The organism is Dechloromonas sp. CZR5, from assembly GCF_008711155.1.
Lineage (GTDB): Bacteria > Pseudomonadota > Gammaproteobacteria > Burkholderiales > Rhodocyclaceae > Azonexus.
On the sequence record NZ_VUYQ01000005.1, the window covers coordinates 113,785 to 167,516 of the forward strand.

Annotated in this window: 64 protein-coding genes (2 of these 64 only partly in view); 43 read left to right on the forward strand and 21 right to left on the reverse strand. The window is 62.8% G+C overall.

Going from position 1 to position 53,732, the window contains the following annotated elements:
- The 19 genes from rpsQ to rplQ form a co-directional block, all read left to right on the forward strand.
- Window positions 1-249 carry the 3' portion of a 30S ribosomal protein S17 gene (rpsQ, locus tag F1002_RS14245; RefSeq protein ID WP_150429716.1) on the forward strand. Its footprint begins 18 nt before the window's first position, so 249 of the gene's 267 nt are visible here — the last part of the coding sequence; the start codon falls outside the window, past its left edge; the stop codon is at window positions 247-249.
- 152 nt (window positions 250-401) lie between these two features.
- Window positions 402-770: a 50S ribosomal protein L14 gene (rplN, locus tag F1002_RS14250; RefSeq protein ID WP_027456668.1), complete on the forward strand. Its 369-nt coding sequence runs from the start codon at window positions 402-404 to the stop codon at window positions 768-770.
- Window positions 771-777: 7 nt separating this feature from the next.
- Complete coding sequence (rplX, locus tag F1002_RS14255; protein WP_223879614.1) at window positions 778-1,098, forward strand: 50S ribosomal protein L24; 321 nt, start codon at window positions 778-780, stop codon at window positions 1,096-1,098.
- 9 nt (window positions 1,099-1,107) lie between these two features.
- On the forward strand, window positions 1,108-1,647 hold the full coding sequence (gene rplE, locus F1002_RS14260) for a 50S ribosomal protein L5 (RefSeq protein WP_150429718.1): 540 nt from the start codon (window positions 1,108-1,110) through the stop codon (window positions 1,645-1,647).
- A 7-nt stretch (window positions 1,648-1,654) separates the two neighbouring features.
- Window positions 1,655-1,960, forward strand: coding sequence for a 30S ribosomal protein S14 (gene rpsN, locus F1002_RS14265; RefSeq protein WP_150429719.1), 306 nt, complete (start codon window positions 1,655-1,657; stop codon window positions 1,958-1,960).
- 15 nt (window positions 1,961-1,975) lie between these two features.
- Entirely contained in the window at window positions 1,976-2,371 is a 396-nt protein-coding gene (gene rpsH, locus F1002_RS14270) for a 30S ribosomal protein S8 (RefSeq protein WP_150429720.1), read from the forward strand.
- Window positions 2,372-2,385: 14 nt separating this feature from the next.
- Window positions 2,386-2,916, forward strand: coding sequence for a 50S ribosomal protein L6 (rplF, locus tag F1002_RS14275; RefSeq protein WP_150429721.1), 531 nt, complete (start codon window positions 2,386-2,388; stop codon window positions 2,914-2,916).
- Between the two features lie 9 nt (window positions 2,917-2,925).
- Window positions 2,926-3,282 carry a 50S ribosomal protein L18 gene (gene rplR, locus F1002_RS14280; RefSeq protein WP_150429722.1) on the forward strand — a complete coding sequence of 119 codons (357 nt, stop codon included), beginning with the start codon at window positions 2,926-2,928 and terminating at the stop codon, window positions 3,280-3,282.
- 27 nt (window positions 3,283-3,309) lie between these two features.
- The gene (gene rpsE / locus F1002_RS14285; protein ID WP_150429723.1) at window positions 3,310-3,837 is read left to right on the forward strand and encodes a 30S ribosomal protein S5; all 528 of its coding nucleotides are present in this window, start codon (window positions 3,310-3,312) and stop codon (window positions 3,835-3,837) included.
- A 3-nt stretch (window positions 3,838-3,840) separates the two neighbouring features.
- Window positions 3,841-4,023, forward strand: a complete 183-nt coding sequence (rpmD, locus tag F1002_RS14290; protein ID WP_150429724.1) for a 50S ribosomal protein L30 — start codon at window positions 3,841-3,843, stop codon at window positions 4,021-4,023.
- Between the two features lie 3 nt (window positions 4,024-4,026).
- On the forward strand, window positions 4,027-4,461 hold the full coding sequence (rplO, locus tag F1002_RS14295; RefSeq protein WP_150429725.1) for a 50S ribosomal protein L15: 435 nt from the start codon (window positions 4,027-4,029) through the stop codon (window positions 4,459-4,461).
- Window positions 4,462-4,481: 20 nt separating this feature from the next.
- Window positions 4,482-5,804: a preprotein translocase subunit SecY gene (secY, locus tag F1002_RS14300; protein ID WP_150429726.1), complete on the forward strand. Its 1,323-nt coding sequence runs from the start codon at window positions 4,482-4,484 to the stop codon at window positions 5,802-5,804.
- Window positions 5,805-5,813: 9 nt separating this feature from the next.
- On the forward strand, window positions 5,814-6,032 hold the full coding sequence (gene infA, locus F1002_RS14305) for a translation initiation factor IF-1 (RefSeq protein ID WP_027456657.1): 219 nt from the start codon (window positions 5,814-5,816) through the stop codon (window positions 6,030-6,032).
- A gap of 75 nt (window positions 6,033-6,107) precedes the next feature.
- Entirely contained in the window at window positions 6,108-6,221 is a 114-nt protein-coding gene (gene rpmJ, locus F1002_RS14310; protein ID WP_011286109.1) for a 50S ribosomal protein L36, read from the forward strand.
- Between the two features lie 50 nt (window positions 6,222-6,271).
- Complete coding sequence (gene rpsM, locus F1002_RS14315) at window positions 6,272-6,634, forward strand: 30S ribosomal protein S13 (RefSeq protein WP_150429727.1); 363 nt, start codon at window positions 6,272-6,274, stop codon at window positions 6,632-6,634.
- Window positions 6,635-6,646: 12 nt separating this feature from the next.
- On the forward strand, window positions 6,647-7,036 hold the full coding sequence (gene rpsK, locus F1002_RS14320) for a 30S ribosomal protein S11 (RefSeq protein WP_150429728.1): 390 nt from the start codon (window positions 6,647-6,649) through the stop codon (window positions 7,034-7,036).
- Window positions 7,037-7,048: 12 nt separating this feature from the next.
- On the forward strand, window positions 7,049-7,678 hold the full coding sequence (gene rpsD, locus F1002_RS14325; RefSeq protein WP_150429729.1) for a 30S ribosomal protein S4: 630 nt from the start codon (window positions 7,049-7,051) through the stop codon (window positions 7,676-7,678).
- 23 nt (window positions 7,679-7,701) lie between these two features.
- Complete coding sequence (rpoA, locus tag F1002_RS14330) at window positions 7,702-8,676, forward strand: DNA-directed RNA polymerase subunit alpha (protein WP_150429730.1); 975 nt, start codon at window positions 7,702-7,704, stop codon at window positions 8,674-8,676.
- Between the two features lie 56 nt (window positions 8,677-8,732).
- Window positions 8,733-9,134: a 50S ribosomal protein L17 gene (gene rplQ, locus F1002_RS14335; protein WP_150429731.1), complete on the forward strand. Its 402-nt coding sequence runs from the start codon at window positions 8,733-8,735 to the stop codon at window positions 9,132-9,134.
- A 66-nt stretch (window positions 9,135-9,200) separates the two neighbouring features.
- Here the strand turns inward: rplQ and F1002_RS14340 are convergent, their stop codons facing one another.
- The gene (locus F1002_RS14340) at window positions 9,201-10,718 is read right to left on the reverse strand and encodes a SpoIIE family protein phosphatase (RefSeq protein ID WP_223879615.1); all 1,518 of its coding nucleotides are present in this window, start codon (window positions 10,716-10,718) and stop codon (window positions 9,201-9,203) included.
- Between the two features lie 105 nt (window positions 10,719-10,823).
- Window positions 10,824-12,632 carry an ABC transporter ATP-binding protein/permease gene (locus F1002_RS14345; protein WP_150429733.1) on the reverse strand — a complete coding sequence of 603 codons (1,809 nt, stop codon included), beginning with the start codon at window positions 12,630-12,632 and terminating at the stop codon, window positions 10,824-10,826.
- A 93-nt stretch (window positions 12,633-12,725) separates the two neighbouring features.
- On the opposite strand from F1002_RS14345, the gene F1002_RS14350 reads away from it, so the two are divergent.
- From F1002_RS14350 to F1002_RS14365, 4 genes are read left to right on the forward strand one after another with little or no spacing between them, the layout of a single operon-like run.
- Complete coding sequence (locus F1002_RS14350) at window positions 12,726-13,124, forward strand: acyl-CoA thioesterase (RefSeq protein WP_150429734.1); 399 nt, start codon at window positions 12,726-12,728, stop codon at window positions 13,122-13,124.
- A 59-nt stretch (window positions 13,125-13,183) separates the two neighbouring features.
- Window positions 13,184-14,359, forward strand: coding sequence for an OmpP1/FadL family transporter (locus F1002_RS14355; protein WP_150429735.1), 1,176 nt, complete (start codon window positions 13,184-13,186; stop codon window positions 14,357-14,359).
- Window positions 14,360-14,404: 45 nt separating this feature from the next.
- Window positions 14,405-14,917, forward strand: a complete 513-nt coding sequence (locus tag F1002_RS14360) for a DUF2802 domain-containing protein (protein WP_150429736.1) — start codon at window positions 14,405-14,407, stop codon at window positions 14,915-14,917.
- 7 nt (window positions 14,918-14,924) lie between these two features.
- Entirely contained in the window at window positions 14,925-15,719 is a 795-nt protein-coding gene (locus F1002_RS14365; protein WP_191090413.1) for an SPOR domain-containing protein, read from the forward strand.
- Window positions 15,720-15,768: 49 nt separating this feature from the next.
- Here the strand turns inward: F1002_RS14365 and F1002_RS14370 are convergent, their stop codons facing one another.
- Entirely contained in the window at window positions 15,769-16,101 is a 333-nt protein-coding gene (locus F1002_RS14370; protein WP_150429738.1) for a hypothetical protein, read from the reverse strand.
- 89 nt (window positions 16,102-16,190) lie between these two features.
- Window positions 16,191-16,535 carry a lipopolysaccharide assembly protein LapB gene (locus F1002_RS14375; RefSeq protein WP_150429739.1) on the reverse strand — a complete coding sequence of 115 codons (345 nt, stop codon included), beginning with the start codon at window positions 16,533-16,535 and terminating at the stop codon, window positions 16,191-16,193.
- A gap of 54 nt (window positions 16,536-16,589) precedes the next feature.
- On the opposite strand from F1002_RS14375, the gene F1002_RS14380 reads away from it, so the two are divergent.
- Both F1002_RS14380 and recG read left to right on the forward strand, forming a co-directional pair.
- Window positions 16,590-16,970: a RidA family protein gene (locus F1002_RS14380; protein ID WP_150429740.1), complete on the forward strand. Its 381-nt coding sequence runs from the start codon at window positions 16,590-16,592 to the stop codon at window positions 16,968-16,970.
- A 9-nt stretch (window positions 16,971-16,979) separates the two neighbouring features.
- Window positions 16,980-19,019, forward strand: a complete 2,040-nt coding sequence (gene recG / locus F1002_RS14385; protein ID WP_150429741.1) for an ATP-dependent DNA helicase RecG — start codon at window positions 16,980-16,982, stop codon at window positions 19,017-19,019.
- Window positions 19,020-19,025: 6 nt separating this feature from the next.
- Here recG and F1002_RS14390 read toward each other — a convergent pair whose 3' ends face one another.
- On the reverse strand, window positions 19,026-19,889 hold the full coding sequence (locus F1002_RS14390; protein ID WP_150429742.1) for a LysR family transcriptional regulator: 864 nt from the start codon (window positions 19,887-19,889) through the stop codon (window positions 19,026-19,028).
- 100 nt (window positions 19,890-19,989) lie between these two features.
- Between F1002_RS14390 and F1002_RS14395 the strand changes: the two genes are divergently transcribed.
- The 4 genes from F1002_RS14395 (at window position 19,990) to F1002_RS14410 (ending at window position 24,526) form a co-directional block, all read left to right on the forward strand.
- On the forward strand, window positions 19,990-21,192 hold the full coding sequence (locus F1002_RS14395; RefSeq protein WP_150429743.1) for a YbfB/YjiJ family MFS transporter: 1,203 nt from the start codon (window positions 19,990-19,992) through the stop codon (window positions 21,190-21,192).
- A gap of 14 nt (window positions 21,193-21,206) precedes the next feature.
- Window positions 21,207-22,190 (forward strand): MDR family oxidoreductase, encoded by a 984-nt coding sequence (locus F1002_RS14400; RefSeq protein WP_150429744.1) that lies wholly within the window; start codon window positions 21,207-21,209, stop codon window positions 22,188-22,190.
- 11 nt (window positions 22,191-22,201) lie between these two features.
- Window positions 22,202-22,405, forward strand: a complete 204-nt coding sequence (locus F1002_RS14405) for a 4-oxalocrotonate tautomerase family protein (protein ID WP_150429745.1) — start codon at window positions 22,202-22,204, stop codon at window positions 22,403-22,405.
- 489 nt (window positions 22,406-22,894) lie between these two features.
- A complete protein-coding gene (locus F1002_RS14410; RefSeq protein ID WP_150429746.1) occupies window positions 22,895-24,526 on the forward strand; it encodes a methyl-accepting chemotaxis protein in 1,632 nt (543 codons plus the stop codon).
- Window positions 24,527-24,623: 97 nt separating this feature from the next.
- Here the strand turns inward: F1002_RS14410 and F1002_RS14415 are convergent, their stop codons facing one another.
- Window positions 24,624-25,511: an alpha/beta fold hydrolase gene (locus F1002_RS14415; RefSeq protein WP_150429747.1), complete on the reverse strand. Its 888-nt coding sequence runs from the start codon at window positions 25,509-25,511 to the stop codon at window positions 24,624-24,626.
- Between the two features lie 6 nt (window positions 25,512-25,517).
- Entirely contained in the window at window positions 25,518-25,883 is a 366-nt protein-coding gene (locus F1002_RS14420; RefSeq protein ID WP_150429748.1) for a response regulator, read from the reverse strand.
- Between the two features lie 217 nt (window positions 25,884-26,100).
- Between F1002_RS14420 and F1002_RS14425 the strand changes: the two genes are divergently transcribed.
- Window positions 26,101-27,027: a VTT domain-containing protein gene (locus F1002_RS14425; protein WP_150429749.1), complete on the forward strand. Its 927-nt coding sequence runs from the start codon at window positions 26,101-26,103 to the stop codon at window positions 27,025-27,027.
- Here the strand turns inward: F1002_RS14425 and F1002_RS14430 are convergent.
- The 6 genes from F1002_RS14430 to F1002_RS14455 form a co-directional block, all read right to left on the reverse strand.
- Window positions 27,021-27,902, reverse strand: a complete 882-nt coding sequence (locus F1002_RS14430) for a pirin family protein (protein WP_150429750.1) — start codon at window positions 27,900-27,902, stop codon at window positions 27,021-27,023. The two genes, F1002_RS14425 and F1002_RS14430, sit on opposite strands and share 7 nt — an antisense overlap.
- 84 nt (window positions 27,903-27,986) lie before the next feature.
- On the reverse strand, window positions 27,987-28,397 hold the full coding sequence (locus tag F1002_RS14435) for an OsmC family protein (RefSeq protein WP_150429751.1): 411 nt from the start codon (window positions 28,395-28,397) through the stop codon (window positions 27,987-27,989).
- 12 nt (window positions 28,398-28,409) lie between these two features.
- The gene (locus F1002_RS14440) at window positions 28,410-29,012 is read right to left on the reverse strand and encodes an FMN-dependent NADH-azoreductase (RefSeq protein ID WP_150429752.1); all 603 of its coding nucleotides are present in this window, start codon (window positions 29,010-29,012) and stop codon (window positions 28,410-28,412) included.
- Window positions 29,013-29,067: 55 nt separating this feature from the next.
- Complete coding sequence (gene ycaC / locus F1002_RS14445) at window positions 29,068-29,694, reverse strand: isochorismate family cysteine hydrolase YcaC (protein WP_150429753.1); 627 nt, start codon at window positions 29,692-29,694, stop codon at window positions 29,068-29,070.
- A 22-nt stretch (window positions 29,695-29,716) separates the two neighbouring features.
- A complete protein-coding gene (locus tag F1002_RS14450) occupies window positions 29,717-30,394 on the reverse strand; it encodes an isochorismatase family protein (RefSeq protein ID WP_150429754.1) in 678 nt (225 codons plus the stop codon).
- Window positions 30,395-30,431: 37 nt separating this feature from the next.
- Complete coding sequence (locus F1002_RS14455; RefSeq protein ID WP_150429755.1) at window positions 30,432-31,298, reverse strand: pirin family protein; 867 nt, start codon at window positions 31,296-31,298, stop codon at window positions 30,432-30,434.
- 101 nt (window positions 31,299-31,399) lie between these two features.
- On the opposite strand from F1002_RS14455, the gene F1002_RS14460 reads away from it, so the two are divergent.
- From F1002_RS14460 to gluQRS, 13 genes are all read left to right on the forward strand, one after another.
- Window positions 31,400-32,287, forward strand: coding sequence for a LysR family transcriptional regulator (locus tag F1002_RS14460; protein WP_150429756.1), 888 nt, complete (start codon window positions 31,400-31,402; stop codon window positions 32,285-32,287).
- 225 nt (window positions 32,288-32,512) lie between these two features.
- Window positions 32,513-32,824: a helix-turn-helix transcriptional regulator gene (locus F1002_RS14465; protein ID WP_191090414.1), complete on the forward strand. Its 312-nt coding sequence runs from the start codon at window positions 32,513-32,515 to the stop codon at window positions 32,822-32,824.
- Entirely contained in the window at window positions 32,824-34,101 is a 1,278-nt protein-coding gene (locus F1002_RS14470) for a 1-acyl-sn-glycerol-3-phosphate acyltransferase (RefSeq protein WP_223879616.1), read from the forward strand. Before F1002_RS14465 ends, F1002_RS14470 begins: the two co-directional genes overlap by 1 nt.
- 79 nt (window positions 34,102-34,180) lie before the next feature.
- A complete protein-coding gene (locus F1002_RS14475; protein ID WP_255584489.1) occupies window positions 34,181-34,984 on the forward strand; it encodes an AMP-binding protein in 804 nt (267 codons plus the stop codon).
- Window positions 34,984-36,081: a hypothetical protein gene (locus F1002_RS14480; protein ID WP_150429758.1), complete on the forward strand. Its 1,098-nt coding sequence runs from the start codon at window positions 34,984-34,986 to the stop codon at window positions 36,079-36,081. Before F1002_RS14475 ends, F1002_RS14480 begins: the two co-directional genes overlap by 1 nt.
- Window positions 36,082-37,323, forward strand: a complete 1,242-nt coding sequence (locus F1002_RS14485; protein WP_150429759.1) for an amidohydrolase family protein — start codon at window positions 36,082-36,084, stop codon at window positions 37,321-37,323.
- Window positions 37,320-39,200 (forward strand): MFS transporter, encoded by a 1,881-nt coding sequence (locus F1002_RS14490; protein WP_150429760.1) that lies wholly within the window; start codon window positions 37,320-37,322, stop codon window positions 39,198-39,200. The genes F1002_RS14485 and F1002_RS14490 overlap by 4 nt, the downstream gene beginning before the upstream one ends.
- Before the next feature lie 9 nt (window positions 39,201-39,209).
- A complete protein-coding gene (locus F1002_RS14495; RefSeq protein WP_150429761.1) occupies window positions 39,210-39,545 on the forward strand; it encodes a hypothetical protein in 336 nt (111 codons plus the stop codon).
- A 9-nt stretch (window positions 39,546-39,554) separates the two neighbouring features.
- Window positions 39,555-40,322, forward strand: a complete 768-nt coding sequence (locus tag F1002_RS14500) for a prolipoprotein diacylglyceryl transferase (RefSeq protein WP_150429762.1) — start codon at window positions 39,555-39,557, stop codon at window positions 40,320-40,322.
- On the forward strand, window positions 40,319-40,528 hold the full coding sequence (locus F1002_RS14505) for a hypothetical protein (protein WP_150429763.1): 210 nt from the start codon (window positions 40,319-40,321) through the stop codon (window positions 40,526-40,528). The genes F1002_RS14500 and F1002_RS14505 overlap by 4 nt, the downstream gene beginning before the upstream one ends.
- 2 nt (window positions 40,529-40,530) lie before the next feature.
- Window positions 40,531-40,767 carry a hypothetical protein gene (locus F1002_RS14510; RefSeq protein ID WP_150429764.1) on the forward strand — a complete coding sequence of 79 codons (237 nt, stop codon included), beginning with the start codon at window positions 40,531-40,533 and terminating at the stop codon, window positions 40,765-40,767.
- The gene (locus F1002_RS14515; protein ID WP_150429765.1) at window positions 40,764-42,215 is read left to right on the forward strand and encodes a radical SAM protein; all 1,452 of its coding nucleotides are present in this window, start codon (window positions 40,764-40,766) and stop codon (window positions 42,213-42,215) included. Before F1002_RS14510 ends, F1002_RS14515 begins: the two co-directional genes overlap by 4 nt.
- 70 nt (window positions 42,216-42,285) lie before the next feature.
- Window positions 42,286-43,188: a tRNA glutamyl-Q(34) synthetase GluQRS gene (gene gluQRS, locus F1002_RS14520; RefSeq protein ID WP_150429766.1), complete on the forward strand. Its 903-nt coding sequence runs from the start codon at window positions 42,286-42,288 to the stop codon at window positions 43,186-43,188.
- Here gluQRS and clsB read toward each other — a convergent pair.
- The 8 genes in view from clsB to F1002_RS14560 are tightly spaced (at most 53 nt apart) and all read right to left on the reverse strand, a layout consistent with a single transcriptional unit that may run on beyond the window.
- On the reverse strand, window positions 43,178-44,362 hold the full coding sequence (clsB, locus tag F1002_RS14525; RefSeq protein WP_150429767.1) for a cardiolipin synthase ClsB: 1,185 nt from the start codon (window positions 44,360-44,362) through the stop codon (window positions 43,178-43,180). The genes gluQRS and clsB overlap by 11 nt on opposite strands.
- Window positions 44,352-45,104: an endonuclease/exonuclease/phosphatase family protein gene (locus tag F1002_RS14530; RefSeq protein ID WP_150429768.1), complete on the reverse strand. Its 753-nt coding sequence runs from the start codon at window positions 45,102-45,104 to the stop codon at window positions 44,352-44,354. The genes clsB and F1002_RS14530 overlap by 11 nt, the downstream gene beginning before the upstream one ends.
- 53 nt (window positions 45,105-45,157) lie before the next feature.
- The gene (pelG, locus tag F1002_RS14535) at window positions 45,158-46,531 is read right to left on the reverse strand and encodes an exopolysaccharide Pel transporter PelG (RefSeq protein ID WP_150429769.1); all 1,374 of its coding nucleotides are present in this window, start codon (window positions 46,529-46,531) and stop codon (window positions 45,158-45,160) included.
- A 1-nt stretch (window position 46,532) separates the two neighbouring features.
- Window positions 46,533-48,068, reverse strand: a complete 1,536-nt coding sequence (pelF, locus tag F1002_RS14540; protein ID WP_150429770.1) for a GT4 family glycosyltransferase PelF — start codon at window positions 48,066-48,068, stop codon at window positions 46,533-46,535.
- A complete protein-coding gene (locus F1002_RS14545; RefSeq protein ID WP_150429771.1) occupies window positions 48,065-49,057 on the reverse strand; it encodes a lipopolysaccharide assembly protein LapB in 993 nt (330 codons plus the stop codon). The genes pelF and F1002_RS14545 overlap by 4 nt, the downstream gene beginning before the upstream one ends.
- Window positions 49,050-50,444: a PelD GGDEF domain-containing protein gene (locus F1002_RS14550; protein ID WP_150429772.1), complete on the reverse strand. Its 1,395-nt coding sequence runs from the start codon at window positions 50,442-50,444 to the stop codon at window positions 49,050-49,052. The genes F1002_RS14545 and F1002_RS14550 overlap by 8 nt, the downstream gene beginning before the upstream one ends.
- A gap of 8 nt (window positions 50,445-50,452) precedes the next feature.
- Window positions 50,453-50,995 (reverse strand): penicillin-binding protein activator LpoB, encoded by a 543-nt coding sequence (locus F1002_RS14555; RefSeq protein ID WP_150429773.1) that lies wholly within the window; start codon window positions 50,993-50,995, stop codon window positions 50,453-50,455.
- A gap of 18 nt (window positions 50,996-51,013) precedes the next feature.
- Window positions 51,014-53,732, reverse strand: partial view of a tetratricopeptide repeat protein gene (locus tag F1002_RS14560; protein WP_223879617.1) — the 3' portion only. 1,073 nt of this gene lie beyond the right edge of the window; 2,719 of the gene's 3,792 nt are visible here — the last part of the coding sequence; the start codon falls outside the window, past its right edge; it ends in the stop codon at window positions 51,014-51,016.

Here is a 53,732-nt window from a genome sequence, read left to right on the forward strand (position 1 = left end):
ATCAAGCGCACTCTGATCGGTCGCGTTGTTAGCGACAAGATGGACAAGACGGTTACCGTCCTGGTCGAACGTAAGGTCAAGCACCCGATGTACGGCAAGGTGATGGTTCGTTCGAAGAAGTATCACGCCCATAACGACGGCAACACCGCCAAGGCCGGCGATCTCGTCGAGATCGTCGAAACCCGCCCGGTTTCCCGTACCAAGACTTGGGCGGTGACCAGCGTTCTGGAAAAGGCGATCGTTGTATAACGAAAGTTTTTAAAAACGCTTGCGCAGTATTAAAAGAAGCCGGTATAATCCGGCTTCTTTTTTGCGGGCGCCGTCCTGGACCCGTGAAGTTGTTCGACCCGTACGGGTTCCAAGACTGACCGCGCAAGCGGATTAAGTTGGAGTTAATTTAAATGATTCAGATGCAGACGATTCTGGACGTCGCCGATAACACCGGTGCGCGTTCGGTAATGTGTATCAAAGTGCTGGGTGGCTCCAAGCGCCGCTATGCTGGTATTGGCGATATCGTCAAGGTCAGCATCAAGGACGCTGCGCCGCGCGGTCGCGTGAAGAAGGGTGATGTTTATAACGCCGTGGTGGTTCGTACCGCCAAGGGTGTTCGTCGTCCGGACGGCTCGCTGGTACGCTTTGACGGCAATGCCGCTGTCCTCCTCAACAACAAGCTCGAGCCGATCGGCACGCGCATCTTTGGCCCGGTGACCCGCGAACTGCGTACCGAGCGCTTCATGAAGATCGTGTCCCTGGCTCCGGAAGTTCTGTAAGGAGCGGATGATGGAAAAGATTCGCAAGGGCGACGAAGTCGTCGTCATCACTGGCAAGGACAAGGGCAAGCGCGGCATCGTGGTGCTCCGCCTTGATGCCGAGCATGTTGTCGTTGAAGGTGTCAATCGTGCCAAGAAGCACGTTAAGCCGAACCCGATTAAGGGTGTGGCCGGTGGCATCGTTGATAAGGACATGCCGATTCATATCTCCAATGTTGCGCTGTTCAATGCGGCAACCAAGAAGGCCGATCGCGTCGGCATTAAGGTGCTCGAGGACGGCCGCAAGGTTCGCGTGTTCAAGTCGAACGGCGAACTGGTAAACGCATAAGGGGTGGACATGGCGCGTTTGCAACAGTTTTACAAGGACACCGTTGTTTCCGACCTGACCAAGCAGTTCGGTTACAAGTCCGTGATGGAAGTGCCCCGTATCACCAAGATCACCCTGAATATGGGTGTTGGTGAGGCGGTTGCCGACAAGAAAGTTCTGGAAAACGCCGTTGGCGACATGCAGAAGATCGCCGGCCAAAAGCCGGTCACCACGAAGGCTCGCAAGTCGATCGCCGGCTTCAAGATTCGTGATGGTTACCCGATCGGTTGCATGGTCACCCTGCGTGGTCCGCGTATGTTCGAGTTCCTGGATCGCTTGGTCACCATCGCGCTGCCGCGCGTTCGTGACTTCCGTGGTATCTCTGGCAAGGGTTTTGATGGCCAGGGCAACTACAACATGGGTGTCAAGGAGCAGATCATTTTCCCGGAAATCGAGTACGACAAGATCGATGCTCTGCGGGGTATGAACATTAGCATCACCACGACCGCGAAGACCGATGCAGAAGCCAAGGCTCTGCTGGCGTCCTTCAAGTTCCCGTTCAAGAATTGAGGCAATCATGGCAAAACTTGCTCTGATCAACCGTGAAGAAAAGCGCCGCAAGCTGGTGGCTCAGTACGCCAAGAAGCGCGCTGCCCTCGAGGCAATCTTCAACAACGTGAGCCTGTCGGACGAGGAGCGTTACGAAGCCCGTCTGAAGCTGCAGGCTCTGCCGCGTAACTCCAGCCCGTCCCGTCTGCGCAATCGTTGCCAGCTGACCGGCCGTCCGCGTGGCGTTTTCCGTAAATTCGGTCTGTGTCGTAACAAGATCCGTGAGCTGGCCTTCAATGGCGAGATCCCGGGTGTTGTTAAGGCCAGCTGGTAATCAGGAGATACAGAAATGGCTATGAGCGATCCGATCGCGGACATGCTGACCCGCATCCGCAACGCCCAGCTCGCCGAAAAGGCGTCTGTGTCCATGCCGTCGTCCAAGGTCAAGGCTGCCATCGCGGCTGTCCTCAAGGATGAAGGTTATGTTGAAGATTTCGCTGTTCGTCAGAACGACGGCAAGGCTACCCTCGAAATCGCCCTCAAGTATTACGCTGGCCGTCCGGTCATCGAGCGTATCGAGCGCGTTTCCAAGCCTGGTCTGCGTATCTACAAGGGCTGCGAAGATATTCCGCGCGTCATGAACGGCCTGGGTGTGGCGATTGTGTCCACCCCGAAGGGTGTCATGACCGACCGCAAGGCCCGCGCTACCAAGGTTGGTGGCGAAGTCCTCTGCATCGTGGCGTAAGGAGCTGACCGATCATGTCTCGTATTGGTAAGAATCCCGTCGTGCTGCCGGCTGGTGTTGAAGTCACCGTGGGTGAGCAGATCGTCGTCAAGGGCCCGTTGGGTACCTTGAAGACCGCTGCCCACCCGGCAGTTGCAGTCGCCGTTGAAGGTCAAAGCGTTGTTGTTTCCAAGGTTGCTGGTGCGGAAAACGCATCTGCCATGTGGGGCACCATGCGTGCCAACCTGAACAACATGGTGACCGGCGTCTCCAAGGGTTTTGAGCGCAAGCTGCAACTGGTTGGCGTGGGCTATCGTGCCCAGGCTGCCGGCGATACGCTGAACCTCTCCCTTGGTTTTTCTCACCCGGTTGCGCACAAGATGCCGGCTGGTGTGAAAGTTGAGTGCCCGACCCAGACGGAAATCGTCTTGAAGGGTGCAGACAAGCAACAAGTCGGTCAGGTGGCTGCCGAAGTTCGTGCGTATCGTAAGCCGGAGCCCTACAAGGGCAAGGGCGTTCGTTACTCGGACGAAGTGGTGGTTATCAAGGAAACCAAGAAGAAGTAAGGGTGGCATATGTTTAACAAGAAGCAAGCGCGTTTGCGCCGTGCCCGCAAAACCCGGGCCAAAATCGCCGAACTCAAAGCTGTGCGTCTGTGCGTTAACCGCACGAACTGCCACATTTACGCCCAGATCATCTCGCCGTGCGGCGGCAAGGTCTTGGCATCGGCTTCCACGCTGGACAAGAACGTTCGTGGCGATGTCACGAATGGCGGTAACAAGGCTGCTGCCACTGCTGTTGGCAAGCTGATCGCCGAGCGCGCCAAGGCCGCCGGTATCGAGCAGGTGGCTTTTGATCGCTCCGGTCTCCAGTACCACGGTCGTATTCAGGCGCTGGCTGAAGCCGCGCGTGAAGGCGGCCTGAAGTTCTAACCGACGGCGAAAGGACGAGGTTAAGAAATGGCTAAACCTGAAAGAAACAAGAAGCCGCAGCAGGCTGAAGAGCGCGACGACGGTCTGCGCGAAAAGATGGTTGCGGTTAATCGCGTCACCAAGGTGGTGAAGGGCGGCCGTATCCTCGGTTTCGCTGCATTGACCGTGGTTGGCGACGGCGATGGCGCAATCGGCATGGGCAAGGGCAAGTCCCGCGAAGTGCCGGTGGCCGTTCAAAAGGCAATGGAAGAGGCCCGTCGCAAGATGGCCAAGGTCAGCCTGCGCAACGGTACCGTTCATCACACCGTGATGGGCCGCCATGGTGCAACCACCGTGATGATCCAGCCGGCTCCGGAAGGTACGGGCATCATCGCCGGTGGCGCCATGCGCGCCGTCTTCGAAGTTGTCGGCGTGACCAACGTTGTGGCCAAGGCTCACGGCTCCACCAATCCTTACAACATCGTGCGTGCCACCATCGACGGTCTGTCGAAGGTCAACACGCCGGCAGAAATCGCTGCAAAGCGCGGTCTGTCTGTTGATCAGATCCTGGGGTAAGTCATGGCTGACAAGAAAATCACTGTGAAGCTCGTCAAGAGCATCATCGGCACCAAGCAGGACCATCGCGCCACCGTGCGTGGCCTGGGCCTGCGCAAGCTGAACAGTACTGCTGTTCTGGAAGATACGCCGGCGGTTCGCGGCATGATCCAGAAGGTGCAGTATCTCGTAAAGGTTGAGGGTTAAACCATGCGTCTGAACACCATCAAGCCGGGCGAAGGCTCGAAGAAGGCCGCCAAGCGCGTCGGCCGCGGTATCGGTTCCGGCCTCGGCAAGACCTGCGGTCGTGGTCACAAGGGTCAGAAGTCCCGCTCCGGCGGCTTCCACAAAGTTGGCTTCGAGGGCGGCCAAATGCCGCTGCAGCGTCGTCTGCCGAAGCGCGGTTTCAATTCATTGACCCGCGCCCGCAACTACGAAGTTCGCCTGACCGACCTGGATCGCCTGCCGGTTGACGAAATCGATCTGCTTGCTTTGCAAGCAGCCGGTATCGTTCCGGGTGACGCTCTGTCCGCCAAGGTCATCCTGTCCGGCGCCATCAGCCGCAAGGTTGTCCTGAAGGGCGTTGGCGCCACCAAGGGTGCCAAGGCTGCGATCGAAGCCGCTGGCGGCTCCGTCGCCGAGTAACAAAGGGAAAGGTTAGAACGTTGGCAGCAAATCCCAATACCGTAGGCAAGGGTGGCAAGTTCGGCGATCTCAAGCGCCGGCTGTGGTTCCTGCTGGGCGCTCTCGTGGTTTACCGCATTGGCGCACATATACCGGTTCCGGGGATTGACCCCAACGTTCTGGCTGACCTTTTCAATTCTCAACAAGGCGGCATCTTGGGCATGTTCAACATGTTCTCGGGTGGTGCCTTGTCGCGATTCACCATTTTTGCATTGGGGATCATGCCGTACATTTCGGCGTCGATCATCATGCAACTGATGAGCGTGGCGAGTCCACAGCTCGAAGCCCTCAAGAAAGAGGGTGAAGCTGGTCGTCGCAAGATTACGCAGTACACCCGTTACGGCACGGTCGTTCTTGCCCTCTTCCAGGGGCTGGGTATTGCCGTAGCTCTCGAAGCTCAGGCTGGCTTGGTCAATGATCCTGGTTTCATGTTCCGCCTGACGACCGTTTCCACGCTGCTCACGGGGACCATGTTCCTGATGTGGCTGGGGGAACAGATCACGGAACGCGGTCTGGGTAACGGCATCTCGATCATCATCTTCGCTGGTATCGCCGCCGGACTGCCGAATGCCATTGGTGGCTTGCTGGAACTGGTTCGTACCGGTGCGATGCATCCGCTGACCGCGCTGATCATCTGTGTCTTGGTGGTCCTCGTGACCGGTTTCGTTGTCTTCGTTGAACGTGGCCAACGCAAGATTCTGGTCAATTACGCCAAGCGCCAGGTAGGCAACAAGATTTATGGCGGTCAGAGCTCGCATCTGCCGCTGAAGCTGAACATGTCGGGTGTCATTCCACCGATTTTTGCGTCTTCCATCATTCTCTTCCCGGCAACCGTCGCCAACTGGTTTGGTTCGAGCGAGTCCATGCTGTGGTTGAAGGATGTGGCGGCAACCCTCTCTCCTGGGCAGCCGATCTATGTGATGCTCTACGCTGCCGCGATCGTGTTTTTCTGCTTCTTCTATACCGCGCTGGTTTTCAATTCCAAGGAAACCGCCGACAACCTGAAGAAGAGCGGTGCCTTCGTGCCGGGTATTCGTCCGGGCGAACAAACTGCACGCTACATCGACAAGATTCTGATGCGCCTGACCCTGATCGGCGCGGCCTATATCACTGTGGTGTGTTTGTTGCCGGAATTTCTGATCTTGAAGTGGAACGTGCCGTTCTACTTCGGTGGTACCTCTTTGTTGATTATCGTGGTCGTTACCATGGACTTCATGTCTCAGGTGCAGGCTTACGTAATGTCGCACCAATATGAAAGTCTCTTGAAGAAAGCAAACTTCAAGGGTTCGCCGATGATCAAGTAATAGTTACTCATGGCAAAAGAAGATTACATCGAAATGCAGGGTGAGGTTGTCGAGAACCTCCCCAATGCAACCTTCAAGGTCAAGTTGGAAAATGGGCATATCGTCCATGGCTTTATCTCCGGCAAGATGCGTATGCACTACATCCGTATCCTTCCGGGCGACAAGGTTACCGTCCAGTTGACGCCATATGATTTATCGAAAGCCCGGATCGTTTTCCGGGCCAAGTAAAAAGTTCTCTACGCAATAAACCGCAGGGCAAGGAATCACGGCTGCTTCCAAGCTCTCGCAGACGAGGAGTAAAACATGAAAGTTCAACCTTCAGTGAAGCGCATCTGCCGCAACTGCAAAGTTATCCGCCGCAAGGGTGTCGTGCGCATCATTTGCAAGGATCCGCGTCACAAGCAGCGCCAGGGTTAATTCCCTGTCGAGTCGGCATTCGTTAATTTTCGAAATATTGGAGCGATAGAATGGCCCGTATTGCAGGGGTAAACATTCCGAACCATCAGCATGCTGAAATCGCGTTGACCGCGATCTACGGCATCGGCCGCACCCGCGCACAGAAAATCTGTGATGCAGCCGGCATTGGTCGTACTACCAAAATGAAGGACCTGTCCGATTCGGACATGGACCGTCTGCGTGATGAAGTGGGCAAGTTCACCGTTGAAGGTGACCTGCGCCGCGAAGTCACCATGAACATCAAGCGCCTGATGGACCTCGGTTGCTACCGTGGTCTGCGCCATCGCAAGGGCCTGCCTTGCCGCGGTCAGCGCACCCGTACCAATGCACGTACCCGCAAGGGCCCGCGCAAGGCCATCGCTGGCAAGAAGTAATAGGGACTGAACATGGCAAAGACTGCACCTAAAGTTCGCAAAAAGGTCAAGAAGAACGTAGCCGAGGGCATTGCCCACATCCACGCTTCGTTCAACAACACCATCATCACCATTACCGATCGCATGGGCAACGCATTGTCCTGGGCAACTTCCGGTGGTGCCGGCTTCCGCGGTTCGCGCAAGTCCACCCCGTTTGCTGCGCAGGTTGCCGCCGAAGCGGCCGGCAAGGCTGCCCAGGAATGCGGTATCAAGAACCTCGAAGTCCGCATCAAGGGCCCGGGGCCTGGCCGTGAATCGTCTGTCCGCGCCCTGAATGCGCTGGGCATCAAGATTTCCGCGATTTCCGACGTGACGCCGGTGCCGCACAACGGCTGCCGTCCGCCCAAGAAGCGCCGCATCTAAGGAGAAAGACAAGTGGCTCGTAATCTCGATCCGAAATGCCGTCAGTGCCGCCGCGAAGGCGAAAAGCTGTTCCTGAAGGGCGAAAAGTGCTTTACCGACAAGTGCGCCATTGAGCGTCGTTCCTACGCTCCGGGCCAGCACGGTCAAAAGTCCGGCGCCCGTCTGTCCGACTATGGCGTCCACCTGCGTGCTAAGCAGAAGATCCGTCGCGTCTACGGCGTGCTGGAAGGTCAATTCCGCAAGACCTTTGCCGAAGCCGACCGCCGCAAGGGCCAGACTGGCGAAAACCTGCTGCAGCTGCTGGAAGCCCGCCTGGATTCCGTCGCTTACCGCATGGGTTTCGGCGCATCGCGTACCGAATCCCGTCAGATCGTCCGTCACAACGGCGTTCTGGTTAATGGCAAGCGCGTCAATATCCCGTCCTACCTCGTCAAGCCGGGCGATGTCGTCCAGCTGACCGACCGTGCTCGCGCTTCCCTGCGTTGCAAGGCCGCTCTCGAGGCCGCCGAATCCCGCGGTTTCCCGGAGTGGATTTCGGTTGACGTGAAGGAAGGCAAGGGCACGTTCAAGGCCATGCCGCAACGTTCCGAACTGCCGGCGACCCTGAACGAAGGTCTCGTCATCGAACTTTACTCGAAGTAAGCACTGAGCAGAGGATCTAGCCCATGCAAAGCAGTGGACTTCTGAAACCCCGTATCATTGACGTGCAGAGCGTTTCGCCCGTGCAGGCCAAGGTGGTCATGGAGCCGTTCGAACGCGGCTATGGCCATACCTTGGGCAATGCACTGCGTCGCATCCTGCTGTCGTCCATGGTTGGTTACGCGCCGACGGAAGTCGGCATCGATGGCGTGCTCCACGAGTACTCCACCGTTGATGGTGTGCAGGAAGATGTTGTCGATATCCTTTTGAACCTGAAGGGTATCGTCTTCAAGTTGCACAACCGCGACGTCGTCAACCTCAAGCTGGTCAAGGAAGGTGAAGGCGCCGTTCGTGCCGCCGACATCGAGTTGCCGCACGACGTGGAAATCATCAATCCGGAACACGTGATCGCTCACCTCTCCCCGGGCGGCAAGCTCGCCATGGAGATCAAGGTCGAGAAGGGTCGCGGCTATGTGCCGGGTAACGTGCGCAACCTCGGCGACGCCAAGACCATCGGCAAACTCGTTCTGGACGCTTCGTTCAGCCCGATTCGCCGCGTGGCCTACGCCGTCGAAAGCGCCCGTGTCGAACAGCGCACCGACCTCGACAAGCTGATCGTCGATATCGAAACCAACGGCGTCGTCGAGCCGGAAGAAGCCATCCGCTACGCTGCCCGCGTGCTGATGGAACAGCTCTCCGTGTTCGCCGATCTGGAAGGCACGGCCCCGGTGGCCGAGGCTTCCAAGCCCGCCCAAGTCGATCCGGTTCTCCTGCGTCCGGTCGATGATCTCGAACTGACGGTTCGTTCCGCGAACTGCCTGAAGGCCGAGAACATCTACTACATCGGCGATCTGATCCAGCGTACCGAGAATGAACTTCTCAAGACCCCGAACTTGGGTCGCAAGTCGCTGAACGAGATCAAGGAAGTGTTGGCCGCACGCGGTCTGACGCTGGGCATGAAACTGGAAAATTGGCCGCCCGCCGGTCTGGAAAAGGCGTAAGCCTTTTCCGATCAGGGCAGTCAAGGGACGCCTGCAGAACATAGAAAGGATTAACCATGCGTCACCGCAATGGACTTCGCAAACTGAACCGTACCAGCAGCCATCGCCTGGCGATGCTGCGCAACATGACCGTTTCCCTGCTCCGCCACGAGGCCATCAAGACCACGTTGCCGAAGGCCAAGGAACTGCGTCGTGTCGTCGAACCGATGATCACCCTCGGCAAGAACCCGACCCTCGCCAACAAGCGCCTGGCATTTGACCGCCTGCGCGACCGCGAGATCGTGGTCAAGCTGTTCGCCGAAATCGGCCCGCGCTACGCTACCCGTCCGGGCGGCTACTTGCGCATCCTGAAGTGCGGCTTCCGCGTCGGCGACAATGCGCCGATGGCGTTCGTCGAACTGCTGGATCGCCCGGAGCCGACCGAAGCTGTCGAGATCGAGGAATCGGCTGGCGAGTAAGTCAGTTTTGCTCAATAAAAAAGGCCGGAATTTCCGGCCTTTTTTATTTCCAGGATCGGCCCCAGTCTAGGGGCAATCGATCAACATCAGCGACACATCGTCGCTGGCAGGCGTTCCATTCTGGTGGGCTTCCAGCGCGGCTTCGATTTTCAGGAAGCGGTCGCCGGGCGAGGTGTTCGCGATTGCCTGTATCAAGCCGGACGTCCCGAACTGCTCGTTGGCCGGATTGGTGGCCTCCTGCAGCCCATCCGAATAGAGGACGAGTTGATTTTCCGCTTCCCATGAGAATGACTGAGGTTCTCCACCCAGCTCCGAGCTGGCAACGATGCCAAGAGGCAGGTTGGACGACGGGAATGTTTTTGTAGCCCGACCCCAGCGATCGAATAGAAATGCCTCGGGTGTCCCGCCGACCCAGATTTCGCCTTGGCGCGATTGTTCATCAAGACAAACCAGGGTGAGCGCGACAAAGCGACCGACCGGCATCGATTCCCTCAATTGCTGATTCAGTTCGAGAATGATCTCTTGAACCGTGCGGTTCAACTTGGTCATCCGGTAGAACAGCGCAAGCACGGGGAGGACGCTGATGGCGGCAGCCAGTCCGTGCCCCGTTGCGTCGGCCAGCAAGGCGTAGAAGCGATTGTCGGGCGACCGGGCGGCGGCAACGATGTCGCCGCTGAAATGCTCGGCAGGGATGACCTTGTATTTCAGGCGATGGTCGCGCAGGCCGCTGCGGTGCAGCTGCTTCTCCATCAAGCGAAGCGCCAGTTGCTGTTCGGCTTGCGTTTGATCGTAGTAGGTCTGCAGCTGCCGGGCGTTGGCGCGCAGTTGCTGCTCGGCTTGCTTGCGTTCGGTGATGTCACGGATGACGCAAATTTTCATTTGCTGATTATCGAGCGTGACCTGACTGATCGACAGCGTTGCGGGGAACTGGTGCCCATCCTTGTGGCGGGCCAGCACTTCCTGTTCGTTGGCCCGGATGGCCGGGCGGGCGTTTCCTGGCTGTTCGCCGGGTTTGGCAGAGGATTCTCCTGGCAGCAGAATGGCGATATTCCGGCCGACAATCTCGCTCTGGCTCCAGCCAAAAATACGCTCGGCGGACTGGTTGGCTGAAACGACGATGCCTTGCTCATCCGATGTGATAATGGCGTCGAGGACGTTGTCGGAAATGGCCTGGACCCGATGCAAGGAATCGATGGCCACTTGCTGCATCGACAGCGAACGCTGCATGGAACGCAGCTTGGCTTCGAGGACGACGAAGTTGATCGGTTTGGTCAGGTAGTCGTCGGCGCCCGCATCGAGGCCTTCCACCAAATTCTCGTCGCGATTGAGTGCCGACAGGAAAATGACCGGCGTCCACCGGTCGCAGGTCATGCCCTTGATGCGACGCGCAGCCTCGAAGCCGTCCATGACGGGCATCATGATGTCGAGCAGAACGAGGTCCGGGGATTCGGTTTCGAACTTGCGGACCGCCTCTTCGCCGTTCTCGGCAAGAATGACCTCATGCCCGAGTTTCTTCAGGAATACCTGGAGGATGTGCAGGTTGGTCCGGTTGTCATCGACCGCCAACACCTTCATTTTGGACATCAGGGCATTCATGGAAGAGAGGTAGGTCCAACTAAAAAAATTGCCAACAATCCTATCACGCCGCAGGGGCCGCGTGGCCGGCTGACGATGCCGAAAGCGGGTACGTCAGACGATGTTCTGCTGTTCCTCCTGCTGCTGGAGCATCCACATCGTCGCGTATTGCCCTCCGGCGGCGAGCAGTGCCGGGTGGGTGCCCCTTTCAATGATGTGACCGGCGCTCATGACCAATATTTCGTCGGCACTCATCACGGTCGACAGTCGGTGCGTAATGATCAGTGTCGTGCGTCCGATGGCCGCCTGTTCGAGCTGGCCCTGGATGGCGCGCTCCGTCGCCGAGTCGAGTGCCGAGGTGGCTTCATCGAAAATAAGGATGGGTGGGTTCTTGAGGAGCGTCCGGGCAATTGCGACGCGCTGTTTCTCTCCACCGGAAAGCTTGAGCCCCCGCTCGCCGACCTTGGTGTCGTATTTGAGCGGCAACGATTCGATGAAGTCATGCAACTGGGCGGCGCGGGCGGCGGCGAGGACTTCTTCGCGACTGGCGGTAGGCCGACCGTAGTTGATGTTGTAGAAAATAGTGTCGTTGAACAGTACCGTGTCCTGGGGAACGATGCCGATGGCGGCCCTGAGGCTGCTCTGGCGAAGGCTGCGCAGGTCATGTCCGTTGATGCGGATGGCACCGCCGCGGACATCGTAGAAGCGGTAGAGCAGTCGGGCCAAGGTCGATTTGCCGGCGCCTGAATGGCCGACGACGGCGACGGTCTTGCCGGGTGCGATGGCGAAATTCAGGTTCTGCAGGATTTGCCGATTGGACTCGTAGGCAAAGTCGACCGAGTCGAAGTTGATCTGCAACGGTCCCGATGGCAGTTCCCGGGCATCGGGGGCATCGGCGATTTCCTGATTCTCGTGCAGCAGGTTGAACATCCGCTCGATGTCGGTCAATGCCTGGCGGATTTCGCGATAGACAATGCCTAGAAAGTTGAGCGGCATGTACAACTGGATCAGGAAGGCATTGACCAGAACCAGGTCGCCGATGGTCATTTCCCCGGCCACGACCCCGCTGGCGGCACGCCACATCATGGCGGTCACGCCGACGGCGATAATCGCGGCCTGCCCGAGGTTGAGGTAAGCGAGCGTGGTCTGGCTGCGCGTGGCCGCTTCCTCCCACTTGAGCAGTTGCTCATCGTAACGCCGGGCTTCCCAGGCTTCGTTGTTGAAATATTTGACCGTTTCGTAGTTGAGCAGGCTGTCTACGGCCCGCGTGTTGGCGGCCGAATCGTTTTCATTGACCGCCCGGCGGATGTCGATGCGCCAGTTACTGACCCGGACCGTGAATACCACGTAGGCAATCAGCGAAGCGAGGGTGATGATCACGTAGCCGATGTCGTACTTCACGAAAAGAATCGCCAGCACGAGACCGATCTCGACGAGCGTGGGGAGGATCGAATACAGGGTGTAGGAAATCAGGCTCGAGATGGAACGGCTGCCCCGCTCAATGTCGCGGGAGACGCCACCGGTCTGGCGTTCCAGGTGGAAGCGCAGCGAAAGCGCATGCAGGTGACCAAAAACCTCCAGCGACACTTGGCGTACGGCGCGCTGAGTGACTCGAGCAAAGAGAATTTCGCGCAGTTCGGTAAAGAGCGACGTGGAAAAACGGAGAATGCCGTACAGCGCGAGCAGCAAAGCGGGGAGGGCAAGCACTTGTTGTTCGCTGCTCAGACCGTCAATCATCTCCTTGAAAATCAGCGGCACGCCGACATTGGCGAGCTTGGCGCCGATCAGGCAGCCCAGCGCGGCGATGACCCGCAACCGATAGCGCCACAGGTAGGGAAACAGCGTGCGCAAGGTCAGCCACACGTGGGTTTGGGCAAGTGCCTGACCGGCGGGTGGCTTGGGGAGAGCGGTGGAGCGGCGCATGGAGAAAGGGGGCAATCGTTAAGAGTCGGGCAAGTATATGAAAACCGCCCGCTTTACGGGAAAATCCCGCTATCCATTCGTGACGGGCAAATCATGACTTCCGCTTCCCTTACGCTTCCTGCCAAGCACTGCACGCTGCGTGTCGTGCCGATGCCGGCAGACCTCAACCAGAACGGCGACGTATTCGGCGGCTGGGTAATGGCCCAGGTCGATGTCGCCGGGGCCATCCCCGCCATGCATCGCGCCAAGGGCCGGGTAGCAACCGTTTCGGTCAATTCCTTCATGTTCAAGCAGCCAGTCTCGGTCGGCGACATTGTCAGCTTCTATGCCGACATCGTGCGTGTTGGAACAACCTCGATCACGGTGCGTGTCGAGGTGTATGCCGAGCGAAATTACGCCGCTCCGATCATCGTCAAGGTTACCGAGGCAGAACTGACCTATGTGGCGATTGACGGCAATGGCATGAAACGGAATGTTCCGCCCGAAAACTGAGTGGAAATGGTCTAAAATCCGAGGGTTAATCCATTACCCGCCCGCTAGCGAGCCAAAAAATGCACACATTCACCTTGCGTACCATGCCGGCCCTGATGCTGCTGGCCTTTTCGAGCATGGCTTCGGCCGCAGCGTTCCAGCTCTGGGAGCAGAATGCCAGCGGCCTGGGCAACGCCTACGCAGGTTCGGCGGCGGTAGCCGACAACGCCAGTACGGTGTTCTTCAATCCGGCCGGTTTGACGCAATTGACGGGCTTCCAGCTCTCGGCCGGGGTGGTCGGCGTCGGGCCGAGCTACGAATTCCGGAATGACGGTTCGACCGGTACCGGCAACAACGGCGGCGACGCGGGCGGCTGGCATGCCGTACCCAATCTCTATCTGTCCGGCCGCGTGACCGACCGGCTTTCCCTGGGCTTTGGCGTGTCGGCGCCCTTCGGACTGGCGACCGAGTACGACAGCGGCTGGATCGGACGCGCCCAGTCGATCAAGTCGGAGGTTCGCACGGTCAACTTCAATCCGTCGGTGGCCTATCGTGTCAACGACAAGCTGTCTCTCGGCTTTGGCGTCAACTATCAGAAAATCGACGCCGAACTGACCAATTCGCTATCCCGTCTGAAAGGCGACGATACCGCCTGGGGCTGGAACGTCGGCGCATTGTTTACGCTGTCGCCTGCCATGCGCGTCGGCCTCTCCTACCGCTCTTCCATGAAGTACACCCTGGAAGGCACGATGAATGGCACGATTCCGGTCAGGGCGGATGTGGAATTGCCGGATACCGCCATTCTGTCGGTGTGGCAGCAAGTGTCCGATCGCTGGGAGGCGATGGGCGACCTCTCCTATACCCGCTGGGGAACCCTGCGTTCGCTGAACGTGGTCAGTCGCGCGAGTGGCGCGACGCTGGGGACGGAGTCGTTCAATTACGACAATGCCTGGCGTGTCGCCTGGGGTGCCGCCTATAAGGCAAGCGATGCGGCCAAGCTGAAGTTCGGTATCGCCTACGACCGCACGCCGGTCAAGGATGCCGATCGTTCCGCCCGCGTACCGGACAACAGCCGTCTGTGGCTGTCGGTAGGCGGACAATGGAATGCCGGTCGCTACGGCAAGATCGACCTCGGCTACAGCTATCTCTACGTCCGCGACCCCGATATCAACATGACCAAGAACGGGACGACCTTGCGCGGAAGCTACGACGCGGGTGCCCATCTCGTCGGCTTGCAGTACTCGGTAGGCTTCTAAGCCAGCGCGGAAGCATTTGGGGTGCCGACACTGGAGCTGGCGGGCATGACATGGGGGATGCGCGAGGCGTTGATCGTCCTGATCGCGTTGGTCGCCCTTTACATGCTTTTCGTCGTGCTCCGCATGCGCCATTTGCGTCGGAGGCCGGTGTCTTCTTCGCAGCAGGAGCAGGCACCGTCCGTCCAGACGCCGGCCGGACAACAAGACGCCGGCACTCTGGCATCCTCGGCGGGCGAAACGGCTGCGGAGCCGGAGGCCGATCAGGATGCCGCGCCGCTGCATCTGGCGGAAGAGGTCCTGCGTTCCGGCGTGGAGCAGGAACTGGCCCAGCTGCGTGACGAGGTGGATGCCGTGCGGGGCGAACTAGCGGCATTGCGTGCCGACATGCAGCATGAGCTGGCTTCCTTGAGGGCCTGCCAGACGGTCTCGCCGATTTATGGCGACGCCATGCAGCTGGCAGTTTCCGGATACGATGCGGCAGCCATCGCCGAACGCTGCGGCATCGCACGGGCCGAGGCCGATCTGGTCGTGGCCCTGGCCAAGAGTCAGGAGCGTTGAGACAGACATGGCAGAACAATCGAACGGACCGGATAACGACAACGCCGCTGGCGAATTGCGTGGGCAGCTGACAAAAAGGCTCGCCGTGGCGGGTGTTCTGGTAGCCATGCTGCTCGGTATCCTGGCATTCTTCGATTACCTCGCGAACCCGCCCGAAGATCCGGAGGCGGTGGTATTTACCCGGCCAGTTCCGGTGGCGCCGCAGAAAGCCGTATCGCAGCCCGTCACCCCGGCGGAAAATCTTCCCGAGCCGCCTGCGCCGGAAAAAACCGAGGCCGCCGCGGAGGCGCCGCCGCCGCCCAAGGTCGAGGCGCAACCCGCAGTGCCCGTCGAAGCCAGGCCGGAAGCACGTGCCGATCAACGGCCATCGTCCCCGGTGGCTGGCCACCGCTTGGCGCCGGCCCATCCTCCGGCTGCCGCTGCACCGGTGCCACCCAAACCGATCGCCGAAGGTACGGCGGAGCCGTCCAGCCTGCCGCCGCGCCCGACCCCGCCGGCGGAGCCGGCACCGTCCAAGCCGGTCGCGCGCCTGGCCGAGCCCCGGGCGGCGGCGCCCGTCCTGCCGCCTGCGGTTTCCCGGCTGTTTTCGGGGTTCGTTCTGCAGGCCGGGGTCTTTTCCAGTTCCCAGCGAGCGGAGGAACTGCACGCCAGGCTGACGCTGAGCGGGGTGCCGTCAACGCTGGAAACCCGTGTCCAGGTAGGCCCCTTCCGCACCAAGCACGAGGCGGAGGCGGCGCAGGCGAAGCTGAAGGAATTGGGGGTCGAAACCATCCTGATTCCTCCGCGCGGCAAAACCCCGTAGTTCGTTCACCGGCACAAGGCGCCAGTCTTTTTCCGGGTGGCTTGCCTGCTCAGGGCATCCCGGGCAAGCGGGGCAGGCCAAGGCTGCGACGCACGTCGCGATGCAATTGCAGCGGCGGCGGCAGCGGTACGCCATGGCCGCCGCGCCGGTCATCGTAGCCGCGATGATCGTAATGGCGGTCGCCATAACCGTCGTAGTACCGGTATCCCGATCGGTAATAGATGCTGGTCGCCGGGTAGCCGTAGGCCGGATAGGTCTCGACGTAAGCCGGCGGTGGACGCTGGTAGCCGACCGGGTAGGCCGGTACGACGGTACAGGCGCTCAGGCTGCCCAACAAGGCGACGGTGAGACTGAGGCGGAGGGCGAGCGGGGTTCGGTTCATGGTAGCGATATATCGTGCCTGGGTAAGCAAATAACGCAGAAGCACTTGGTCGGGCCTACGCAGGCAGCCGATCCGCTTGTAACAATTCGTTAAGCGGGCGGCGTGTTGCCTGCCTCGTGCGCCTTGCGGATTCGTCGGGCAAACACATTCATTTCCTTTGCGGCCTGAATGTCGCCTTTGGCTTCGGCCACGGCAATTCCCCGTTCATAGGCGTTCAGCGCGAGAAGCTCGTTGCCCGCCTCGGCGTGCGCCTTGCCGAGCGCCTTCCAGGCTGCCGAGTAGGCGGGGTCGCGGTCCACGGCGGCCTGGAAGCTGGTGGCCGCCTTGTCCGGCACCCCGGCCTTGAGATATTCATTGCCGAGCGAGAAACGGAGCAGGGCACCGTCGCGCGGGCCGTCGAGCATTTTTTCCAGAGATTCGATGCGTGGGTTCATGTGGGGTCGGGGCTAAAATAGGGTTTTCGCAAAACAGGATAGGAAGAGTTTCCCATGGCCAAGACCATCATCGCCACACCGAATGCCCCAGCCGCCATCGGCACCTATTCGCAAGCCGTGCGCGTGGGCGATACCGTTTACCTGTCGGGGCAGATCGGCCTCGATCCGGCCTCCATGCAGATGGTAGACGGCATCGAAGCGCAAATCGTTCGCGTTTTCGACAATCTCAAGGCGGTCGCCGAAGCAGCCGGCGGTTCGCTGGCCGATGTCGTCAAGCTCAATGTCTTCCTGACCGATCTGGCCAATTTCGCCAAGGTCAATGAAACGATGGCCCGGTATTTCAGCGAGCCCTTCCCGGCGCGCGCTGCCGTCGGCGTCAAGGAACTGCCGCGCGGTGCATTGGTTGAGGCCGATGCCGTGATGTTCATCGGCTGACCGCCACACATGACGACTGACGGAGCTCAGGCTCCGATTCGCGCTTCCGAAGCCCTGCTGAAGAAGCTTGCCAAGATCGGCCTCCACAGCGAGGCCGATTTGCTGGTTCATCTGCCCTTGCGCTACGAGGACGAGACGCGGATCACGCCGGTCAATCGGGCATTCGGCGGCGAGCCGGTGCAGATCGAGGTCATCGTGCAGGGCAACGAAGTGCAATACCGCCCGCGCCGGCAGATGGTGGTGCGGGCCGGCGACGACAGCGGCGACATCACGCTGCGCTTCTTCAGCTTCTATCCGAACCAGCAGGCTGTCCTCAGCGAAGGTTCGCGCATCCGCGCGTTCGGCGAAGTACGCGGCGGATTTTTCGGGGCCGAGATGGTCCATCCGCGCTTCCGCAAGGTGGCCGACGACGAGTCGCTGCCGACGGAAATGACGCCGGTTTATCCGGCAACGGCCGGCCTCTCCAGCTCGACGCTGCAGAAGCTGATCGGCAAGGCGCTGACGACGGGCGATCTGTCGGATACCCTGCCCGACGAACTGCGCCATCGTCTTAAACTGCCTGCTCTGGCGCGCAGCCTGACCTTCCTGCACAGGCCGCCGCCCGGCACCGACCTCGACACGCTGCATGGCCGCAACCATCCGGCGTGGCAACGGGTGAAGTTCGACGAGGTACTGGCCCAGCAGCTGTCGTTGCGTCGGGCTTACCTGGCCCGGCGCGAGCAGGGGGCACCGGTGTTGCGGGCGCAGGACGATCTGGGAGCGCGTCTGCTCGACAGCCTGCCCTTTGGCCTGACCGGGGCGCAGGCGCGGGCGATGGCCGAGATCGGTGCCGATCTCGCCCAGCCTTACCCGATGCAGCGCCTGCTGCAGGGCGACGTCGGTGCCGGCAAGACCGTTGTGGCCGCGCTGGCCGCCTGCCAGGCGATTTCGGCCGGCTGGCAGGCCGCTTTCATGGCGCCGACCGAAATCCTCGCCGAGCAACATTACCTCAAACTGAAGGACTGGCTGGAGCCGCTCGGCGTGCGCGTCGCCTGGCTGTCGGGCAGCCTGAAGGCCAAGGCCAAGCGCGAACAACTGGCGGCGACGGCGGCCGATGCGCAACTGGTCATCGGCACGCATGCGCTGATCCAGGAGGGGGTCGATTTCGCCCGGCTCGGGCTGGCCATCGTGGACGAGCAGCATCGTTTCGGCGTGGCGCAGCGGCTGGCCCTGCGCAAGAAGGGCAACAACCCGCACCAGCTGATGATGTCGGCGACGCCGATCCCGCGCACGCTGGCCATGAGCTACTACGCTGATCTCGACGTGACGGTACTCGACGAGTTGCCGCCCGGCCGCACGCCGATCAAGACCCGCCTGGTTGCGGACAACCGGCGCGATGACGTGGTCGGTTTCATCGGCAAGCATGTCGAGGAAGGGCGGCAGGCCTACTGGGTCTGTCCGCTGATCGAGGAGTCGGAGGCCCTGCAACTGCAGACGGCGCAGGATACCTACGAGCAGCTGTCGGCCGACCTGCCGGACCTGCGGGTCGGGCTGGTGCATGGGCGGCTCAAGGCCGACGAAAAGCAGGCGGTGATGGCCGCCTTCGCCGCCGGCGACATCGATGTGCTGGTGGCGACCACGGTCATCGAGGTCGGTGTCGATGTGCCGAACGCCAGCCTGATGGTCATCGAGCACGCCGAGCGTTTCGGCCTGTCGCAACTGCACCAGTTGCGGGGGCGGGTCGGGCGGGGGCAATACGAATCGAGCTGCGTGCTGATCTACGCCGGGCCGCTTGGCGAAATCGCCCGCCAGCGGCTGAAGATCATCTTCGAGAATACCGACGGTTTCGAGATCGCCCGCCAGGATCTGCAGCTACGTGGTCCGGGCGAGTTCGTCGGCAGCCGGCAGAGCGGCGTGCCCTTGTTGCGCTACGCCGACCTGGAAATGGATGCTGACCTGATCGCCATGGCGCGCGAGGTGGCCGAGGAAATGCTGACCGCCCATACCGCGCTGGCCGAGAAGCACCTGCAGCGCTGGCTCGGGTCGCGCGAGGAACTGCTCAAGTCCTGAGCGCCATCAGGCGGCCAACGGACACCGGGCGGACGCCGCCACGCCATCGCTCAGCGTTTTAAGGACCGGCATGCGCGGGCCTTCGCGCAAGGAAATCATGCCGGTCGGTATGCGGGCGATATCCGGGGGAACGGCCTCAATGACCAGATCGGCGGCATGCGCCGATTGTTCGACGATCCGGCGCGGCATCAAGGTCCAGCCGAGGCCGACGGCAATGCAGCCGAGTATGCCTTCCAGCGTGCCGAATTCCATGGCATCGGATAGCGCATGGCCCTGCTTGCGCTGCCAGGCGATTGCCCGGGTGCGATAGGCGCAGCCTTCGCGGAACATGATCAGCGGCAGCATGACCGGATCGGTGCCGGCCGCGTGGACCTGCACCAGCTCCTCGACGACCAGTTCCTCGAAGCGTAGCTCGGGATGGATGATCGGGCCCGCGACAAAGGCGCAGTCGAGCTTGTGGTCGAGCACTTTTTCGGTCAAGGTGCTGGTCGTATTCGTATAGACGCGAATCTCCATGCGCGGATGGCTGGCGCGCACCCCCTTCAGTGCGTTGGGCAGATGCAGGGCGGCAAAGGTCTCCATCGCGCCAATGCGCAGTTCGCCCGTGCTCTCGCCGACCTGACGGACGGCGTTGGCCGTCTGGCGTTCCAGTTGCAGCATGCGTCGGGCGTAGTCAAGGAGCACGCGACCCGAGGGGGCGAGTTCCAGCCCCCGGCCCTTGCGGAAGAACAGTTCGGCGCCCAGCTCTTCCTCCAGCTTGCGGATGCGGCCGGTCACATTGGACTGGACGGTATTCAGTTTGCGTGAGGCGGCGAGGATGCCGCCTTCTTCGACGACGGCCTGAAAGGTGCGGAGGGCGATGAGTTCCATGAAGTATCTCGATTAAAGAATGAATTGTTCTCAACAAATCATTTGTGCAGATACTTTACGCTCTTTATCGTGTCTCCATCAATAGGTCAGGATACCCCCCATGCCTTCTCAGATCGAACGTCTCAAAGTGCTCTCCGCAGGCATCTTCAGTTTGCTGCTGGTGCTTGGGGTTGCCCGCTTCGCCTACACGCCGCTCTTGCCGATCATGCAACAGCAGGCCGGGCTCGGGCTGGCCGAAGCCGGCTGGCTGGCGGCGCTGAATTACGCCGGCTACCTGAGCGGTGCCTTGATCGCGTCGCTGATCAGCGATCTGGTGCTCAAGGATCGCCTGTATCGGATCGGGATGGTGGTGGCCATTCTCAGTACGCTGATGATGGGGCTGACGACCGATCCGTGGCTGTGGATGCTGTCGCGTTTCATCGCCGGCCTGAGCAGCGCTGCCGGCATGCTGCTCGGTACCGGGCTGATCCTGAACTGGTTGATCCGCCACAACCATCGTCCGGAACTGGGCATCCACTTCTCGGGCATCGGGCTGGGGATTGCCGGGTGTTCGGTAGCGGTCTGGCTGATGGGCGGCGTGCTCGACTGGCGGCAGCAGTGGTTCGTCTTCACGGCCATCGGTTGCCTGCTGATCGTGCCGGCGCTGGCCTGGCTGCCGACACCTGACAACAGTGCGCTGACCAAGAGCGGCGCGGCGATGCATGACAATCCGCCGAGTCCTTTGTTTCTCGGCATCTTCATGGCCTCGTACTTCTGTGCAGGCTTCGGCTATGTGATCAGCGCCACCTTCATCGTCGCCATCGTCGACCGGTTGCCGGGCCTGGCCGGGCAGGGGGCGTTGGCCTTCCTGGCAATCGGTCTCGCGGCGGCACCGGCCTGTTTCAACTGGGACCTGATTGCCCGTTATACCGGCGACCTCAATGCGCTGATCCTGGCCGCCGTGTTGCAGATCGTCGGAATCATCCTGCCGGTGGCCATCGGCGGCTTGTGGGCGACGATGTTCGGTGCGCTGCTGTTTGGCGGTACCTTTATCGGTATGGTCAGTCTGGTGCTGACCATGGCCGGGCGCTATTACCCGACGCGCCCGGCGAAAATGATGGGCAAGATGACCATTTCCTACGGCGTGGCACAGATCATCGGACCGGCCGTGGTCGGCTGGCTGGCCACCCGTCTGGGCAACTATTCCATCGGTCTCTACCTGGCAGCCGGCGTGATGGTGGTCGGCGTCATCCTGTTGGCTATACTCAAGCAGGTGGAACGCCGGGATGCCGGTTTGGCAGCCCGGCCGGGATTGCAGACCTGATAACGGAGAGACGCATGTTCAAGGGAATTCTGATCGAGAAGGACGAGGCCGGCTATCGCGCGGCTGTGAAGGATATCGACGACAGCCAGTTGCCGGAAGGCGATGTGACGGTCCGTGTCGACTATTCGTCGTTGAACTACAAGGATGGCCTGGCGATCACCGGCAAGGGCCCCGTCGTCCGCAAGTTCCCGATGGTGCCCGGCATCGACATCGCCGGCACGGTCGAGGCCAGCGACAATCCGGCATACAAGGCCGGCGACCGCGTGTTGCTCAATGGATGGGGCGTCGGTGAAACGCACTGGGGTGGTCTTGCCCGCAAGGCGCGCCTCAAGGGCGACTGGCTGGTGCCGCTGCCCTCGGCCTTTACCGCTCGACAGGCCGTGGCCATCGGCACCGCCGGCTACACGGCCATGTTGTGCGTGCTGGCGCTGGAGCGGCAGGGCGTCAAGCCGGGTGACGGCGAGATCGTCGTCACCGGCGCAGCAGGCGGTGTCGGCAGCGTCGCCATCGCCGTGCTCAAGCGGCTCGGCTACACCGTGGTGGCGGTCAGCGGCCGGCCGGCAGAGGCCGACTACCTGAAACAGCTCGGCGCCGCCGAAGTCATCGACCGCAGCATCTTTTCGGCACCCGGAAAGCCGCTCGGCAAGGAGCGCTGGGCTGGGGCGGTCGATGTCGTCGGCAGCCACACGCTGGCCAATATCTGCGCGACGACCCAATATCGCGGCGTGGTGACGGCCTGCGGTCTGGCCGGCGGCATGGACTTCCCCTCGAGCGTTGCACCCTTCATCCTGCGCGGCGTGACGCTGGTCGGCATCGATAGCGTGATGTGTCCGCGTGCGGAGCGGCTGGTCGCCTGGGAGCGCCTGGGGCGCGACCTCGATGTCGACAAACTGGCCATGATCACGCACGAAGTGTCGTTGGCCGAGGCGATTCCGATGGCGGCGCAACTGATCGAAGGCAAGGTGCGCGGTCGGGTCGTTGTCGATGTGAATCGCTGACAGGAGGTGCCATGCCCTACGTCAATATCAAGATCACCCGCGAAGGGGCGACCGCCGAGCAGAAGGCGCGCCTGATCCAGGGGGCGACCCAGTTGCTGGTCGATGTGCTCGGCAAGAACCCGAAGACGACGGTGGTAGTCATCGACGAGGTGGATACCGATAACTGGGGTGTCGGCGGCGAATCGGTCACCGTGCGCCGGGCACGCGGGGAGTGATTCTTCACGTGGCAAAAAAATAGCGACGAACCGGAACTTTTTTCCCTGCCGCTGTCTATACGGCCTCTAATAAACCCCAATCCTACAGAGGCATTCATGGACGAGCTTTCCTACTTCGGCATCGGTTTCACCGTCGTTATTTTCACCCTGGCCTGTTTCATGGCCTCCAAGTTGGCTTCGAAGAAGGCCTACCACTAAGTAGTGATAGTTCGACCGGCCTGATGGTCCAGCAAAACGCCCGATGAATTTCATCGGGCGTTTTCATTTGGAGCGACGTCCGCGTTTCCTTGTCCCGCTTCGAACGGAGATTCCCTGTTTCCGGTGAAAGACGGGCAGCGGTCATTCAATGTCGGTCGCGCGGTGCGGAAAATTAAATAACCGGTCTTTTATTATGGGCTTTCCCGCCGCAGAAAATTAAATTATTATAAACATCAGCAATACCGAAAATAATAAATCAGCTTGGCAATCACATCGTTTTTCGGAGGCAAAATGCGAAATACATCCATCAAGGCCCGACTGGCCATCGGCTATGCCATTCTTCTGTTGCTGATCGTGGTTGTCGGCGTGGCCGGCATCAGGGAGTTGGGAACGATCAATAACAAATTGAACGAAATCACCAGCATCAACGACGTCGAAAAGGACATGGCGCTGCGTCTGCGCATCACCGTCGATCTCCAGGCGATCGCCATCCGCGACGTTGTCCTGGCGCTCAGTCCCGAGGAGCGCAACAAGGCAAGCGATCGCCTGAACCAGCTGCGCAGCCAGTTTACCGAGCGCCACGAAAAGCTGCTGAAGATGTTCCAGGCCTATGAAGGGCAGCCGCAAGAGTTCGAGTTGATGAACAAGATGCAGACGGAGAGCGAGACCGTCAAACCGTTCTTCGACAGCATCCGCGACCTTGCAGTAGCCGGGAAGACAACGGAGGCGATGGCCAAGGCGCCGGAAATGCCGAGCCGCCTGAAGAACCTGCGGGAAGCGGCCGAAAGTCTGGTGAATTTCGAGGACGAACTGAACGCCAGCGCCATCAAGGCAGCCCAGGCAGCCTACGACAGGGCAAAGAACACGCTGCTCGGCGTGATGTTCGTTGCCGTGCTGCTGACGATCGGGGGGGCTGTGCTGCTGACACGCTCCATTACGCTTCCCATGGCAACCCTGGAGAGCGCCTTGAACAAGGTCGCCACCGGGGACGTCAGTCTGCGTGTGAGCCAGAGCGGCCGGGACGAACTGACCCGGATGGAAAGTTCGACCGCCCAGATGGTCAAGTCGCTGAACGACTCCATTGGGCAGGTGCGCAGCAATGCCAACAACGTGGCGGAAAATGCCGGATTGTTGAGCGGTGCGGCCAAGCAGGTACGCGAAAGTTCCGAGGCGCAGTCCGAAGCCTCGTCGGCGATGGCGGCGGCGCTGGAGGAAATGTCGGCGAGCATCAATCATGTCGCCAGCCTTTCGCAGGATGCGCGGCAAATGGCCCAGAATGCCAGCACGGGCGCCGAAAGCGGCGCCCGGCAGGTGGCCTCCATGCTCAACGAGATCGGCCGGGTGGCGAAAACCATCGAGGAAAGCGCGGAGAGTTCCCGGGCGCTGGATCAGGAGTCCGAGAAGATTTCAACCATCGTCAACGTGATCAAGGACGTGGCCGACCAGACCAATCTGCTGGCATTGAACGCTGCCATCGAAGCGGCCCGGGCTGGCGAAACCGGGCGCGGCTTCGCCGTCGTGGCCGACGAGGTGCGCAAGCTCGCCGAGCGTACGACGACGTCGGCGCAGGAGATCACCAACATGGTCAACGGAATCCAGGAGCGTGCCCGCCGGATGAGCGGCAGCATGGCCCACACCGTCAACCAGATGCGCGAAGGGATGCAGATGGCGGAACAGGCCGGCGAAGTGATGAGCAGCATCAACGATGGCGCAAGGCAGGTGACCTCGGTCATCGACGACGTGGCGGTCGCCCTGAAGGAACAGGCGTCGGCCAGTCACGACCTGGCCAATCGGGTCGAACTGATCGTGCAGATGGTGGACGAAAACTCGTCGGCGGTTAGCTCGGTAGCCGGCTCGGCCGGACAACTGGACAATCTGGCCGGCGATCTGCTGAACGCCGTGTCGCGCTTCAAGACCGCCTGACACAGGGCTCGCAAGGAACGGTACTGCCCGACGGCGGTCATTACGACGCCGTCAAAAAAGGAAAGCCGCCGCGAGGCGGCTTTCTCTTTTGCCGGATTCAGGCCATGAATGCCTCGATCAGGCGCGCCACCTCTTCCGGCTGGTCATGGTGCAGCATGTGGTCGGCGTTCTCGATCCAGCGTTCGGTGAGGTCGGCGAAGCAGGACTGGCGGGCTTCCCAGTCGCCCGGGCGCTGCTCGAAATCGCGGACCACCCAGGACTGGCGACCGGCCACCCAGAGTACCGGGCAGCGCACTTCGCGCCAGATGGCCATCGATTCCTCCAGACGGAAGAGGTAGGGCGAGAAGTTCTTGTGCCACGGGTCGCCGTTCCAGATCACGCCGTGACGGATTTCGCCCGCCTTGTTCCGCCCTTCGCCGACCTTCGCCAGATGGCGGGACAGGTAGTCGGCACGCTCGGCACTCAGGAAGCGGTCGCTCTTCATCAGCCGGCGGGCGAAGTCGGCGCGGTCCCGGTAGGCGTGCAGCTTCGGCACTTCGCGGGTCTGGTCCAGCCATTGCCGGTAGCGTTCCGGCGCCATGTCGGGGGTGGTCGGGGCAATGCCGAAACCGTCCAGCGTCACCAGGCGTTCGACCCGTTCGGGGCGGATGCCGGCGTACAGGCAGGAGAGGATGCCGCCCATGCTGTGGCCGACCAGCCGGACCTGTCCGTCCGGTGCGTAATGGTCGAGGATGGCCTCCATGTCGCCCATGTGCTCGGCGAAGTAATAGGGGCGGTTCAGCCATTGCGACGGGCCGAAGCCCCGCCAGTCGGGGGCGACGATGTTCCAGTCGCGCTGCAGTTCGTCGACGACGAACTGGAAGGAGGCAGAAACGTCCATCCAGCCATGCAGCAGGAAGAGCGTGGGGGCTTGTGGGTCGCCCCAGCGTCGCACATGCAGGCGGAGGTCGGGGAGGTCGAGGTAGTCTGAGCGGGAGGGGCGCATCGAGGTTCAGTTGCCGAGCAGTTTGTTCAACGCCGTTTCCAGGCGTTCCGGGGTGAAGGGCTTGGACATCCAGCCGCTGGCGCCGGCGGCGCGGAAGGCGGATTTCATTTCGTCCGAGGTTTCGGTGGTCAGGATCAGGATGGGAACGTCCCGATTGTTGCTGCCGGCGCGAATGGCCTTGACCAAGCCCAACCCATCGAGGCCCGGCATGTTCTGGTCGCAAATGAGCAGGTCGAGTGCCTCCTGCCTGACCACCTCCAGGCCGGCACGGCCGCCCGAAGCTTCGAGGATGCGATGACCGGATGGTTCCAGCGTGGCCTTCAGCATGTTGCGGATGGCGGCCGAGTCGTCGACCAGCAGGATGGTGGCCATGGCCAGGCTCCTATCGGTGTTGCAATAATTGCCAATTGTGCCACGCATGCCGGATGCCTCCCAAGCGGGGAACAGCATTTCGGTGCGTCGTCCGGCTTTTGGCCCATTGTGCCGTGCGCTGCGTTAAAGTCTGTTTTCCGCCGTGCGAATCCACCCGTGAAAGGAATCATGTTTTCGCCCAACTTGCCCCCAGCGGCCACCTGCCGCAGCTGACAGCATGGATATTGCCCAGATTACCGAGACGCTGCGCCAGGATGCCGTGACCGTCGTCTTCTTCAACGTGTTGCTGCAACAGCTCGGTTTGCCGGTGCCCGCCGTGCCGACCCTGCTGCTGGCCGGCAGTCTGGCGGCGACCTCGGGCAGCCTGGGCCAGGTGCTGGCCGCGGCCGTCGTCGCCTCGGTGCTGGCCGACTGGTTGTGGTACTGGTCGGGCAAGGTGTTCGGCTACCGGGTGCTGGCCGGCTTGTGCAAGCTCTCGATCAATCCTTCGTCCTGCGTCAGCCAGACCGAGGCCCGCTTCATCCGCTGGGGCATTTCGTCCCTGGTGGTGGCCAAGTTCATCCCCGGCTTTTCGACGGTGGCGCCGCCCATTGCCGGGGCGCTGCGCATGAGTCAGGCCGGTTTCCTGCTGGCGGCCGGGGTAGGGGCCGCTTTGTGGGCGGGGGCGGCGCTCGGCGCCGGATGGTTGCTGCAGGATGCGGTGCAGTCGGCGATCGCCGCACTCGACCGCCATGCGGCACGGGCGCTGCTCGTGGTGCTGGTCTTGCTGGCCGTCTGGCTGGGCTGGAAGCTGTGGCAGAAGTATCGTTTCCGGAAATTCTGCGCAGTGCCCCATGTGACGCCGGCCGAACTGCTGGCGGCACTCGACAGCGACACGCCGCCGCTCGTCCTCGACCTGCGCGGCGCGACGATGATCGCGGCCACCGGGCCGATTGTCGGCGCCCGCGTTGCCGAGCACGATTTCCTGCACGAGGCGGTCGGCGACTGGCCCAAGGACCGGCCCATCGTCACCCTCTGCGCCTGTCCCGAGGATGCGGGTGCGGTCCAGGCGGCCAGGCATCTGCTCAATGCCGGCTATTTGTCGGTCAAGCCACTCAAGGGCGGCTACGAAGCCTGGCTGGCCAGCCGGGCCTTGCCTCAGTAGTCGCGCCAGGGCAGGGGCGGCGGGCTCAGGCGTGGCGCCGAGCCATCGCCGACCGGACCGAAACGGACATCGCCGCTTTCCCAGTGGCGTTGCGCCTCGGCAATGCCAGCCTTGGTCGAGCCGACGAAATTCCACCACATCAGAACAGGCTGGGCGAAGGGCTGGCCGCCGAGCAGCAAGACCTTGCTCCCGTCGACCAGGTCGAGTTGCAGGCTGCTACGGCCCGCTCCGAGGTAGGCGAATTCGTCGGCCAGGAAACGCTCGTTACCGATGCCGACTTCGCCCGTGAGCGGGAGCAGGCCGTATTCGAAGGTCGGGTCAAGGGCAAGGTTGACGGTGCCTGACGTGTCGCTCTCGATATCGAGGCCGAGCAGCGGAGAATGGACGCGGGTCGGCGCCATGCGATCCTCGTAGGTGCCCGCGAGCAGGGTGAGCCGAGCGGGGCCTTGTTGCCACTGCGGCAGTTCCGGATGGTGCGCGAAATCGGGTGGGTGGTTTTCGGCTTCCGGTGGCAGCGCGATCCACAACTGCGCGGCATGCAGGCGCCGGCCGTCGTGCAGCGAATCCTCGGTGTGCACGATGCCGCGACCGGCGGTCATCAGGTTGACCTGGCCGGGGCGGATGATCTGTTCGTTGCCCAGGCTGTCGCGGTGCAGCACTTCGCCTTCGATCAGCCAGGTGAAGGTCTGCAGCCCGATGTGCGGGTGGGCGCCGACGTGCATGCCCTTGCCTGCCGGGAAGTCGACCGGTCCGGCATGGTCGAGGAAGCACCAGGCGCCGACCATGCGCTGTTGGCGGCTGGGCAGGGTGCGGCGCACCAGCATGCCGTCGCCGAGGTCGGCGCTGCGGGGTTCGATGCGGATGAGGGAGGTCATGGATTTCCTTTCCGGTTGTCGTGCTGTTCGAGCGAGCGCTCAATGCGCCAGCCTGAGAATCGACCCACCGCCTTCGCCGCGGCCTCAGCCGGCAAGCTCGCTGTGGATGCGAACTTCGCCGGTCAGCAGTTTGTGCATTGGACAGGCGTTGGCGATTTTCAGCAGCTGCGCCTGCTGCTCGACATCGAGTTCGCCATGCATGGCGATCCGGCGCACGATGTCGTTGCCGGCCTCGGGTTTTCCGGCGGGATTGAGTTGCAGTTCAACCTCGATCCCCGTCAGCGGCCAGTGGCGACGGGCGGCGACCATCTTCAGGGTGATCGCCGTGCATGCGCCGAGGCTTGCCAGGATCAGTCGGTCGGGCGTCGGCGCCGTGTTGCCGCCACCGGCTTCGAGGGGTTCGTCGGCGGTCCAGGCATGGCCGAGGTCGTCACTGAAGCTGACGATGTAAGGCGTTTCTTCGAGCCTAGCTTTGACGGTGGGTGTCGTCGACATCGCTTTTCTCCTTCATGCAAGCATGCGGGCCAGTTCGGCATGGGCACCAGCCAGCCCGGCGCTCTTGCTTTCCTCGCCCATGTTGAGACCTTCAGCGTAAACGAATTCGACCTCGGCGATGCCGATGAAACCGAGGAAATTGCGCACGAAATCGGTTTGCGTATCGAAGGCGGTGCCGGCATAGCGGCCGCCGCGGGTAGCGAAGACATAGGCTTTCTTGCCGGTGAGCAGGCCCTCCGGCCCGTTCGCGGTATAGCGGAAGGTCACGCCGGCGCGGGCGACGTGATCGATCCAGGCTTTCAGCGTCGAGGGGATGCCCAGGTTGTACATGGGCAAGCCGATGACCAGTACGTCGGCGGCCTGCAGTTCGCCGATCAACGTGTCGGAATAGGCAACCTTGGCAGCCTGTGCGGCGCTGCGCTCTTCCGGCTTGCTCAGGAAAGCCTGGAAACCGGTGCCGTCGAGGTGCGGTACGGGGTCGACGGCCAAGTCGCGGACGCTGACCATCGAACCCGGATGGCTGAGCTGCCATGCCGTGACAAAGGCATCGGACAGCTGGCTGGATTGGCCTTGGTTGGCAAAGAGGCTGGTCTTGAGTTGCAGCAGTTTGGGCATGATGTTCGTTCCTTGGTGTGAAAGGGAGCCCCGGGCAAACGGGGCTCTGCGGTCCTTACTTGGCGTTCTGGACGGTGGTGTAGCTGTTGATCAGGTTGCGATAGTCGGGAATGTGGTTGGCGAACAGCGTGCCTAGCCCCTCGATGTCGTTGCGCCAGTCGCGGTGCAATTCGCAGGCGACGCCGAACCAGGTCATCAGCTGGGCGCCGGCCGCTTCCATGCGGCGCCAGGCGGAATCGCGGGTAATCTCGTTGAAGGTGCCGGACGCGTCGGTGACGACGAAGACCTCGTAGCCTTCTTCAAGGGCCGAGAGGGTCGGGAAGGCGACGCAGACCTCGGTGACGATGCCGGCAACGATCAGCTGCTTCTTGCCGGTGGCTTTGACCGCCTTGACGAAGTCCTCGTTATCCCAGGCGTTGATCTGGCCGGGGCGGGCGATATACGGCGCATCCGGGAAAGTTTCCTTCAGTTCGGTCATTAGCGGGCCATTCGGGCCGTTCTCGAAGCTGGTGGTGAGGATGGTCGGCAGCTTGAAATACTTGGCCAGGTCGGCCAGCGCCAGCACGTTGTTGCGGAACTTGTCCGGGTCGATGTCGCGGACCAGGGAGGACAGGCCGGCCTGGTGATCGACGAGGAGGACGGCGGCGTTGTTCTTGTCGAGTTTGACGTAGGGCTTGCTCATGGTGATTCTCCTTCAGGGGGGGTTAACGCTGGGAATCCAGCACTTCGTTGTTCTTCACGACTTCCTGCGCCTTGCCGTAGCTTTCGATCAGCAACTGGTAGGCGGGGAAGATCTTGGTGTAGACCTCGGCCCATTCCAGCGCATCGGCGCGGTTCCAGGTCTGTTGCAGTTCCGAGGCGACGGCGGCGGTGTCCATCGGCACGACGCCGGCCTGGACGACGCGGGCCAGGGTGATTTCCTGCGCCATCTTGCTGTAGGTGCCGGAGGCATCGACGACGGCGAACACCTGGTAGCCGGCGTGCACCGCGCTGATCGACGGGAAGGCCATGCACACGCTGGTGATGGTGCCGGCGATGATCAGTTGCTTCTTGCCGGTGGCCTTGACGGCGGCGACGAAATCCGGGTTGTCCCAGGCGTTGATCTCGCCCTTGCGTGCCACGTACTGGGCATGCGGCGCATTGGCGTGGATTTCCGGGATCAGCGGGCCGTTCGGGCCTTGCGGCACCGAGGCGGTGGTGATCACCGGGATGCCGGCCAGCGTCGCCATCCGGGCGAGGGCGGCGGCGCGGGCACGCAGTTCGGGCATCGGCATGTCGCCGACCGTCTGGAACAGGCCGCTCTGGTGGTCAATCAGCAGCATCACGGCGTTGGACGGGTCGATGCTGGGCTTGGCGTTGGCGAAATTGGCGGGGGTGCTCATGGTGTCTCTCCTATCGTTGCGGTTGAGGTGCTGCGGGTTAGTGGCCGATCTGTCCGAACCGGCCGCTGTTGAAATCGTCGATCGCCTGGCGGATTTCCGCTTCGCTGTTCATCACGAACGGCCCGTAGCCGACCACCGGTTCGTTGAGCGGCTCGCCGTTGAGCAGCAAGACCGTGGCGTCTTCGAGAACCTCGAACTCCAGGCGGCTGCCGGCACGCTCCATGACGGCCAGTTCGGCGCTGCGGATGTTGTGCTTGCCGTCGACACGCAGGCTACCGCGCAGTACGAACAGCGCCGTGGTATGACCGTCCGGCAGGTCGAAGGCGACCCGGTGGCCGGCCTTCAGGCGCAAATCCCAGACGTTCATCGGCGTAAAGCTGCGCGCCGGGCCTTGGATGTCGCCGTGTTGGCCGGCGATGATGCGGACCGTACCGGCATTGCCCGGCAATGTGCTTTCCGGAATCTGACCGGCAGCAATGCCCTGGTAGCCGGGGGCGGCCATCTTGTCGCGGGCCGGCAGATTGACCCACAACTGGACCATCTCGAAGACGCCACCTTGCTCGGCGAAGGCCGGACTGTGAAACTCCTCGTGAATCAGGCCGGAAGCGGCGGTCATCCACTGCACGTCGCCGGGGCCGATGGTGCCGCCACCGCCTGACGAATCGCGATGCGATACACCGCCTTCATAGACGATGGTCACCGTCTCGAAGCCGCGATGCGGATGCTGGCCGACACCGAGTTTGCGGGTGGTCGAGGGGAAGTTGGCCGGGCCGGCGTAGTCCATGAGCAGGAAGGGCGACATTTCCTCGGCGATGTCGCTGTAGGAAAAAATGCTCTTGACCGGGAAGCCGTCGCCAACCCAGTGGCTACCGTTGCTGCGCTTGATGAATGCCAGTTTTTTCATGTCTGCTCTCCGTGAAGTTGAGTTGATGGATGTACTTTAGAGGGCAGACAATTCCCGCACTAGATGGTTAAATGTGAAATAACTTTTCAATTAAATGAATAATGGACCTGAACGAAACGGCCGTATTCGTCAAAGTCGTTGATGCCGGGAGTTTCAGTGCCGCCGCCCGCCTGCTCGGCTTGCCGACCTCCACGGTCAGCACTCGCGTTGCCCGGCTGGAGAGGCGTCTTGGCGTGACGTTGCTGCAACGCACGACGCGCCGCCTGAACTTGACCGATGCCGGCAGTTTGTATTACCAGCATGCGGCGACCGGTCTCGGGCACATGCTCGACGCCGAGGCCGCCGTGACCGAATCGACCGGCGAACCCAAGGGTTTGCTGCGGGTCACCGCACCGGCTGATATCGGCGACGACCTGCTGGCTGACATCGTCAGACAGATGCATCGGCGCTTCCCCCTGGTTGGGATCGACCTGCTGCTGGTCAGCCGTTATGTCGATCTGGTCGCCGAGGGGGTCGATATCGCCATCCGGACGGGGAGTCTGAAGGATTCCACGTTAATCGCGAAAAATGTCGGTTTGGCTCGCTGGGTGCCGTTCGCCAGCCCGGATTACCTGGCATCCATGTCGCTCCCGGATTCGCCGCAGGCCTTGCGCCATCACTGTTGTCTGCAATTCACGCCACTGGGCAAGGAGAGCTGGACCCTCAGCGGGGCGGGCGGCAGCCTGACGGTTCCACTGCCCGGAATGGTGATGATCAACGATGTCAGAATCATCCGGGCGATGACACTGGCCGGCGAGGGGGTGGCCCTGTTGCCGGAATACCTGTGCCGCGCCGAATGTGCAGCGGGGCGCCTGCAGCGCCTGTTGCCCGACTGGTACGCCAAGGTCGATCCGGTGCACCTCGTCTATCCCAGGCAGCGCTTCATGCCGCCTAAACTGCGGGCCTTCATTGACCTTGCCGGCGATGTCCTGGGGAGGTGGCTGGAGTAAGTTTCGCCGGGGTCGTTGCAGGCTGGGGGTGTCCGATCCGGTCACGCCTGCCGGTTTGCTTCGCAGAAAGGGGATGCGTCCTTGGCGGCTGGTTTGGCCTTGTCATCGGCGAAGAGGGGGGATTCATGGGGTGTCTTTCTGTTTACGCGGGGTTGGAGGAAGACAGGGGGCGATCAGGTGATCGGGAGTTGACAAAGTCATGTCGATATAACTAAGATCGTCGATATGAAATCCGACTACTCTCAAGCCATTCCTTCAGCCTGGCAGGCGATGTCCAAGATTTTCGTTGCGCTGGGCGACGAGCACCGGCAGCGCATCCTGCTGCTCTTCGATCCTGGCGAGCGGCTCAACGTCGGGCAGATTGCCGAGGTGTCGACGCTGGCCCGGTCGACGGTGTCGCACCACCTGAAGATCCTCCACGAATCCGGCGTGCTGGCTTCCGAGAAGATCGGCAAGGAAGTCTGGTTCTGGATCAATCGCGAGGCGCTGAGTGAAACCTTCGGCAATGTCCTCGACTACGTAAGGGATCACACCTGATGCTCCGCACTCTTTTGCGACCGCTGTTGCGCGGCCTCGCCCGCCTGCTGTTCCGCGTCGAAGTGACGGCGCAGCAGGCCGATTTCAATCATGCGCGCCTGCTGGTCGTCGCCAACCACCAGTCCTTCCTCGACGGCCTGCTGCTCGGTCTGTTCCTGCCCATCGATCCGGTGTTCGTCGTGCATAGCACGATTGCGCGCAGCTGGATGTTCCGCATCCTGCTCTCGCAGGTCGATTACCTGGCGGTGGATCCGAGCAGCCCGATGGCCATGAAGAAGGTTATCCGGCTGATCGAAACCGGCCGCCCGGTGGTCATCTTCCCGGAAGGGCGCATCACGCTGACCGGTTCGCTGATGAAGGTGTACGACGGTCCGGCCTTTGTCGCCGCCAAGACAGGAGCAACGGTCGTGCCGGTGCGCCTGCAAGGGGCCGAGCGTACGTATTTCTCGCGCCTGTCGGGCAAGCATCCGAAGCAGCTGTTTCCGCAAATCCGTTTGTCCATCCTGCAGGCGCGGCATTTTCCGATGCCGGAGGGGGCCACGGCCAAGCTGCGCCGGCGCAAGTCGGGCGAGGCCATGCGTCGCCTGATGCAGGACATGATCGTCGCCTCCCGCCCGCGGCAGACCCTGTATGCCGCGCTGTGCGACGCGCTGGACATCTACGGCCGCAGCCGCCGCCTGCTCGAGGACGTCAAGCAGATCGAGTATTCGTACAACGACCTGCTCAAGATGGCGCTGATGCTGGGTCGCCAGATCGAGCGCCTGTCGCAGTCCGGGGAACGGATCGGCCTGCTGCTGCCCAACCTGGTGCCGACCATCGGCCTGATCTTCGGCTTGAGCGCCCGCCGCCGTATTCCGGCCATGCTCAACTACACGGCCGGCGTCGAGGCCATGCAGGCCGCCTGCGATGCGGCCGAGGTGAAGACCCTCGTCACCTCGCGCGCCTTTGTCGAGCAGGCCAAGCTGGCCGACAAGCTGGCGGGGCTTGCCAATGTGCAGCTGGTCTATCTGGAGGATGTGCGCGAACGCATCGGCCTCGGCGACAAGCTATGGTTGATGCTGTGGGCGCTGCATTTCCCGCGCCGCTTCGAACTGCCGGCTGCGCCGGAGGATGCTGCGGTGGTGCTGTATCGGGAACGGCTCCGGCATGCCAGCACGAAAAAAGTGCTTCTCGAGAAACCCGAGGTAGAAGCGCTGCTTGCCCTTATTCGGGCACCTGGCGGCTCGCTAGGGGTGGCAGCTCTGCCAGCTCCGGGGTCCGAACTTGATGCTCTTTGAAACCGTTGCATGGTTGAGTAGTTGCATAACTTGTTGTAATCTACGTGTGCGCGGGGTGTTTGAGCGAATAGTTGCTTTTTTGGGGGGTAGGCTACCGGAACTGGCCTACGACCGAGGCTGCACCATCCTGTTCGGCACCTCGACCTTCCTCGCCAACTACGGCAAGTTCGCCAATCCGTACGATTTCTACCGCCTGCGCTACGTCGTGGCCGGTGCCGAAAAGCTGTCGGAAGCCGTGCGCAGCCAGTGGTTCGAGAAATTCGGCCAGCGCATCTTCGAAGGCTACGGGGCGACCGAAACAGCACCGGTGCTGGCGGTGAATACCCCGATGGCCTACAAGACGGGGACCGTCGGCAACCTGCTGCCGGGCATCGAGTACAAACTGCTGCCGGTGCCGGGCATTGCCAATGGCGGCATCCTGCATGTGCGCGGTCCGAACGTGATGGCCGGCTACCTCAAGGCCGACCGGCCCGGCGTACTGCAGCCGCCGGCATCGGATGCGGGCGAGGGTTGGTACGAGACGGGCGATGTGGTCGAGGTGGACGAGGACGGTTTCGTGAAAATCATCGGCCGGGTCAAGCGTTTCGCCAAGATCGCCGGCGAAATGGTCAGCCTGGAAGTGGTCGAAAAGCTGGCCACCGCGACCTCGCCGGCTTTGCCCCACGCCGCCTCCAGCCAGCCCGACCCGGCCAAGGGCGAGGCGCTGGTGCTGTTCACCACCGACGGCGGCCTGACGCGCGAACTGCTCGCCGCCAAGGCGCGCGAAATCGGCGTGCCGGAACTGGCCGTGCCGCGCAAGATCCACAAGGTCGACTCGTTGCCACTGCTGGGCACCGGCAAGGTCGATTACGTGACCTTGAAGCGCTTGGCCGAGGCTGTGTGATGAATATGCGGCTACTGTTGTTGGCAAAAACGGCAGTGTTGGCCTTTGGAGTCATGCTGAGTGTGGCTTGCAGCACAGGGGGAGCGGTTTCAGAGGAGATCAGCATTCGGAACCCCGCGTTTTCAGCAGACAGTAATACTCTGTTGTTCGACTACTGCAAAGGTTCGGAATGTGATCTGGTTGCCTACTCGATTGAAGGTAAGCAGTTCTACCGGCTAGTTCCAGCGGAGCATGAATTATTGTTCGCCGGCGCGAGTGCGGGAGGAGCCCCGAATTTGCTCGCAGGAGTGTTGCGTTTCCGAAAAAGTGATTTCACGTCGTATCCGCAGATAGTCCTGATCGATCTGAATTCCAATACCTATCGCCGGCTGACCGATGATCCGAGTCACAAGTATGGTCCAAGCCTTTCATTCGATAACAAAAGCGTGGCATACATTCAGTCGCATCGACAGCGTACCTGGTTCAGTGGCAGTCCGCGTGCGACCGGCTGGGATGTTCACGTTCTCGATACACGCTCGGGCGTAGATACAAGAGCAACAAATTACTGTTTCTACGCCCTAAGCAAGCCATTTATCGCGCCAGATAATGGAGATCTTATTTTTTCCGGTGAAGGTGCGATGTGTAACTATCCGGAGACAGCTACGACGGCTTCCGAGCTGAACTACAAGGCGTATCGTGAGCAGTTTGGTGAAGACAATATCATTCGTTTCGGCTCTGGGCGCCCACACCTTGAACCATGGCTAACAACTCGTTGGAAACATGCCTCTGGGCCAAGTATCGCCCGAAACGGCGATGTCTTGTTTTATTCAAGAACCAATGAGTTGGACGGTATCCAGAAGGGTTATTACAACTACGACCTGTTCCTGAAACGAGGGGAGCAGCTTACGCGATTGACTTGGTTGAAGTCTTTCCTTGGTGGTTCTGCGCTGGCACCTGACAGCCGATACGCCGCTTATATCAGCGATCCACAGAGAGATCGTCAAACTTCGCTATGGCTGCTCAATATTGAGACAGGCGAAACACAACAGGTATCGCTCGTGCCGCTGATGGTTGAGTTCGATAGGTTGTCTGTGCGCATGGTTGGTGAGGCTCAGTAAATGGACTCGCTCAATATCAAAAGCTCCCGCCGCCGTTTCCTTTCTCTGCTCGCTGGCGGTGCCGCCTTGTCGGCGGCAGGTTGGGCGTCGGCCGGCTCGCTGCTGGTCAACAAGTGCCGCGTCGCCATTCCGGCCAGCCTGATCGATAGCCCGTGGTTGCGGCAGGCGTGGGCCGGCATCGAGCCGGCGCAGGTGTGGGATTGTCACGTGCATCTCGCCGGCCTGGGCGACGGCGGCAGCGGCATCGTCGTCGGGCCGCAATTGTCGAGCTGGCTGCACCCGCTGCATTACGCCCAGCGCCTGTTCTACATGAATGCCGGTTGCGCCCACGATGCACCGGGCAAGGTCGATCAGGCCTATGTCGCCCGCCTGCTCAACCTGTGCGATGCGATGCCGGAGGGCTTCAAGGTCATGCTCTTCGCCTTCGAGCGTTTCCACGACGGGCAGGGCGACGCGCACCCCGAGCACTCGGCCTTCTACGTGCCGAATGCCTGGGCGGCCAAGCTGGCCCGCGATTTCCCGGCACGCTTCGAGTGGGTCGCCTCGCTGCACCCCTACCGGGCCGGGGCGGCCGACGAACTGCGCCTGGCCGTCGCCAACGGCGCGCGCGCCGTCAAATGGCTGCCGGCGGCAATGGGCATGGACCCTGCCGATGCCAAGTGCGACGCCTTCTACCGTGTGCTGGCCGAAACCGGCACGCCGCTGATTGTCCATTGCGGCGAGGAGAAGGCGGTCAAGGGCAGCGATACGCAGGCTTTCGGCAACCCGCTGCGCCTGCGCCGGGCACTCGATGCCGGGGTGAAGGTGGTGGTCGCGCATTGCGCTTCCTTGGGTGACGACCTGGATGATGCCGGCAAGGTTCGCAGCAGCTTCGATCTCTTTCTCAAGTTGATGGCCGAGTCGCGCGCCAAGGGACTGCTGCATGGCGACATTTCGGCCATCACCCAGCGCAACCGCAAGCCGGCGCTGATCCGTACCCTGCTTGAGCGCACTGACTTGCACGACCGTCTGGCGCACGGTTCCGACTACCCGCTGCCCGGCGTCGTGCCGCTGACCTCCCCGGGAGCGCTGGCGAGGGCAGGCCTGCTGCCCAAGGACGCGGTCAAGGATCTCGACATCCTGCGCCAGCACAATCCGCTGCTATTCGATTTTGCGCTGAAACGCCTGCTCAACTGGCAGGGCCATTCCTTTTCGCCGGCGGTCTTCCACACCCGTCGCCTTTTTGCTGTGAGCCACGCATGAGCGGACAATTCGGACTCCTCAAACAGAAACGCTTCGCGCCTTTTTTCGCCACGCAATTCCTCGGCGCCTTCAACGACAACCTGTTCAAGAATGCGCTGGTCGTACTGCTCATCTTCCAGGCGGCGCACTGGACGACGCTGAAGCCGGAACTGCTGGCCAACCTGGCGGCCGGCATCTTCATCCTGCCTTTTTTCCTGTTTTCGGCCACCGCCGGGCAACTGGCCGACAAGTACGACAAGGCGATGCTGGCCCGTCTGGTCAAGGTTCTGGAAATGGCCATCATGGGCATCGCGGCGGCCGGTTTCTTCCTGACCAGCCTGCCCGTGCTGATGGTCGCACTGTTCCTGCTCGGGTGCCATTCGACGCTGTTCGGGCCGGTCAAATACGCGATCCTGCCGCAGCACCTGCATGAGGGCGAACTGGTCGGCGGCAATGCGCTGATCGAGGCCGGCACCTTCGTGGCGATCCTGATCGGCACGCTGGCCGGTGGCTTGCTCGCCGGCTCGGTGGCGCATCCGGCCTGGATTGCATTTGGCGGTTTTGTCGTGGCCCTGGCCGGTTACCTGACCAGCCGGGGCATTCCCGTTGCGCCGGCACCGGTGCCGACGCTCAGGGTCAATCTCAACCCGCTGACGGAAACCTGGCGCAACATCGCCTTTGCCCGCGAGAATCGAACGGTCTTCCTGTCCATCCTCGGCATCTCGTGGTTCTGGCTGTACGGTGCGATGTTCCTCGCCCAGTTTCCGGCCTATGCCAGGTTCGTGCTCGGCGGCGGCGAGTCGTCGGTGACCTTGCTGCTCGCTACCTTCACGGTCGGTATCGGCGTTGGTTCCATGCTCTGCGAACGCATGTCCGGCAAGCATGTCGAGATCGGCCTGGTGCCTTTCGGTTCCATCGGCCTGACGCTGTTCGGGCTGGATCTCTACTTCGCCTCGCCGGTCGGCCTGGTTGGCACGACGCCGCACGAACTGATGGCGCTGCTCGGCATTCCCGATGTCTGGCGCGTGCTCTTCGACCTGATGATGCTCGGCGTCTTCGGCGGCTTCTTCATCGTGCCGCTCTATGCGCTGGTCCAGCTGCGCAGTTCGCCGGAATACCGGGCGCGCATCATCGCCGCCAACAACATCCTCAACGCACTGTTCATGGTCGTCGGCGCGCTGGGGGCGGCAACCCTGCTCGGCGAGGGCCTGTCGATGCCAGCCTTGTTCGGACTCGCCGCGCTGCTCAACGCGGTGGTGGCGATCTACATCTACGGGCTGGTGCCGGAATTCCTGCTGCGCTTCATTGCCTGGCTGCTGGTCAATGCAGTCTATCGCCTGCGCACTACCGGGTTGGAGAACATCCCGCAGGAAGGCGCTGCGGTACTGGTCGCCAACCATGTCAGTTTTGCCGATGCGGTGGTGATTATGGGGGCTTCGCCGCGTCCGATCCGTTTCGTGATGGATCATCGCATCTTCAAGACGCCGCTGCTCGGCTTCGTCTTCCGTCATTGCGGCGCCATTCCCATCGCGTCGTCCAAGGAAGACCCGGCGCTGATGGAAGCAGCCTTTGCCGAAGCAGGCAGAGCGTTGGCCAACGGCGATCTGGTGGGGATCTTTCCGGAAGGCAGCATCACGCGCGATGGCGAACTACAGACCTTCCGGCCCGGGGTCAGCCGCATCCTCGAAAGCAATCCGGTACCGGTGGTGCCGATGGCACTGTCGGGCCTGTGGGGGAGCTTCTTCTCGCGCGTCGATGGCGTGGCGATGAAAAGGCCGTTCCGTCGTGGTGTCTTTTCGGATATTGCATTGCATGTCGGTGCGCCTGTGCCTCCGCATGAGGCCACCCCGGAATCGCTGCATGCTAAAGTCATTGCCTTGCGTGGCGATTGCCTGTGAGGTGACGCGATGAACATCCATGCGCTCGAAGCAATAAAGCCGGTTCTGGAGGGGGTGCTGATCGTCGGTGCCATCGGCTTCTCCGCACTGCGTCGCAATGGCCGCAAGGGGGAGCGTGAGCTGGCGGCGCCCAGCGCCACCCGCTTCTGGCTGAGCCTGCTCGGCGCGCTAATCTGTGGCGGTATTGCTGTCTGGTCGGCTGTTTATATCCGAGATCATCACGGCGACTACGCGAATTACCTGTTCCTGTTCGGTGCGTTGTTTGGCAGCCTGTTCGGGGCTGGATTGCTGCTGCGGGCGTTGATCGAGGGGCTGCGCGTGGTCTTTTCCGGCCGTCGATACTAGGTGCTGCTGATGAGCGTCATCTCACAAGAACACGCTGCGCTGGTGCATGGTCTTTTCGAAATGCTGGCGCTGACTATCGGGGCGGCCTACTACCGCCTGCTCCGTCAACAAGGGGGCGGCGGGAGCATCCTGCACGGCGAGGGCTTCGTTGTTGCCGTCGGCTGCGTCTTCGGCGCCGCCATCGGCAACAAGGCGGTGTTCTGGATCGAAATGCCGCACCTGTTCGTGCAGCACTGGAATACGCCGATGCTGCTGCTGGGTGGGCAGTCGATGGTCGGCGGCCTGCTTGGCGGCCTGATCGGTGTCGAAGTCGCCAAGAAGCTCAACGGTATCCGGCATTCGACCGGCGATGCCTTCGTCTTCCCCGTGCTGCTCGGCCTGATGATCGGGCGGGTCGGCTGCTTCCTGGCCGGGCTGGAGGATGGAACATTCGGCAATCCGAGCAGCCTGCCGTGGGCCATCGATTTCGGCGACGGCGTGCCGCGCCATCCGACGCAACTCTACGAAATCCTGTTCGCCGGACTGCTGTGGTGGGCGTTGGCGGGAATGCGCCAACGCTTGGCCGTTCGATCCGGTCTGCTGTTCAAGCTGATGTTGGTCGCCTATCTCGCCTGGCGGCTGCTGGTCGATGGCATCAAGCCCGTCCCTTACGCCTACCCGTTCGGCTTGTCGGGTATCCAGTGGGTATGCCTGATCGGTCTGGCGGTCTATCTGCCGCTTGTCTGGCGGCAGTGGCCGAGGGCGTCGGGCGTGGCGGTGGAAAGGGAGGCGGGATGAACGGCTTCATCAACCTGGTTGGCAAGGGGCTGGCCCTGATCGTCGGCCTGCTGGCGATCACCGGCGGTGGAGGTTGTGTTTCGACCTATGGCTGGAGCGAGGTCTCGCTCATCGGCGGGCTGGTGATGGCGTTTGGGGCGGCGATCATCTGGCTGACCTTCAAGCCGGCCCAAAAACTTGATGTGGACAGCGACAGGAGCGCATGACGGTGATAACGATACTGAAAGTACTTTTCCGGATTTTCCTGATTGCAGCGGGCCTCCTTGCCATTGGCTCCGGCGGTCTGTGCGTGATGATCGGCGCCGGCGTCAAGGATGGGCTGTGGATCGTGCTGCTCGGCCTGCTTGCCCTGGCTGGCGGCGGTCTGACCGTCTGGTGGGTGTTCCGCAACTGGCATAAATCGGCAGCCCGGACTGCATCGACCAACGAGGAGCAATCGCCATGAGCCGCAAGAATCGCCCCTGGCTCTTTTACGACACCACGGCCTCGGTATGTACCACCTGCCTGCGCCAGGTCGAAGCCAAGGTGGTCATCAAGGGCAATGATGTCTTCCTGGACAAGTGGTGCCCGGCGCACGGCAGCGAGCGCGTGCTGATCGCCGACGACGCCGAGTATTACCGCCTGTGCCGCGAGGTCTACGTCAAGCATCCGGAAATGCCCGAGCGCTTCAATACCGAGATGCGCTACGGCTGCCCCTACGATTGCGGGCTGTGTCCGGACCACATGCAGCATTCCTGCCTGTCGGTGGTCGAGATCACCGAACACTGCAACCTGCGCTGCCCAGTGTGCTATGCGGAATCGGGGCCGGAGCGGCAACAGCATCGTTCGTTGGCCGAGGTCGAGGCAATGCTCGATACCGTCGTCGCCAACGAGGGGGAGCCTGACGTGGTGCAGATTTCCGGCGGCGAACCGACGCTGCATCCGGATTTTTTCGCCATTCTCGATGCGGCCAAGTCGCGGCCGATCCGCCACCTGATGATCAACACCAACGGCCTGCGCATCGCCCGCGAGCCGGAGTTCGTCGAACGACTGGCCGGCTACAAACCGGGCGTCGAGATCTACCTGCAATTCGATTCGCTGCGCGACGAGGTGTTGCAGCAGTTGCGCGGCGCCGACCTGGCCGATATCCACGATCGCGCCCTTGCCAACCTGGAGGCGCACGGCATCTCGACCACGCTGGTCATGACCGTCAAGCGCGGCGTCAATGACGACCAGATCGGCGAAGTCATCCAGCACGGCCTGCGCTACCGCTGCGTACGCGGCGTGACGCTGCAGCCGGTTTCGGATGCCGGACGCAACCTCGATTTCGAGCCACAACGCCATCGCCTGACGGTCAGCGAGGTGCGCCGCCGCATCGCCGAACAGTCCGGGTTGTTCGCGCTCGACGATATCGTCCCCGTGCCCTGCAACCCGGACACCCTGGCCATGGGCTATGCCCTCAAGCTGGGTGGCGAGGCTCTGCCGCTGACCCGCCACCTCGGCCCCGAAGCCCTGCTTGCCGGCCCGCGCAATACCATCGTCTTCGAGCGCGATCCGGCGATGAAGGAGGCCGTTTTCAAGCTCTTCTCGACCAACCATTCGCCCGAGTCGCAAGCCAACTGCCTGTCGGCGCTGCTCTGCTGCCTGCCGGCCATCTCGGCACCGGAACTCTCCTACGAAAACGTCTTCCGCGTGCTGATCGTGCAATTCATGGACGCCGCCAACCTCGATCTGCGGGCACTGAAGAAGTCCTGTGTGCACTTCGCGCAGCCGGACGGGCGGATGATTCCGTTCGAGGCCTTCAACTTGTTTTATCGGGGAGATCGGATGACGACAACCCGCGAAATACAGGCCGAAATCGCCGACCATACTGCGCGACGGCGCAAGGTCATTCCGGTGATCCCTGATGTGTGACGTGCCGCGTCACAGCGGAACCCGGACGATCCTCTAAAATGGCAGCCTTTTAACGGCCACGCGGACTACCTTGTCGATTCCCTATCGCGGGCGATTCGCCCCTTCGCCAACCGGCCCCCTGCATTTCGGGTCGCTGGTCGCCGCGCTTGGCAGTTGTCTCGATGCCCGCACACAGGGCGGCGAATGGCTGGTGCGCATGGAGGATGTCGACACGCCGCGCAATGTACCGGGGGCCGCCGACGATATTCTGCGTACGCTGGAAGCCTTCGGTTTTGAATGGGATGGCGCGGTGGCCTACCAAAGCCGCCGTCATGCGGTCTATGGCGAGGCGCTCGCCAGCCTGAGAGAGGCGGGCAAGGTCTATGGCTGTGCCTGTTCGCGCCGGGAGATTGCCGATTCGGCGTTGCTTCCGGCCATCGATGGCGGCATGCTTTATTCCGGGACTTGCCGCGCCGGCCTGGCGGCGGGGCGACTGGCCCGGGCATGGCGGTTGCGCGTCGATGCCTCGGAGCTGGTTTTCGACGACCGCTTGCAAGGGCGCATCGCGCAGGTGCTGGAGCGCGATGTCGGCGATTTCGTGCTGCTGCGGGCCGACGGCCTGTTTGCCTACCAGCTGGCGGTGGTGGTCGACGATGCCTGGCAGGGGATTACCGATGTCGTGCGCGGTGCCGATCTGCTGGCGTCGACCCCGCGCCAGATCTGGCTGCAGCGATGCCTTGGCTATTCCACCCCAAGCTATGCCCATCTGCCGGTGGCGGCCAATCCGGCCGGGGAAAAGCTATCCAAGCAGACGAAGGCGGTGCCGTTGAAGGTGGCGGATGCGCCTGGCGAACTGCTTGCCGCGCTGCGTTTTCTCGGCCAGCCGGCGCCGACCGAACTGGCGGCGGCCGCTGTGCGTGACGTCTGGGCGTGGGCGCTGGAGAACTGGTCGTTTGCTGCCGTGCCGCGTCAGCGCAGCATCGTCATTCCCTGACGTCCTTCGCTTCCCAGTGTCGCTGGGCATAGCCGGCCAGGCCGACGGTTGCCCGGACGAGGGCATAGGCCAGCCAGCGGCTGAGGCGGATGTGCCAGGGCTGGCGGGAGATATCTTCCGGTGCCACTTCGTGCGCGCCTTCCGCCATGGCGGCCTGCAGGCTGTCCCGCATCTCCCCGGCAAAATGGCGGTCGCGCACGGCGAGATTGGCTTCCTTGGCGAGCAGCAGGCTGAAGGGATCGATGTTGGATGAGCCGACCGTTGCCCATTCGCCATCCACGACCGCCACCTTGGCGTGCATGAAGCTTTTTTCGTATTCGAAGATGCGGATGCCGGCCCGCATCGCTTCGGCGTAGAGCGTCTGCGTGGCGTAACGCATTAGAGGATGGTCGCTCTTGCCCTGGAGCAGCACGGTGATGCGCACGCCGCGCCGGGCGGCGGCGTACAGCGCGCGGCCGAAACGCACACCGGGCAGAAAGTAGGCGTTGGCGATCAGGATTTCATGCCGGGCACTGTCGATGGCGTCGATATAAGCGTACAGGATGTCGTTGCGATGCCGGATATTGTCCCGAATCAGGAAGGCGGCCGACTGCGTGCCGGCGATCGTGCAGCAAGGGCTGGCTACCGGTGCGAGGCGGAAGCGGCGCTTGAAGTTCGCCCAGGTGACGATCTCCCACATCCGGCGCACGGCATAGTGTATCTGGCCGAGGGTCGGGCCTTCGATGCGCACGGCGTAGTCGTAGCGCGGGCGCATCGATTCGGGGGCGTTGTTGTCGTCGATGATGTTGATGCCACCGACGAAGGCGATCCGCGCGTCGATCACGGCCAGCTTGCGATGCAGGCGGCGCAGGCGGTGACGCTTGAAGTGGAAGCGACCGATTTCCGGCCGATAGAACAAGGCTCGCACACCGGCCGACGTCAGCATGGGCATGAAGTCCGTCGCAAAATTGCGGGCGCCGAAGCCGTCCACGATGACATTGACCTGGACGCCGCGCTCGGCGGCCTGGCACAGGGCGCTGGCCACTTCGTGGCCGATTTCGTCGTTGGCGAAGATGTAGCTTTCGAGGTAGATCTCGACTTGTGCCTCCGCAAACGCCGCGAGCAGGGCAGGAAAGTAGTCGGCCCCCGAGTTGAGCAGGGTCAGCCGGTTGCCGGGCAGGAAGTCAGCGACCATGCCTCGACAGGTGTGCGGAGAGGGCGGCGTGGTCGGAGATATTCGACCACGGCAGGCCGTGGTGCACCTCGGTGCGCTGGACATCGAAGCCGCGGATGTAGATGCGGTCGAGCCGGAACATCGGCATTGCGGCCGGGAAACTGCGTGCCGGGCGGCCGTTGGGGCCGCTGAACACCTCGTGCAAGCCGAGCCGCCGGGCCAGGTGTTCGCCGGCACGGTTACCCCAGTCGTTGAAGTCGCCGGCGATGATCAAGGGCGCATTCGGGTCGGCCGTCTCGTCTAGGTAATCGGCCAAGGCTGCCATTTGCCGGCGGCGGGAATAGCCGAACAGCGACAGGTGCACGCACACGCAATGGGCGGCCGGCCCCTGGGGGAGCTTGATCTGGCAATGCAACAGGCCGCGCTTTTCGAACTGCAGGTGGGTGACGTCCTGGTTATGGCTGTGCAGGATGGGAAAGCGGGAAAGGATGGCGTTCCCGTGATGGCCGTGGTCGTAGATCATGTTGCGACCGTAGGCGCAGTCCGCCCAGACTTCTTCGGCGAGAAACTCGTGCTGCGGCGAATCAGGCCAGTTGTCGTGGTTCTCGGCATGGCCGAGGTGCAGGCCCTGCACCTCCTGCAAAAAAACGATATCCGAGTTCAGGTGGCGCAGCCGGTCGCGCAGTTCATGCACCATCATCCGCCGGTTGAACTGCGAAAAGCCCTTGTGGATGTTGAAGGTGGTGATGTGGAGGCTGCTCATTCGGGTTCTGGCCTGGGCGGCATCGGAAACCCTAGAGTACCAAGCGTTGCGGATTATTGCAGCATGAATGTTTCGTATTCGAGGCGATTCAGCTGGCGGGAAAGCAGGAACAGCCCGGTCATCAGCGTGGTGAGCACGGACAGTGCGAATCCGTAGCCGTAGAAGGCCGGACCCCAGGCCAGCGAGAGGGCGGTCAGCGCGATATTCAGGAGCACGAACTCGGCGCACAGGAGCAGCACGATGCGCCGCTGGTCGAGATAGAAGAAGACGTTGAGCACCGCCATCAGCCCGACCTGGAGGCCGGCTCCGATGACCTGAACATAAAGCAGCGGCAGGTAGAGTTCGCTGATCTCCAGCGCGCGGAGCAGGGCCGGGCCGGCGACGACGGTGAGCAGCACGGCCAGGGTCTGGATCTTGGCGATCTCGCCCAGGCCCTGCTGGATGGAGTAGACCATTTCGTCGCGCATGCCGGCGATCAGTTCGAGCGAGCCGCCGCTGCGTACCGCGTTGTAGAAGCGTTCGTAGTATTCGACGAAGTCGGTTTCGATGCGGATCAGGAACACGGCCATGCCCGGGATGATCGACAGGTAGGACAGGAAGACCGGCAGGTCGTAGATGACCGAGGCGTTGAGGTGGCCGATCACCGGGTCGGAGGTGTCGGGGAAATACCAGAACATCAGCTTGTCCACCCAGACGCCGAGGTTGTAGAGCAGGCCGATCAGCATCAGGCTCGGATAGCACAGCTCGCGGCGGGCGAAATCGAAGCGCAGCACCTCGCGGTCGGCCTGGAAGTCGCGGATGGTCAGCAGCCACATGCCGCCGACCAGGATCAGGTGCCCGAAGACGAAGCCGGCGAGCAGGCCTTCCAGGCCGTAGGGGCGCAAGGCCAGCGCGCTGCCGACGATGACCGCGTAAGCCAGTGCGAAGAGCAGCACGATGGCCCGGTAGCGCTTCATGCCCGAGAGAAACACGGTCATCACCCAGGTCGCGCACAGCATGACGAAGCCGGCCAGCATCAACAGACGGTAGAGCAGGCTGAGGCCGGGGAAAACGACGAACAGGCAGAATGTGCCGATGCTCGCTGCCGCCGCGACTACCAGCAGCATCAGGCCGTTCAGGTTGGCCATGATCAGGTCGCTGCGTTTCTCGAACAGGCGGTCCGACACGAAGCGGGTGAAGGCCAATTGAACCAGTCCGGTGAGAACCAGGCTGCTGGCCACCAGGTAGGTCACCGAGGTCTGGAATTGCGTGATGGTGAACGAGGGCGTGGCGATGCTGGCGCTGATCAGACCGATGGCGAGAATGCCGAGGATGGAAAAGACCCACGGGCCGGAGCTGATGATGCCGGCGTAGGCGTAGGCCTCGACCAGGCCGAGCAGGGTGTTCTTGCGCAGCAGGCGGCGCAGTTCGAAGCCGATGCCGGCCATGTCAGCAGGCCTCCGTCGGCCGGGCCGGCAGTGCGCCGCGATAGATGTCGCGGTAATGCCCGAACATCAGGTCGTCGGTGTAATAGCGCTCGACGCGGGCGATGCCGGCCTGGCTGGCGGCGTGCCAGCGCGGCTCGTCGCGGAGCAGCGCGATGGCGGCGTCGGCCAGCGCCTGCGGGTCGGCGATGTTAACCACGGCGCCGGCCTGACCCAGCGCGCGATCGTCCGGGTTGAGGCCTTCGATCAATTGCCGGCACGAGCCGACATCGGTGGAAACGCACGGCACTCCGGCGGCAAAGCCTTCCAGGATGACCAGCGGCAAGGCTTCACTGATCGACGAGAGGATGGTCAGGCCGATCTGCGGCATCAGGTTGTCGATTTTCTGGAAGCCCATGAAGCGGACGTGCTCCTCCAACCCCAGGCTGCCGACCAGGTTGCGGCACTCCTCGGCGTAGGCCGGGTCCTCGTCCTCCGGCCCGGCGATCCAGCCGACTGCTTCGGGCAGCAGGTTGACCACGCGGCGCATGGCGCGGATGAAGGTCTTGATGTCCTTGATCGGGACGACCCGGCCGATCAGGCACAGCACGGGCGGCACGCCGCTTGGGCGGCGGTCGCGCAGCGGGGCCAGGCGCTTGAGGTCGATCCCGTTCGGCACATTGCGGGTGCGCTCGGGCTGTGCGCCGTCGGCGATCTGGCGCAGGCGGTTCTGCTCGTAGAGGGCGACGATGGGGTCGGCTGCGTCGTAGCAGAAACGCCCCAGCCACTCGAAAAAGTGGATCCACATCTGGCGGAAATAGGAGAGTTCCGTCGGGTCGCGCTGGAAGACGTTGCGGTTGTCGCGGATCCACTCGCTCTTGAACAGCTCGATCTTCCGCTCCTTGGTGTAGATGCCGTGTTCGGAGAGGATCAGCGGGATGTCGCGGGACTGGCGCAGCAAGGCGCCGAGGAAGCCGGCATAGCCGGTGGAGATGGTGTGCAGCGCCTTGACCTCGATCAGCCCCTCGGCAATGCGGGCCAGCTTCCACAGCGGCGAATGCATGATGCGCACCGTCCAGAAGAAGTCGACAAAGGAGGGGTCGGTGCAGAAGCGCTGGTAGCGCTCGCAGATCAGCTCCCAGGCCCGTTCGCTGTGCAGGAAATCCTCCAAGGTCAGCTTGCCGCCGGGCATCATGTCGCGGGCCAGTGCGCGGAATTCGCGCATGGCGGCGCCGCTGTCGGCGCCGGGCGCGAACATCGCGTGCATCTCGGCGACCCGGGCGAAGGTCGCCTCGTCGCCCGGGCGGGCGCGCGGCGACTCCCTGGCATGCAGGTCGTCGTAAAGGAAATGCTCCTCGAAATGGACGACGTTGGCCGGCAATTCGTAGCGGAAACCCTGGTAGTCGGCGCGGCGGCTGCCCAGGAAGACCAGTGCAAAACGGTACTCGGGGTAGGCCCGGATGATCTGGTTGACCCAGCTCGACACGCCGCCGCTGACATAGGGAAAGGTCCCTTCGAGCAACAGGGCGATATCGGCGGAAGCGGCTGTCGGATGGCTCACTTGGCGCTCCAGAAGGCGATGACGGGTTGCAGGCGGGGCAGCGAATCCCAGGCTTCGAGTTCGTTCATCAGGCGGCGGGCATCGGCGTAATTGCCCTGGTTGAAACGCAACTCGGCGAGATAGGGCAGGACGCGGGTGGACGGCAGGCCCAAGGCCAGCGCCTTGTAGTAGGCGGTAGTCGCCGGCTCGGCTTCGCCCCGGGCGCTGAGCAACTGGCCATGGCGCAGGTTGAGCGCCGCATCATCCGGCGTGCAGGCAAGCACGATCTCGCAGTAGTGCCGGGAGCGTTCGAGAGCATGGCTGCGCAGGTCGCCCAAGGCCAGTTCCTGATAGACCAGCTCCCAATACAGGTCCGAGAGGCGGCGGGCGGCGGTTTGCGCGCTCGGCGACGCAGCCTCGGCGGCATTGAACTTCTTCAGCTCCTCGTCGATGGCCTGGTTGATCCGCTTTTCCTTGTTGTCGAGCATGCCGTAGGCGAGCAGGCGAATGTCTTCGCTTGGGTCGGTGAGCACCTCGCGCAACAGGGGGGAGGCGACCCGGCCGGGCACGTATTGCAGGGAAACCAGGGCGCCCAGCCGGGACGACGTCGGGGCACGGCTGTTGCCGAGGAAGGCGCGCAGGCCCGATTGGCGGAAAGCGCTGGTCGGATGCTGGTGCGGGTCGAATTCCGGAAGCTGCAGCGATTCGAATTCCGCCGGCTGCTGTCGATGGCGATAGGCGCGCAGCAGCAGTACGCCGAACAGCAGCCCGACAAAGCCGAAAATCGGTACGGCGTAGCTGCCGGAGGCCATCAGCGCCAGCGTCGGCAGGCGCGGCTTGGCCGAAGGCAGGAAGGTGATGGCGAAGGTCGCGGCGAGGAGGCTGGCGAGGCCATGAGCGACGAGATAGGCGAGCAGCGCGGCATCCGGCGGCCAGCTGCTCTGGGTGACGATGCCCCAGGCGCCGAGTTCGCTGGCAATGGCGAGGAAGCCGAGCTTGAAATCAGGCATGGACGATGTCGACGATGCGTTGAACGACCGCCGGGGGCTCCTGGTCAAGAACCAGCACGTGGCCGAAGACGCCCAGCCCGGCCAGCGTCTTGCCGCTGCGCTGGTGGGCCCATAGTTCGAGTCGCTTCAAGTAGCCTTCGGCGGCGGCAGGATTGGAGATCGGCATCAGTGTGACCAGAAAGTCGCGCGTGTCGCCAGAGATCAGCCAGCAGGCATCCAGCCCCCGCTTTTGCCGCTGGATCTGCGGCGCGATGTCGGGCGTGCCGGGCTGCCGGCGGATTTCCAGCACGACCAGCGAACTGACGACCTGGCTGATGTCGCGGATGTGCCAGAGGCGCTGCATTTCGAACGCAAAATCCGGCGGGCAGTCGGGGAAGCGCTCGCGGATGGGGGCGGCAAGGGACTGGACGGAGAGGCTGTCGGCGTAATAGCCGAGCAGCAGGTTGATGGTTTGCAGCGTTTCGTCCTGCAGCGCGAAGAAAGGCATCCGTTCGACGACCAGCAGGCCGAAGCGCTCGCCGTTGAGGTTGGTGAGCGGCGCGGCGACGAGGTAGCGGCTGGGGTTGGCATCCTCGGCCAGCGACTGGCTGATGTGGCACAGCCGCCCGGTTTCCAGCGTCCGCCGGATCAGCGGGTCGTTGCCGTCGAGCGGCGATGTGTTGCCGAGGGTGGCGAGCGGCTCGGCGACGAGCCGCTCGCCGTCGGCCCGGTGCAGGCTGGCGGTTTCCAGCTGGCAATACTGGGCCAGCAGGCGCAGCAGGGCGGTGGCGCAGGAGCGGTCGGACTCGTGCCGGTCGCCGACGACCATGGCGCGCATCTGGGTCAGCGCATCGCGCATGGCCATGGGGCGGGTGAACAACTCCTGCTCCAGGCGGTCGTGCGACAGGCGCAACAGGTAGTACTGGTGCGTCAGGAATTCGAGGCGTTGGTCGAGGTAGCGTTGGACGCCCTCGGCGCGGCGTGTGCGGGCGACCCACAGGCTGGCGAATTCGCCGATGACCATGACCAGGATCAGGCCGCCGAGAAACGCCTGCTTGGGAAAATGTTCCAGCGGGTCGGCCGCCAGCAGCAGCCAGAACAGTAACAACATGCAGGCCCCACCGATGCCAGGCAGCGGGCCGTAGCGCAGGGCGAGGACGACCGGCGCCAGCCACGCCCAGGGGAAATGGCCGTGTATCCACAAGGGGTCTTCGGGGTTCAGCCAGAAGCCAAGGCTGACTGCGATGATCGGCAGGAACAGGACTTCCCCGGCGACGGCCCACGGATTGACGGTGGGGGTGGTCAGCCGGCCGAGCGCGCTCCACTGCGGCTCGGCCACCTCGACCTGCAGGTCGCGGAGCTGCTGCGTCGAAGGGGCGGAGTTGCCGAACGGAACTTGCACTGACATCGCCGTTCTCAGCGTGCGGCGGACAGGCCGCTATTGAGCAGGCTGCGGATCAGTTGCTGAGCGACGGCCGACAGCGCTTCGCGGCTCCAGCCGCTCTTGCCGCCGGTGGCGCTCCACAGCATGTCGCCACTGGCGACGTCGATGATCTGCAAGGTGATGCCGGCGGCCGGCTCACCGTCGACGCCGACCTTGTAGCGCCATTCGTCCACCGTTCCAGCCAGCGCGTAGCGGGCGCCCTGCTGGCGCGCCCAGGCCAGTGCCTCTTCTTGCTGCTTGCGGTCGCCGCTGTCAAACAGGGCTTCCTGTTGCAGGCTGCTCGGGTACTGCTTAATCCGGGCGATGCCGTTGCCGTGCAGGATGGCGCTGGCGATAGCCTCGGCGCGCTGCCCGGCGAGCGGTGTTTCGGTGTGGTTGGCGAAGGGCAGGAGCACCCACTGGGCCTGCTTGTCCAGTGGCGGCGGCTGGCTGCGGTCCAGCGTGCTGCAGGCGCCGAGCACGAGGGCCGCCGCAGCGAGAAGCAGGGAGCGAAGGATGTGGGAGACGTGGGTCATGATGGATTTCCGATCAGGTCAGTAGTGCAATCGATAGTTAAGCTGGATTTCGCGGGTAATGCCGCCGACTTGCAGGCCGGCCTTGCCGGTTCCCCAGGTCAGGCTGAAGTGGTCGGCGCCGAGCACGCTGCCGGCGATGCCGATGCGCAGGTCGTAGCCCGGCCCCAGGTTGCTGTGCCAAGTGCGGGCGACGCTGGCGTAGGGGCGCAGGGCGCGGGTGTAGGCCTGCTCGTGGCGGATGTCGGTGGACAGGCGCAGGCCGTAGAAATTGAAGCTGTCGGGCAGGAAGAAGCCGGGCTGGAGTTCGCCGACCGAGCTCATGGCGGCGGGCAGGATGGCGTTCAAGGCCGGGTCGGCATAGCTGCTTTCGCGGTTGAAACGGTGCGCCGACCAGAAGGCACCGATCTCGAGGTTCGGATTTTCCTGGCGTAGCGCGTGGCTGTAGATCAGGTTGGTGTGATCGCCGCGGCCGACGGCGGAGCCGGTCTGCAGCGTGTAACGCTCGACGACCTGTTCCACGGTCAGCCGGTCGAGGCGGGTGGGGGCGTAGGAAAGGGCGAGCAGGGCGCGGTCCTTCATGCCGGCGACGCGCAGCGCGGTGCTTTCGAGACTGGGCAGGTGCTGGCCGAGGCCGATGCGCAGCGACAGGCGGTCGTCGATACGCCGCGTGTGTTCGACCTGTAGCGGCGTGTAATCGTCCAGGCTGCGGCGCTGTTCGATCAGGAAGGCGGTGCTGCCGTCGTCGTGCCGCAGGTTCATGCGCAAGCTGACGAAGCTTTCGTCGGGGGCGTGGCGCATGATGTCGGGGTCGCCCACCGAGCGGCGTAGCTGGCCCATCGACAGGTCCATGGCGAGGCGGGGCGTCAGGGCCAGATGTATCTGCGCCGATGCCAGCAATTCGTCGATGGCGCCGAGCTTGCGGCTTGCCGCTTGGCCCCCGGCATGGTCACTGAAGTCGAGCAGCGACTCGGTGAGCTGCATGTGCAGCGGATCGTCGTCGGTCTGTCGATCCTGGCTCTCGAAGGCATCGGTCTGCGCCTCGCGGATGGCGCCGAGCACGCTGGCGGCCCGTATCCGGTCGTAACGCGGCAGCCGCTCGCCATGGTTGTCGAGCAGGGTGTGCAGGGCGCTCCTGTCGTCTTCGGCGAGGGCCACCGATATCTCGGCCCACAGGGGGCGGTTGGCCGGTTTGCCCAGTGCGCGGGCGGCCTGCTGCCACAGGTAGGCGCGTTCGGCCGGGTATTCGCCGGCCTGCTGCATCCAGCCGATGATCATTTCGCTGACGGAGGGCGTCGCGGCCTGCCCGCGCTCGCGGTCCAGGCGCAGCAGTTCGCGCAGGGTTCCCAGGCTGCGGTCGCCGTTGCCGGAGAGCATGGTCAGGCGGGCGCGGGCCAGGCGGCGCGCCTCCTCCAGCGCCTCTTCGCCCAGCCAGTCGCGGCCGGCGGGGCCTTGGGCGTTTTGGCGGGCGCGCCATTCGCGACTCAGCAGTTGGCGGCGCAGGCGCCAGGCGCGGTCGGATTGCTGGTTCTGGTCGAGCGCGTCGGCGTAATTCATCAGCCACAGGAAATCGTTCTCGTGGTCGCCGAAGCGGGGCGTCAGGTACTGCTCCAGCGCCACCCTGGGGAGGGACAGGGCGAGGTAGGCGGCGGCCAGCGCGTCGTGCATGGCCGGGTTCGCGCGCCAGGAGGGTTCGTGGCTGGCGAGAAAACGGCGCAGGCCGGGGGCATCGTTGCTGTCGATCAGCACCCAGAGCAGGCTGCTGCGGATTTCGTCGGAGCGCGGCGCCAGGGCCAGTGCTGCCGCCAGGTCGCGGCCGGCTTCCCGGAGCTGGCCGACATGGTGATGGTAGGCCGCGCAGAAGCGCAGGAACTCGGCGTCGCGACGCAGGGCGGGCAGCGTGTCGTAGGGGGGCGGGGCATCCGGCTTCAGGCGTTCGAGCAGCTTGCCGATGGCTGGCCACTGCTCGCTTCCCGCATAAAACCCGAGGGCGCGGGTCAGGTATCTGGATTCCCGGAAGCGCTCCCAAGCCGCCAAGGCGGCACGGGCGGCCGTCTGCGGCGCCGGTCCGGCGCTCATGGCGATGAGGGCGTCGAAGTCGCCGGTCTCGGCCAGCGTACTCTGGCCGATCAGTTCGTAGGCACGAATGGCCAGGTCAGCATTCTGTTCGCGCAGCGCCAGTTGACCGGTCAGGCGCAGGCGTTCGCGTTCGTCGGCCGAGCCAGGGGCGGCAGGGTTCCAAGCAGCTTCGAGCCAGCGCAGGCCTTCGCCGGAACGGTCGAGCAGAGCGGCAAGCGTGGCGGCGCGCACGGCGCGTTGCGGAGTGATTTCGGCCGGGTTTTCGAACAGACGACGCCACAGTTGCAAGGCGCGTTGCGGGTCGCCGGCCCGGTCGGCGAGGTCGGCCATCATCTCGACCAGCATGCCGCGCTGGCTATGCCGGCTGCGCGGTTCAAGGAAGTCCAACGCGGCCAGCGGCTCCCCCAGCCGCTCCCAGGTGGCGATGGCTTGCCGATAGAGTGCGATGTCGTCTGGTTGGCCCGCAATCTGGTATTGGATGGCGGCGAGCAGGGCGCGGTCGTCGAGCAGGCCCGGTGCCAGGCGGAGCACGGCCTGCCAGGCGTCGTCGCGCTGGGTCTGGCGCGCCAGGTGCCACCATTGCTCCAGCGCCTGCTCGGGGCGGGCCGTCCATTCGGCAACCTTGGCCAGGCGTTCGCGCCAGACCATGTTGTCCGGCGCC

Excerpts from the sequence above, each read along its gene's own strand:
- rplN (WP_027456668.1), top strand. The coding sequence starts at position 402 with ATGATTCAGATGCAGACGATTCTGGACGTCGCCGATAACACCGGTGCG.
- rplX (WP_223879614.1), top strand. The coding sequence starts at position 778 with ATGATGGAAAAGATTCGCAAGGGCGACGAAGTCGTCGTCATCACTGGC.
- rplE (WP_150429718.1), top strand. The coding sequence starts at position 1,108 with ATGGCGCGTTTGCAACAGTTTTACAAGGACACCGTTGTTTCCGACCTG.
- rpsN (WP_150429719.1), top strand. The coding sequence starts at position 1,655 with ATGGCAAAACTTGCTCTGATCAACCGTGAAGAAAAGCGCCGCAAGCTG.
- rpsH (WP_150429720.1), top strand. The coding sequence starts at position 1,976 with ATGGCTATGAGCGATCCGATCGCGGACATGCTGACCCGCATCCGCAAC.
- rplF (WP_150429721.1), top strand. The coding sequence starts at position 2,386 with ATGTCTCGTATTGGTAAGAATCCCGTCGTGCTGCCGGCTGGTGTTGAA.
- rplR (WP_150429722.1), top strand. The coding sequence starts at position 2,926 with ATGTTTAACAAGAAGCAAGCGCGTTTGCGCCGTGCCCGCAAAACCCGG.
- rpsE (WP_150429723.1), top strand. The coding sequence starts at position 3,310 with ATGGCTAAACCTGAAAGAAACAAGAAGCCGCAGCAGGCTGAAGAGCGC.
- rpmD (WP_150429724.1), top strand. The coding sequence starts at position 3,841 with ATGGCTGACAAGAAAATCACTGTGAAGCTCGTCAAGAGCATCATCGGC.
- rplO (WP_150429725.1), top strand. The coding sequence starts at position 4,027 with ATGCGTCTGAACACCATCAAGCCGGGCGAAGGCTCGAAGAAGGCCGCC.
- infA (WP_027456657.1), top strand. The coding sequence starts at position 5,814 with ATGGCAAAAGAAGATTACATCGAAATGCAGGGTGAGGTTGTCGAGAAC.
- rpmJ (WP_011286109.1), top strand. The coding sequence starts at position 6,108 with ATGAAAGTTCAACCTTCAGTGAAGCGCATCTGCCGCAACTGCAAAGTT.
- rpsM (WP_150429727.1), top strand. The coding sequence starts at position 6,272 with ATGGCCCGTATTGCAGGGGTAAACATTCCGAACCATCAGCATGCTGAA.
- rpsK (WP_150429728.1), top strand. The coding sequence starts at position 6,647 with ATGGCAAAGACTGCACCTAAAGTTCGCAAAAAGGTCAAGAAGAACGTA.
- rpoA (WP_150429730.1), top strand. The coding sequence starts at position 7,702 with ATGCAAAGCAGTGGACTTCTGAAACCCCGTATCATTGACGTGCAGAGC.
- rplQ (WP_150429731.1), top strand. The coding sequence starts at position 8,733 with ATGCGTCACCGCAATGGACTTCGCAAACTGAACCGTACCAGCAGCCAT.
- F1002_RS14340 (WP_223879615.1), bottom strand. The coding sequence starts at position 10,718 with ATGTCCAAAATGAAGGTGTTGGCGGTCGATGACAACCGGACCAACCTG.
- F1002_RS14345 (WP_150429733.1), bottom strand. The coding sequence starts at position 12,632 with ATGCGCCGCTCCACCGCTCTCCCCAAGCCACCCGCCGGTCAGGCACTT.
- F1002_RS14350 (WP_150429734.1), top strand. The coding sequence starts at position 12,726 with ATGACTTCCGCTTCCCTTACGCTTCCTGCCAAGCACTGCACGCTGCGT.
- F1002_RS14355 (WP_150429735.1), top strand. The coding sequence starts at position 13,184 with ATGCACACATTCACCTTGCGTACCATGCCGGCCCTGATGCTGCTGGCC.
- F1002_RS14360 (WP_150429736.1), top strand. The coding sequence starts at position 14,405 with ATGACATGGGGGATGCGCGAGGCGTTGATCGTCCTGATCGCGTTGGTC.
- F1002_RS14365 (WP_191090413.1), top strand. The coding sequence starts at position 14,925 with ATGGCAGAACAATCGAACGGACCGGATAACGACAACGCCGCTGGCGAA.
- F1002_RS14370 (WP_150429738.1), bottom strand. The coding sequence starts at position 16,101 with ATGAACCGAACCCCGCTCGCCCTCCGCCTCAGTCTCACCGTCGCCTTG.
- F1002_RS14375 (WP_150429739.1), bottom strand. The coding sequence starts at position 16,535 with ATGAACCCACGCATCGAATCTCTGGAAAAAATGCTCGACGGCCCGCGC.
- F1002_RS14380 (WP_150429740.1), top strand. The coding sequence starts at position 16,590 with ATGGCCAAGACCATCATCGCCACACCGAATGCCCCAGCCGCCATCGGC.
- recG (WP_150429741.1), top strand. The coding sequence starts at position 16,980 with ATGACGACTGACGGAGCTCAGGCTCCGATTCGCGCTTCCGAAGCCCTG.
- F1002_RS14390 (WP_150429742.1), bottom strand. The coding sequence starts at position 19,889 with ATGGAACTCATCGCCCTCCGCACCTTTCAGGCCGTCGTCGAAGAAGGC.
- F1002_RS14395 (WP_150429743.1), top strand. The coding sequence starts at position 19,990 with ATGCCTTCTCAGATCGAACGTCTCAAAGTGCTCTCCGCAGGCATCTTC.
- F1002_RS14400 (WP_150429744.1), top strand. The coding sequence starts at position 21,207 with ATGTTCAAGGGAATTCTGATCGAGAAGGACGAGGCCGGCTATCGCGCG.
- F1002_RS14405 (WP_150429745.1), top strand. The coding sequence starts at position 22,202 with ATGCCCTACGTCAATATCAAGATCACCCGCGAAGGGGCGACCGCCGAG.
- F1002_RS14410 (WP_150429746.1), top strand. The coding sequence starts at position 22,895 with ATGCGAAATACATCCATCAAGGCCCGACTGGCCATCGGCTATGCCATT.
- F1002_RS14415 (WP_150429747.1), bottom strand. The coding sequence starts at position 25,511 with ATGCGCCCCTCCCGCTCAGACTACCTCGACCTCCCCGACCTCCGCCTG.
- F1002_RS14420 (WP_150429748.1), bottom strand. The coding sequence starts at position 25,883 with ATGGCCACCATCCTGCTGGTCGACGACTCGGCCGCCATCCGCAACATG.
- F1002_RS14425 (WP_150429749.1), top strand. The coding sequence starts at position 26,101 with ATGGATATTGCCCAGATTACCGAGACGCTGCGCCAGGATGCCGTGACC.
- F1002_RS14430 (WP_150429750.1), bottom strand. The coding sequence starts at position 27,902 with ATGACCTCCCTCATCCGCATCGAACCCCGCAGCGCCGACCTCGGCGAC.
- F1002_RS14435 (WP_150429751.1), bottom strand. The coding sequence starts at position 28,397 with ATGTCGACGACACCCACCGTCAAAGCTAGGCTCGAAGAAACGCCTTAC.
- F1002_RS14440 (WP_150429752.1), bottom strand. The coding sequence starts at position 29,012 with ATGCCCAAACTGCTGCAACTCAAGACCAGCCTCTTTGCCAACCAAGGC.
- ycaC (WP_150429753.1), bottom strand. The coding sequence starts at position 29,694 with ATGAGCAAGCCCTACGTCAAACTCGACAAGAACAACGCCGCCGTCCTC.
- F1002_RS14450 (WP_150429754.1), bottom strand. The coding sequence starts at position 30,394 with ATGAGCACCCCCGCCAATTTCGCCAACGCCAAGCCCAGCATCGACCCG.
- F1002_RS14455 (WP_150429755.1), bottom strand. The coding sequence starts at position 31,298 with ATGAAAAAACTGGCATTCATCAAGCGCAGCAACGGTAGCCACTGGGTT.
- F1002_RS14460 (WP_150429756.1), top strand. The coding sequence starts at position 31,400 with ATGGACCTGAACGAAACGGCCGTATTCGTCAAAGTCGTTGATGCCGGG.
- F1002_RS14465 (WP_191090414.1), top strand. The coding sequence starts at position 32,513 with ATGAAATCCGACTACTCTCAAGCCATTCCTTCAGCCTGGCAGGCGATG.
- F1002_RS14470 (WP_223879616.1), top strand. The coding sequence starts at position 32,824 with ATGCTCCGCACTCTTTTGCGACCGCTGTTGCGCGGCCTCGCCCGCCTG.
- F1002_RS14480 (WP_150429758.1), top strand. The coding sequence starts at position 34,984 with ATGAATATGCGGCTACTGTTGTTGGCAAAAACGGCAGTGTTGGCCTTT.
- F1002_RS14485 (WP_150429759.1), top strand. The coding sequence starts at position 36,082 with ATGGACTCGCTCAATATCAAAAGCTCCCGCCGCCGTTTCCTTTCTCTG.
- F1002_RS14490 (WP_150429760.1), top strand. The coding sequence starts at position 37,320 with ATGAGCGGACAATTCGGACTCCTCAAACAGAAACGCTTCGCGCCTTTT.
- F1002_RS14495 (WP_150429761.1), top strand. The coding sequence starts at position 39,210 with ATGAACATCCATGCGCTCGAAGCAATAAAGCCGGTTCTGGAGGGGGTG.
- F1002_RS14500 (WP_150429762.1), top strand. The coding sequence starts at position 39,555 with ATGAGCGTCATCTCACAAGAACACGCTGCGCTGGTGCATGGTCTTTTC.
- F1002_RS14505 (WP_150429763.1), top strand. The coding sequence starts at position 40,319 with ATGAACGGCTTCATCAACCTGGTTGGCAAGGGGCTGGCCCTGATCGTC.
- F1002_RS14515 (WP_150429765.1), top strand. The coding sequence starts at position 40,764 with ATGAGCCGCAAGAATCGCCCCTGGCTCTTTTACGACACCACGGCCTCG.
- clsB (WP_150429767.1), bottom strand. The coding sequence starts at position 44,362 with ATGGTCGCTGACTTCCTGCCCGGCAACCGGCTGACCCTGCTCAACTCG.
- F1002_RS14530 (WP_150429768.1), bottom strand. The coding sequence starts at position 45,104 with ATGAGCAGCCTCCACATCACCACCTTCAACATCCACAAGGGCTTTTCG.
- pelG (WP_150429769.1), bottom strand. The coding sequence starts at position 46,531 with ATGGCCGGCATCGGCTTCGAACTGCGCCGCCTGCTGCGCAAGAACACC.
- F1002_RS14545 (WP_150429771.1), bottom strand. The coding sequence starts at position 49,057 with ATGCCTGATTTCAAGCTCGGCTTCCTCGCCATTGCCAGCGAACTCGGC.
- F1002_RS14550 (WP_150429772.1), bottom strand. The coding sequence starts at position 50,444 with ATGTCAGTGCAAGTTCCGTTCGGCAACTCCGCCCCTTCGACGCAGCAG.
- F1002_RS14555 (WP_150429773.1), bottom strand. The coding sequence starts at position 50,995 with ATGACCCACGTCTCCCACATCCTTCGCTCCCTGCTTCTCGCTGCGGCG.